The following is a 57,160-nucleotide window of genomic DNA, read 5'->3' on the forward strand; positions in this document are numbered from 1 at the left end:
TTCGGCGAACGCTACCTGAGCACGCAGCTGTTCGCGGGGCTGGCCGATCAGTGATGGTGGGCGTGGCCATGCCTGTGATCGTGGCCGTGGTCATTGCCGTGGCCGTGCTCATGGTCGTGCGCATGGCCATGGTCGTCAAGGCCATGGTCGTCAGGGCCATGGCCGTGCTCGTCTCCATCTCCTCCCAGGCAGCACGCATGCTCCGTGGTGCCCAGTTCCGTCTGCAGGGTGCTGTGGTGGATCGCGAATTGTTCGCGCAGGTCACGCGCGATGTCGTCCATCGCCACGTCGCCCGGGTAACCGCCCGGCATCACCAGGTGGGCCGTCAGCGCCGTTTCCGTCGTGCTCACCGACCAGATGTGCATGTCGTGCACGTCCGTCACGCCCGGGCAGGCGCGCAGGAACTGCTCCACGTTGCGTGAATCCACGTTGTCCGGCACGGCCGCCATCATCATCCGCAGCGATTCCTTCAGCAGCGACCAGGTGCCCGCGACGATCATCACCACGATGCCCAGGCTCACGAGCGGGTCGAGGCGGATCCAGCCGGTGAACATCACGGCAAGGCCGGAAATCAATACGCCCAGCGAAATCGCGGCATCGGCCGCCAGGTGCAGGTAGGCGCCGCGGATGTTCAGGTCATCCTTGCTGCCTTTCATGAACAGCAACGCCGAGATGCCGTTGACGAGGATGCCGATGCCGGCTACGACCGACACGGTCGGGCCGTGCACCGGCACCGGATTGATCAACTGCAGCACGGCTTCCCAGGCGATGGCGCCGCACGCCACCATCAGCAGCATGCCGTTGAACAGCGCGGCCAGCATCGAGCTGCTGCGCAGGCCGTACGTGAAGCGGCGCGACGGCTGCCGCTTGGCCAGGATCGCCGCGCCCCATGCCAGCATCAGGCCCAGCACGTCGGAAAGGTTGTGCCCTGCGTCGGCCATCAGCGCCGTGGAGTTGGCCAGGAAGCCGTAGCCGAACTCGACGGCGACGAAGATCGCGTTCAGCGTGATCGCGATCGCGAACGCGCGGCCATGGTCGGTCGGGTCGCCGTGGTGGTGGTGCCCATGTCCGTGCCCATGGTCATGGTGGTGATGGTGGCCGCTCATACTTCGACTCCCGGGGAAGGTTCGGCGATATGCTCGAGCATGTCGCGCAGGACACCGCTGATGTGCGCATCGGCGGTCGAATAAAACACTTGCTTGCCTTGCCGCTCGGCTTTCACGATGCGGGCCGCACGCAGCAGGCGCAGGTGGTGGCTGACCAGTGAACTGGAAAGTTCGAGCGTGGCGGCGATGTCGCTGACGGCGATCGGCGCGGCCACGCACGCAAGCACGATGCGCAGGCGGGTGGGATCGCCCAGCAGGTGGAACAGGTCGGCCAGCTGGGCTACCGACTCTTCGTGCACGGAGGCGAGGTTCATCTCATTGATAACATTTGAATAGATGTTCATATATTAGTCGCACGCGCACAATGGCGCAAGCGTCTGCGCTGCTCTTCCTCGCGACGCCGCCGGCCGATGCCACCGCCGCGGGCAGCCATGGTTTTGTACCGATGACCGTCGCGCAGCAGGACGCCACGCGGGTGGCAATGGGGACCAGGTCCACCGTGGCGAACATCACGTTCGCCGAAGTGGCCGAAGTGGCCGAAGTGGCCGATGGTGATCGGTTGCTGTTGGGGAGTCGGGGGCTCGGCGGGCCTGTAATGGAACGACCGGAGCGACAACACCTTGATGGTGCCGTACCGCTTCGTGTCGAAGCAGGCGGATGCGATCGTTTCCGCCGGCGAGCTGGCGGGCGCGGCGGATGCCGCTAGCGCGTGGATTTCGGCTTCATGCGCCAAGTTGCCGGCTTTATTTCTCCCGGCTTCAGTTGATGAAGCGCATCAGGCCCTGCAGCGCGTGGATCACGGTCTGTTCGCGCACCGCGCGGCGGTCGCCGGAAAACACCAGGCGCTCGGTATGCACCGTGTCGCCGTTGGCCCAACCGAAACAGACCGTGCCGACCGGCTTGCCGGGCACGGCGCCGGTGGGGCCGGCGATGCCGGTGGTGGACACGGCAATGTGCGCATTGCTGTTGGCCAGCGCACCCTGCGCCATCGCCGCGGCCACTTCCTCGCTGACGCTGCCGAACTGGGCGATCAGCGCGGCCGGCACTTCCAGCAACTCCGTCTTCGAGGCATTCGAGTAGCAGACGAAACCGCAATCGAACCAGCCGGTCGAGCCGGCGATCTCGGTGATCGCCTGCGACACGCCACCGCCGGTGCATGATTCGGCAGTAACCAGAAGCAATTCCTTGTCCTGCAGGGCGCGGCCCGCCTGGGCTGCCAGTTCGTTGATATCCGTACTCACTTGTGTCTCCTTCGGCAAAGAATGTCCGGTTCCATTCTAGCGCGCGGCACCGGGCACAGGCCACGCGCGCGGGAAAAAATTGTCGGGTCAGCGTGTGCGCCGCAATATTGCGGCGCACGCCGGCACTGAACGATAGAATAAGTCATTCAGTCAACGCGAGTCCGGCAACGTGCAACCTGGAAAGCTCACCCCAACCGCCGGAGGGCCGGCGCTTGCGCTCGCCGGCGCAGGTGCGGGACGAGGAGCGGCGCCATGATCCGCCTGCGCTCGCTGCGCAACAAGCTGCTCGGCGTGATCGCGCTGGTGATGCTGCCGGCCGTGCTGGTGTCGATCGGCACCATCGTCGTCTACGACCTGCACATCTATGAACAGACGATCACCGACGACATGACCACCCAGGCCGAACTGGTCGGTCACATGAGCGCGCCGGCGCTGTCGTTCGACGACGACCGGCTGGCCCACGAAAACCTGGCGCTGCTGCGGCTGCGGCCGAAGGTGGAGGCCGGCGCCATCTACGATGCGCGCGGCCGGCTGGTGGCCCAGTATGCGGCGCAGGGCAAACGGGGTGGCGTGCCGCCCGCGCCGGGGCGGGAAGGTTTTCATATCGAAGATGGCAAGCTGTACCTGTTCAGGCCCATCGCCGACAACGGCGAGGTGCTCGGTACCGTCTACCTGCGCGCCGACTATGAAGTGCTGGCCCGCTTCCTGGACTATGTCGTGATCGGCATCGTGGCCGCGCTGCTGGCGCTGCTCTGCGCCTGGCTCGTCACCCGGCGGCTGAACGACGTGATCACGCGGCCGATCCTGTCCATTGCGCACGTGGCGCGCGAAGTGATCGCCACCGGCGACGTGTCGCGCCGCGCCGAGCGGCTGGGCGAGGATGAAGTGGCCGAACTGGCCGGCTCGTTCAACAAGATGCTGGCCGATATCGAGAGCCGCAAGCGCGAGCTGGAAACGTCGAACCGCGAAATCGCCCGCGAGTCGGAACGCCGGCGCGAGGCGCAGCAGGAAGTGATGCGGCTGAACCAGGAACTGGAAGGGCGCGTGCACGAACGCACAATGCAGCTGGAAATGGCGAACCGCGAACTGGCGCTGGCGATGGAAGAGGCGAAGAGCGCCAACCAGGCCAAGTCGGCGTTCCTGTCGTCGATGAGCCACGAGCTGCGCACGCCGCTCAATGCGATCCTGGGCTTCGCGCAGATCCTTACTTCCGACAAGCTGCCGTCGACGCTGGCGCAAAAGAAGGAGTTCGCCCAGCACATCCTGAAATCGGGCCGGCACCTGCTCACGCTGATCAACGAGATCCTCGACCTGGCCAAGATCGAGTCCGGCGCGGTGGCGCTGTCGATGGAACCGGTGGCGCTGCCGGAGATGCTGCAGGAATGCGAGGCGATGATGGCGCCGCTGGCCACCGCGCGCGGCATCCGGCTGCTGTTTCCGGAGCGTTGCACGACGAACGTGACGGCCGACCGCACGCGGCTCAAGCAGGTGTTGCTGAACCTGCTGTCGAACGCGATCAAGTACAACCGCGAGGGCGGCGCGGTGGTGATCGATTGCACGCCGTCCGGCCCGGGACTGCTGCGCGTATCGGTGCAGGATACCGGCATGGGCCTGCGGCCGGAGCAGGTGCGCATGCTGTTCCAGCCGTTCAACCGCCTGGGCCAGGAGGCCGGTGCGGAGGAGGGTACCGGCATCGGCCTCGTCGTCACCAAGCGCCTCGTCGAACTGATGGGCGGCACGATCGGCGTGACCAGCAGTCCTGGCGTGGGCAGCATGTTCTGGGTCGAGCTCAAGACAACCGAACCGGTGCCGGTGCCGCCTGCGCAGATGATGGCGCCCCCGGCGCCGGGCGTGCCGGCGTCCGAGCGCGACAGCATCACGCTGCTGTACGTGGAAGACAATCCGGCCAACCTGAAGCTGGTGCAGGAAATCATCCGCTTCCGGCCCGAGCTGCGCCTGCTGTCGGCACCGGACGGCCAGCTGGGCCTGGAACTGGCGCAGGCCCACCTGCCGGACGTGGTCCTGCTCGACATTAACCTGCCGGGCATGAGCGGCTTCGATGTCCTGCGCCAGTTGCGCGCCGAGCCGCATACCGCCGGCATCCCGGCCATCGCGCTGACGGCCAACGCGATGCCGCGCGACGTGGAACGGGGAATTGCGGCAGGATTCTTCCGTTACCTGATCAAGCCGATCAATATCGACGAGTTCACGGAAGCGATCAACAGTACGATCGACATGATCGGCCGTGACGGCGAGGGCGGGAAGAGCGCCCATGGCAGCCAGGGCGGCCATGGCGATACCACCGGCGAGCGGCAGGCCCAGCTGCTTGCGGAGAAGAAGGAGGAGTCATGATCAGCCGGGCCGATATCCAGGGCGCGAGCATCCTGATCGTCGACGACCAGCCCGTCAACGTGCAGTTGCTGGAATACCTGTTGCAATCGACGGGTTACACGCATGTGAGTTCCACCACCGACCCGCGGGTGGTGGCGGCCTGGCACGAGCAATACAACTACGACATCATCATCCTCGACCTGCAGATGCCGGGCATGGATGGCTTCGCGGTGATGCAGGCCTTGCGCCCGCTCGAGCCGGAAGGGTACCTTCCCGTGCTGGTGGTGACCGCCGAGCCGGACAAGAAACAGGCGGCGCTGGATGCCGGCGCGCGCGATTTCGTGAGCAAGCCATTCGATCCGGTCGAGGTGCTGACCCGGATCCGCAACCTGATCGAAGTGCGGCTGATGCAGCGCGAAGCGAAGTTCCACAATATCGTGCTGGAACGCACGGTGCGCGAGCGCACCGCCGACCTGCAGCGCTTCCGCACGGCGATGGATGCGACGGCCGATGCGATCTTACTGATCGATCCGCAAACGATGCGCTTCGTCGACGTCAACGACGGCGCGGCCCGCATGCTGGGTTACTCGCGCACGCAGCTGATGGCGCAGGAGCCGGCGCGCATCGGCCTGGGCAGCCAGGAATCGTTGCGCCACCATGTCGTCACGGCGCATGCCGCGGATGCCGAGGCCCGTGCGCCCGTGCTGATCGAAGCCGAGTTGCTGCGGCACGACCATGCCACCGTGCCCGTGGAAGTCTACTGGCAGCTGCAGCATGGCACGCGGCTGCCGCAGGAAGGCGTGCAGCCGCCCTCGCAATCCGCAGATGCGCAGCACACGCTGATCTGCGTGGCGCGTGACATTTCCGAGCGCCGCCAGGCCGAGGAGCGGCTGCGGCACATGGCTTCCTACGACAGCCTCACGGGCCTGCCCAACCGCACGCTGTTCTACCGCACGCTGGGCGATGCGATCGACCTGGCGCGCGACAAGGAATGGCGCATCGTCGTGCTGTTCATCGGCCTGGACCGCTTCAAGAACATCAACGATTCGCTGGGCGCCGCGATGGGCGACGAGCTGCTGCGCGAATTCTCCGGCCGGCTCGTGCAGTCGGCCCGCATCCGCGACACGGTGGGGCGGCTGGGCGGCGACGAGTTCGGCCTGATCCTGACGATGACGCGCGACCAGCAGGATGCGGTGCTGGTGGCGAACGAAGTGCGCGAGGCGCTGCGCACGCCGTTCGAACTCGGCGGGCAGCAGGCCATGATGACGGCGTCGATCGGCATCGCCGTCTACCCGGACGATGCGGCCGATCCTGAAACCCTCGTCAAGTACGCCAACACGGCGATGAGCCAGGCCAAGGAAGCGGGCAGCGATGCCTACCGCTTCTTCACGGCGGGGATGAACGTGCAGGTGCTGGCGCGGCTCGACCTGGAAATGGCGCTGCGCCGCGCCCTCGACCAGGATGAGCTGGAGCTGCATTACCAGCCGAAGGTGAACCTGCTGACGGGGCGGGTATCCGGCGCCGAGGCGCTGCTGCGCTGGAACCGGCCCGGGCACGGCACCGTGTACCCGGCCGAATTCGTCGGCGTGCTCGAAGATACGGGCCTGATCGTCCGCACCGGCAACTGGATCATCGATGCGGCATGCCGCCAGATCGCCACATGGATGGCGTCGCCGGTGGGACCGGTGCACGTGGCCGTCAACGTCGCGTCGCGCCAGTTCATCGAAGGCGACCTGGAACGGGAAGTGAAGGAGGCGCTCGAGCGGCACGAGGTGCCGCCCGACCTGCTGGAACTGGAGCTGACGGAAACGGCGCTGATGTCGAACGCCGAGCGCACGATCGACGTGCTGACCAAGCTGCGCCTGCTCGGCGTGAAGGTGGCGATCGACGATTTTGGCACCGGGTATTCGTCGCTGGCCTACCTGCAGCGATTCCCCATCGACAAGCTCAAGATCGACATCGCGTTCGTGCGCAACATCGTCACCAACCCGAACGACGCGGCGATCGCGCTGGCCATCATCAGCATGGCGCACAGCCTGAAATTGCGCGTGGTGGCGGAGGGCGTGGAAACGCGGCCGCAGCTGGAATTCCTGCGCCGCAACCGCTGCGACGAGGTGCAGGGCTTCTTCTTCAGCCGGCCGTTGAACGCGGATGCCTTCGGGCAGCTGGCGGCCAGCGGCAAGGCGCTGCCGCCCGACCCGAACCTGGCCACCGAACCGCCGCAGACGCTGCTGATCGTGGACGACGACGTCAACGTGCTGTCGTCGCTGCACCGTCTGTTCCGGCGCGACGGCTACCGGATCCTGACAGCATCGTCGCCGACCGAAGGCTTCGACCTGCTGGCGCTGCACCCGGTGCAGGTGATCGTGTGCGACCAGCGCATGCCGGTGATGAGCGGCACCGAGTTCCTCAGCAAGGTGAAGGACATGTACCCGGACACGATCCGTATCATCCTTTCGGGCTACACGGGGCTGGAAGCGATGCTCGATTCGATCAACCGCGGCGCGATCTACCGCTTTTATACGAAGCCCTGGGACGACGTGCAGCTGCGCGACAATATCCGCCTGGCGTTCCACCACTACTGGCTGATGCACGGCAGCGGCAAGCAGGCCGGCCAGCCGGGAGAGGACCATACGGCGCTGCCGGGCCGATCGTGAGCCACCAGGCTGACGCGATCGCGGTCGGGGGGAAGTGCGCTATTTGCCGTTGCTGAAATGATCGAAACCGGCCAGCCGCAATTCGAGCGCGGCACCCTGGCCGTCCGTCAATTGCAGACCCGGCGACGCGTCGATGCGGCCCACGCGCGTGACCGGGGTGCCGCAGGCGGCGCCCGCGGCCAGGATCGCGGCGCGCTGCGCCGGGGCCGCGGTGAAGCATAGCTCGTAGTCGTCGCCGCCGGCCGCCGTGAACGCGCGGCGCAATCCGGGATCGCACCCGGCCAGCACGGGGCCCGCGGGCAGCGCATCCACGTCGAGCGTGGCGCCGACGCCGGACCGTTCGAGGATGTGATCGAGATCGCCCACCAGACCGTCGGAAATGTCGATCGCGGCGCGTGCCAGGCCGCCTTCGGCCAGCAACAGCCCCAGGGCCACGCGCGGCGTGGGCAGGTGCAGGCGCCGTTCCGCCAGTTGCCGGGCATCGTCCGCCAGCGCCACTTCGCCACGGATGACGGCCAGTGCCAGCCGCGCATCGCCCAGCGTGCCGGAGATCCAGATATCGTCGCCCGGCTGCGCCGCATCGCGCCGCAGCGCCTGGCCTTGCGCCACTTCGCCGAACACGGTGATGCAGATGTTGAGGGGGCCTTTCGTCGTGTCGCCGCCGATCAGTTCGCAGTCATGCGCGTCGGCGAGCGCGAACAGCCCGGCGGAAAATCCCGCCAGCCAGTCGCGGTCGGCAACGGGCAGGGCCAGCGCCAGCGTGAAGCCGGCCGGCCGCGCGCCCATCGCCGCCAGGTCGGACAGGTTCACGGCCAGGCTTTTATGGCCGAGGCGGTACGGATCTTCGCCGGCAAAGAAATGCCGGCCTTCGACCAGCATGTCGGAAGAAATCGCGAACGACCGGCCGGGCGCGATGCCCAGCAGCGCGCAATCGTCGCCAATGCCCAGCTGCGCCTTTGATGGATGCGTCGTTGAGGCATGCGCCGGGCGAACGAAATACTGTTTGATCAGGTCGAATTCGGAGAGCATGCCTTTATTGTAAGGCCATCGCCGGGCGGTGGGGCGGCCAGAGGGCGGAATGCTCAGCGCCGGCGCATCGCCCGCGCCATGATGCGGCGGGGCCGGCCGCGCGCATAAATCCATGTGCCGCCCGCCGTGACGGCGGTGGCCGACAAGGCCAGTTCCCATTCCGCTTCGTGCGGGGTGAAGAACAGGGCTACCGTGGCGACGGGGAACACCACGCCCGTTATGCGGGAGCACGTACGCCAGAAGATGGCACGCATGCCTGACCCTTTCCAGTGGTTGAGATGCCGCCAGTCTAGAAGAACATTTTCCCTAAGTAAAGATTTTTGTTAAATATTTGTTAATTACAAGCTGCTAGTGACCGCTGGTTTTGCCAGGATTGGCTGAGGTTGGCTGCAAACCGACTGGGATTGCTGCCTGAACTGCAGGTATTTACTGAACGTACTTCGCGTAAATCCGAAGCAGGTATGCCGTCGTTACCACGGCCATACCGACAGGAAAAGGTAATTCGGCTTATATGGGCCATACAAAATTCGGCCTTGACGCAACCGTTGGTAAAAATACCTACTTTGGCCCCGAATGCGGTCTGCTAGAATCAAAGGATTTCAGACAGCACAGGAAGGCAGCAGGCATGGATTCGTCATCTGACAAGAAAGAGGAATTGCGGCAACAACTGCGTCTGGCGGCGCTCGAGTACCATGAGTTTCCGCGGCCGGGCAAGATCAGCGTCACCCCGACTAAGACACTGACGAACCAGCGCGACCTGGCCCTGGCGTATTCGCCGGGCGTGGCCGCGCCCTGCGAAGAAATCGTCGTCGACCCGGCTGCCGCCTATAAATATACGGCCCGCGGCAACCTGGTGGCCGTGATCTCGAACGGCACCGCCGTGCTGGGCCTGGGCAATATCGGTGCGCTGGCCTCCAAGCCCGTGATGGAAGGCAAGGGCGTGCTGTTCAAGAAGTTCGCCGGCATCGATGTGTTCGACATCGAAATCAACGAGCAGGATCCGGACAAGCTGATCGACATCATCGCAGCGCTGGAACCCACATTCGGCGGCGTGAACCTGGAAGACATCAAGGCGCCCGAGTGCTTCTATATCGAGCGCGAGCTGCGCAAGCGGATGAAGATCCCCGTCTTCCACGACGACCAGCACGGCACCGCGATCATCGTGGGCGCCGCGATCCTGAACGGCATTTCGCTGGTCGGCAAGAACATCAAGGAATGCAAGCTCGTCGTTTCCGGCGCCGGCGCGGCCGCGCTGGCCTGCCTGGACCTGATCGTCGACCTCGGCTTCCCGATCGAGAACATCTTCGTCACCGACCTGGCCGGCGTGGTCTACCAGGGCCGCACCGAACTGATGGATGCGGACAAGGAACGCTTCGCCCGCGACACCACGGCGCGCACGCTGGGTGAAGTGATCGCCGGCGCGGACATCTTCCTGGGCCTGTCCGCCGGCGGCGTGCTCAAGCCGCACATGGTGGAGCAGATGGCTGCGCGTCCGATCATCCTGGCGCTGGCCAACCCGAACCCGGAAATCCTGCCGGAAGACGTGAAAGCCGTGCGCGACGACGCCGTCATCTGCACCGGCCGTTCGGACTACCCGAACCAGGTCAACAACGTGCTGTGCTTCCCGTACATCTTCCGCGGCGCGCTCGATTGCGGCGCCAGCACGATCACGCGCGAGATGGAAATCGCCGTCGTGCACGCGATCGCCGACCTGGCGCACGCCGAGCAGTCCGACGTGGTGGCCACCACCTATGGCTTCACCAACCTGTCGTTCGGCCCCGAGTACCTGATCCCGATGCCGTTCGATCCGCGCCTGCTGATCAAGATCGCGCCTGCGGTGGCCAAGGCCGCCGAGGATTGCGGCGTCGCCACGCGTCCGATCAAGGACCTGGAAGCGTATGCCGACAGCCTGCAGCAGTTCGTCTACCGCAGCGGCACGTTCATGAAGCCGCTGTTCGCGCAGGCCAAGATCACGAGCCCGGACACCAAGCGTATCGTTTACGCCGAAGGCGAAGAAGAGCGCGTGCTGCGCGCCGTGCAGGTGGTGGTCGACGAGCGCCTGGCGCGTCCGATCCTGGTGGGCCGCCCGGCCGTGCTGGAGTCGCGCATCCAGAAATTCGGCCTGCGCCTGAAGCAGGGCGTGGACTTCGACGTGATCAATCCGGATTACGACGACCGCTACCGCGACTACTGGACGTCGTACTACGACCTTGCCAAGCGCAAGGGCGTGACCGAGGAATACGCCAAGCTGGAAATGCGCCGCCGCCACAGCCTGATCGGCGCGATGATGATCAAGAAGGGCGATGCCGACGGCATGATCTGCGGCACCTTCGGCACCACCCAGCTGCACCTGCACTACATCGACCAGGTGCTGGGCAAGCGCCCGGGCGCCAATGTGTACGCGGCGATGAACGTGCTGGTACTGCCGGAGCGCCAGCTGGTGATGGTGGATACGCACGTCAACGAAAACCCGACCGCGGAACAGCTGGCCGAGATCACGATCATGGCCGCCGAAGAGATGCGCCGCTTCGGCCTGCAGCCGTCGGCCGCGCTGCTGTCGCACTCGAACTTCGGCTCGTCCAACAACGAGTCCGCGCAGAAGATGCGCGCCGCGCTCGCCCTGATCAAGGAACGCGCGCCGGACCTGGAAGTCGATGGCGAAATGCACGGCGACACCGCGCTCGATTCGAAGCTGCGCAAGAAGCTGATGCCGGATTCCACCCTGCAGCGCGATGCGAACCTGCTGGTGGCGCCGAACATCGAATCCGCCAACATCGCGTACAACCTGGTGAAAACGGCCGCCGGCAACGGCATCGCGATCGGCCCGATCCTGCTGGGCTGCGCCGCGCCGGTGCACATCCTCACCCCGTCGGCCACCGTGCGCCGCATCGTCAACATGACGGCGCTGTGCGTCGTCGATGTGGTCGCCCAGCGCAACAACTGATTTTCGGATCGACCCCGCGAAAGCCGCCGCAAGGCGGCTTTTTTTTGACTGCAATATTTCCCAAAAACCGGTGACAGACACCGATTTTCGTGGAATATTTCCCGGTCATGAGCGACCTCATCCTTGCTATTACCCACCACCTGATCGTGTTCGGCATCGCCGCCGTGCTGGCGGCGGAGCTGGCGCTGCTGCGGCCCACGGCGATGTCGCCGCACACGGTGAAATTGCTGGGAAGGTTCGATGCAGTCTATGGCGCTCTGGCGCTGGCGATCCTCGTCGTCGGCTTCGGCCGGGTGTTCCATGGCGCGAAGGGTGCGGACTTCTACCTGGACAATCCTGTCTTCTGGGCCAAGGTCGGTGCATTCGGCATCGTCGGCATCCTGTCGATCAAGCCGACGGTGAGCATTCTCGGCTGGCAAAAATCGCTGAAGTCGGATGCCGGGTTCACGCCCCCGGCCAATGAACTGAAGAGCGTGCGCCGTCGCAAGCTGGCCGAGATCCATGTTTTCACACTCATTCCCATCGCCGCGGCCATCATGGCGCGTGGTATCGGTCACTGATCGTCGCGCCCCGGAACCTGCGGCATTGCTGATGTTCCCGGCCGGGATGGCCGTGCTGGCGCTGGCCCGTCGGCGACGCAAAGTTTCTCTGTAACAAGATGTAATTGATGTAAGTCATGGCCGTCCCCGCGGCGGCCCAATGTCATGTCTCTGTTACAATATCGGGCTTCTTCGTCAACCCTTCTAGAGACCCGATCATTATGCAAAACACGAAACGCGCCCTGGTCACGGGCATTTCCGGTCAGGACGGCGCCTACCTGGCGCAACTGCTGCTCGAGAAGGGTTACGAAGTCACCGGCACGTTCCGCCGCACCAGTTCCGTCAATTTCTGGCGCATCGAGGAACTGGGCATCCAGGATCACCCGAACCTGCACCTGGTCGAACACGACCTGACCGACCTGTCGTCGTCGATCCGCCTGCTGCAGAAGGGCCAGTTCCACGAGATCTATAACCTGGCGGCGCAGAGCTTCGTCGGCGTGTCGTTCGAACAGCCGGTAACGACGGCCGAGATCACCGGCATCGGCGCCGTCAACCTGCTCGAGGCGATCCGCATCGTCGATCCGAAGATCCGCTTCTACCAGGCGTCCACGTCGGAAATGTTCGGCAAGGTGCAGGCGATCCCGCAAAAGGAAGACACGCCGTTCTACCCGCGCAGCCCGTATGGCGTGGCCAAGCTGTACGCGCACTGGATGACCGTCAACTACCGCGAGTCGTATGGCATCTTCGGTTCGTCCGGCATCCTGTTCAACCATGAGTCGCCGCTGCGCGGCCGCGAATTCGTCACCCGCAAGATCACCGATTCGGTCGCCAAGATCAAGCTGGGCAAGCTGGAAGTGCTCGAGCTGGGCAACCTGGACGCCAAGCGCGACTGGGGCTTCGCCAAGGAATACGTGGAAGGCATGTGGCGCATCCTGCAGGCCGACCAGCCCGATACCTACGTGCTGGCGACGAACCGCACCGAGACCGTGCGCGATTTCGTGACGATGGCGTTCAAGGCCGTCGACATCGTGATCGAATGGCAGGGCAGTGGCGAAACCGAAACAGGACACGATGCGCAGACCGGCAAGACGCTGGTGCGCATCAGCCCGAAATTCTACCGCCCGGCCGAGGTGGAACTGCTGATCGGCGACGCCACCAAGGCGAAAACGGCACTGGGCTGGGAGCCGAAGACCACGCTGGAAGAGCTGTGCCAGATGATGGTCGAGGCCGACCTGCGCCGCAATACCGCCGGCTTCTCGTTCTGACATGGCCGCGGCCTTGCAGCTGTTGTCACCGGCCCGCGAAGGCGCTGGCAAGCGCGCGCTGGTGACCGGCATCGCCGGCTTCACGGGCCGCTATGTGGCGCAGGAGCTGCGCGCCGCCGGCTACGAAGTGTTCGGCCTGGCCAGCCCGGGGCGCGGGCACGGGCCCGAAACGGTGGCGGTCGACCTGACCGATCGCGTGGCGCTGGCCGCCGCGGTGCATTCGCTGCAACCCGACGTGGTGGTCCACCTGGCGGCGATCGCGTTCGTCGCCCACAGCGACGTCGAACAGATCTACCGCGTCAACGTGACCGGCACCCGCAACCTGCTCGAAGCCCTGGCGACCTCGCCGAAGAAGCCGTCGGCCGTGCTGCTCGCATCGTCCGCCAACATCTACGGCAACACCGATGCCGGCACGATCGGCGAGGATGTGCCGGCCGCTCCCGCCAACGATTATGCCGTCAGCAAGCTGGCCATGGAATACATGGCGCGGCTGTGGATGGACCGGCTGCCGCTCATCATCGTGCGGCCGTTCAACTACACCGGCGTGGGCCAGGCCGAGAACTTCCTGCTGCCGAAGATCGTGGCGCACTTCAGGCGGCGCGAGGCGCGCATCGAACTGGGCAACCTGCACGTGTGGCGCGATTTCTCCGACGTGCGTGTGGTGGCCGGCAGCTACCGCCACCTGGTCGCTGCCGGTCCGGCCGCCATCGGCAAGACGTTCAATGTCTGCTCCGGCAAGGCGTATTCGCTGGGCGAAGCGCTCGACATGATGGGCACGATCGCCGGCTACCGGATCGATGTGCACGTCAATCCCGCCTTCGTGCGCGCCAACGAAGTGGTGCGCCTGACCGGCGACAACACGCGCCTGCAAGCCGTCGTCGGCACGATGGCCCCGCCGCCGCTGGAGCAGACCTTGCGCTGGATGTACGAGGCGTGACACTGAAAGTCGGCGTCTCCGCCACCACGATTGAACCCGGCCTCACCGGCGGCCATCTCGACGGGATCGGCGTGTACAGCCGCGCGCTGCTGCGCGAACTGCCGCGCGCCGGCATCACCGTCGACGCCCGCTCGTTCGGCCCCGCCACGCAACTCACCGTTGGCCGTCCGATGCCGCGGTCGTTCCCGCTGGCGACCGTGCGCGACCTGGTGTTGCCCGGGTCATTGCCCGGTGCCCGGGAACACCTGGACGTGGACCTGTTCCACGCCACCGATTACCGCATCGTCAGGATGGACCGGCCCATCGTGGCCACGCTGCACGACGCACTGCCGATCTCCCATCCCGAATGGTGCAACCCCAGGCTGCGCGGGCTGAAGAACTGGCTGCAGGCCAGGGCCGCGCGCAAGGCCGACCACGTGATCGCCCATACCCGTTACACCATCGCCGAGCTGGTGCAGTGCTTCGGCGTCGACGAACGCCGCATCAGCGTGGTGCCGTGCGGTGTGGACGAAGAATGGCTCGACGCGCCCGATGCCGGGCAGGTCGCCGCCACGCTGGCGCAGCACGGCCTGCGGCCCGGCTATTTCCTCACCGTCGGCACGCTGCAGCCGCGCAAGAACATCGGCGCGCTGCTGGAGGCCTATCTCGGCTTGCCGGCCAGCGTGCGCGCCCGGCGCCAGCTCGTGATCGTGGGCGCGGCCGGTGCGCGCAGCGGGGAACTCGTGGCCCGCATCAAGGCTGCGCAGCAGAACGGCGAGAGCGTGGTGTGGCTCAGCCGCCTGACCAGCAGCGAAGCGCTGCGCCATGTGTATGCGGGCGCAGGCGTGTTCGTGTTCCCCACGCTGTATGAAGGCTTCGGCATCCCGGTGGTGGAAGCGTTTGCTTCCGGTGTGCCGGTAGTGGCGTCGAACGCGACCTCGGTGCCGGAAGTATCGGGCGGCGCGGCGATCGATGTCGACCCGATGTCGAGCGCGGCCATCGGCGCGGCCATGCTGGAACTGGCGCGCGACGAGGCGCTGCGCAATCGCTGCATCGCCGCCGGCAAGGCACGCGCGGCGGAGCTGACATGGCGCGACACGGCGCGCAAGACTGCGGCTGTCTATGAAGCCGTGCTGAAAAACTGAAACAGAATGCGCGTTCTTCATTTCTACAAGACGTATTACCCCGACTCATGGGGCGGCGTGGAACAGGCCATCCGCCAGATCTGCATGAGCACCGCGCGCCTGGGCATCACCAACGAAGTGCTGACGCTGACCCGCAATGGCGGCCCGGCGCGCATGGAGATCGACGGCCAGGTGGTGCACCGCGTGCCGCAGGATATCGAGATCGCCTCGAATGCGATGTCGTTCGCGTCGATCCGCGCGCTGGCCCGGCTGGTACGCTCGGCGGACGTGGTGCATTATCACTTCCCCTGGCCGTTCGGCGACCTGGCGCATTTCCTCGCGCGCGTGAAGAAGCCCTCGGTGGTCACCTATCACTCGGACATCGTGCGCCAGAAGGCGCTGCTCAAGCTGTACTCGCCGCTGATGCACCGTTTCCTGGCCGACGTGGACGGCATCGTCGCCACGTCGCCGAACTACTTTGCATCGTCCGACGTGCTGCGGCGCTATGGCGAGAAGGTGCGCGCGATCCCCTTCGGGCTGGACCGGAACACGTATCCGCAGCCGTCGCCGGAACGGCTGGCGCACTGGCGCGCCGAGGTGGGCGAGCGCTTCTTCCTGTTCGTCGGCGTGCTGCGCTACTACAAGGGCCTGCACATCCTGCTCGATGCGCTGGCGCGCTGCGAATACCCGGTGGTGATCGTTGGCGCGGGGCCGATCGAAAACGAGCTGAAGGAACATGCGCGGCGCCTCGGCCTGGAACACGTGCGCTTCGTCGGCGCCGTGGACGAACACGACAAGGTGGCGCTGCTGACGCTGTGCTACGCGATGGCGTTCCCCTCGCACCTGCGCTCCGAGGCATTCGGCATTTCGCTGCTGGAAGGGGCGATGTACGGCAAACCGATGATCTCGAGCGAGATCGGCACCGGCACCAGCTACATCAATATCGATGGCGATACGGGCATCGTGGTGCCGCCCAGCGACCCGGCGGCATTCGGCGACGCGATGCGCACGCTGTGGGAAGACCCGGCGCTCGCCCAGGCAATGGGGCAGCGCGCCAGCGAGCGTTACCGTGCCTTGTTCACCTCGGAAAAGATGGCGGCGGATTACGCGGCGCTGTATTGTGAAGTTGCAAATAGTTCCGCGTAAGCTTGCATGCCTTGACTTAGATCAAGGCAGCGACCTGACGCACCGCTAATATGGATACCGGACTCCCTGCCGTCGTCACGGTCTGCAAATTCCTGAACGTGCAGCGCAACAACGGGGCGGCGGCGAGAGTCCACCAGATTCTTTGTATTACCTTCGGGCACCGGCTCCGAAAGCTGGATTGAAGCCAGACGCCAGCACCGCTACGCCGGCAAGGAGCGATGCTCGTTGAATTCCGATGCCGGTTGAGGTGCTGGCTCATAGGCCAGCACCGCTATGCCGGCAAGGAGCGATGCTCGTTGAATTCGCGGCTACGCTGTTTCCGCCCACTTTTCCTTGATCGCGCAAATCGCCGGCAGCAGGCCCACGAACAGGTCCACCAGTTGCGGATCGAACTGCACGCCGCGCTGCTTCTGCAGCAGTTCCACCGCTTCCTCCACGGGCCACGCCTTCTTGTACGGGCGTTCGGACGTCAGCGCGTCGAACACGTCGGCGATCGCGCAGATGCGGCCTTCGAGCGGGATCGCCTCGCCGGCCAGGCCGTTCGGATAGCCGCTGCCATCCCATTTCTCGTGGTGCGTCAGCGCGATGTTGCGCGCCAGCTTCAGCATGCCGTGCGCATGTTCGCCGATGATGTCGGCGCCGATCGCGGCATGCGATTTCATGATGGTCCACTCGTCCGGGTCCAGTGGGCCCGGTTTCTGCAGGATACGGTCGGGAATCCCGATCTTGCCCACGTCGTGCATCGGCGCCGCGTGCAGCAGGTCGTCCGCCTCGGCCTCGCTCATGCCCGCGGCCACGCCCAGCAGGCGCGCGTAATGGCTCATGCGGATCACGTGCATGCCGGTTTCGTTGTCCTTGTATTCCGACGCCAGGCCGAGGCGCTGCACGATTTCCAGCCGGCTTTCCTTCAGCTCGTCCATCCGCACCAGCGACAGGTGGGTGCGCACGCGGGCGCGCACGATCGGCGCGCTGACCGGCTTCGTGATGTAGTCCACGGCGCCCGCGTCGAAGCCACGCACTTCGTCTTCCGGATCGGTCAGCGCCGTCACGAAGATGACCGGGATCGATGCCGTGGCCGGGTCGGCCTTCAGCGTGCGGCATGCTTCATGGCCCGTCATGCCGGGCATCATCACGTCGAGCAGGATCAGGTCCGGGTGTTCCTGGCGCGTCAACTCCAGCGCCCGGGCGCCATCCTTGGCGAACAGCAGCCGGTAGTGGTCCTGCAGGATCTGGCGCAGCAGTTGCAGGTTGCTGGCTTCGTCGTCCACGACGAGGACCAGCGGCAGGTGGGAATTCTGTTTCATTCGGTGGGTTCCATATCGGTGGCAAGGACCGTTTGCAGCATCGTCGCCAGCCTGGTTTCGGCCAATGTAAAGTCGAAGTCGTCGATCGCCATCTGCAGCGGCGCCAGCGTGACGGGTGGCGCATGGCCGTGCAGCGCCCGCGACAGGCTGGCCAGCGCGGTGTCGTCGAGGGCGCCGCGTGCCAGCGACTGCTGCAGCGCATCGGCGGCGGCGCGCACGGCGGCGGCATCGAGCAGCGCCGCCGGTGCGGCTTGCCCGGCAGCGCAGGAATCGGCCAAGGCTTTGGGGCAAGGCTCGGTATGCACCGCTGCCAGCGCCACATCGAGCTCGCCGGCGTGACGTGCCAGCAGCGCCGGCAATGCATCGCGATCATCCATGGCTGCCTTCTCGATCCCGGCCAGCGTTTCCGCCAGCTGTTCCAGGCCCAGGTTGGCGGCCACGCCGCGCACCCGGTGCGCCTGCGCCTGCAGGCCGGCAGTGTCGCCGGCTTCATGGAGCGCCAACAGCTGGCTTGCGCCTGGCGCATGGTCCGCATCGAAGCGGCACAGCGCCAGCTGGTGCTCCGTGCTGCCGCCCCAGCGCAGCGCGCCGGCCACGCGGTTCAGCACTTGCGCGGCGCCCGGCGTGCCGGCGGCCGGGACCGCGCAGACCGGCTGCAAGCCGAGCACGCGGGCGATTTCATGCGACAGCGCATACCAGTCCACCGGCTTGGAGGCGAAACCGTCCATGCCGGCCGCCGTGCTGGCCTTGCGGTGCGCTTCCAGCACGCTGGCCGTCATCGCCAGCACCGGCACGCGCGGGCGGCCGTTGCGGGCGGCTTCCTCGCGGATCATCCGGGTGGCCGCCAAGCCGTCGACGTTCGGCATCTGCACGTCCATCAGGATCACGTCGAAGTCATGCCGTGCCGCCAGTTCGGCTGCGATGGCGCCATCCTGCGCCGGTGTCAGCGTGTGGCCGCGCTTGCCCATCAACAGGCCCAGCAGCTCGAGGTTCTGCGCCACGTCGTCCGCGGCCAGCACGCGCAGCGGCGGCAGTTCGTAGGCCACGCGCTGGCGCTGGCGCGGCGTCAGGGCCTGCTGCGGGTCGATGGCAGGCACCAGCGGCAGCACCACGTGGAACGTGGTGCCTTCGCCCGGCGTGCTCTCGGCCCAGATTCGGCCGCCCATCAGTTCCACCAGCTGCTTGCTGATGGTGGTGCCCAGGCCTGTGCCGCCGAAGCGGCGCGTCATCGACGCATCGGCCTGCGTGAACGGGTCGAAGATCGCGGCCAGGCGGTCCGGCGCGATGCCGATGCCGGTATCGCGCACGGCGATCGCCAGTTCCTCGCCCAGCCGGGTGACCGACAGCGTGACGCTGCCGGCGGCGGTGAACTTGATCGCGTTGTCCACGAGGTTGGTCAGCACCTGGCGCATGCGCAGCTCGTCGCCGTGCAGCCATGGCGACAGCTCCGGCGCGAACGCGATGTTCAGCGCCAGCCCCTTGGCGCGCGCCGTGGTGTTATACGTCGACGACAGTTCGTCGATCAGGTTCAGCAGGTTGTAGTCGTCCAGCTCCAGCTCCACCGCGCCTTTTTCCAGCTTGGCGGTATCGAGGATCTCGTTCAAGAGGCGCAGCAGCGAGCGGCCGGCATTGCGTACCGTGTCCAGGTGGCCGCGCTGGTCCGGTTTCAGTTCGGTGTCGAGCAGCACGTCGGTGAAGCCGAGGATGGAATTCATCGGCGTGCGGATTTCATGGCTCATGTTGGCCACGAAGCTGGCGCGCGCCGCCGATGCCTGTTCCGCCTTTTCCTTGGCGTCGCGCAGGTCTTCCTCCATCTGGCGCCGCTCGGTGGTGTCGAGGATCACGCCATCGAACCAGCGTGGCCTGCCATCGTCGCCCCTCACCATCGTGCCGTGCTCCCAGACCCAGCGCCACGTGCCGTCCGCATGGCCAATCCGGTATTCGACCGTGTAGGGCAGGCCGTTCTCCGCGCACAGCTTGCAGACCGCCGTCACACGCGCCGCATCGATCGGCAACACCAGGTCGTTCAGTGTGCGGAAACTGTTGGGACCGACGAAATCGGCCACCGGGTGGCCGGTGACCCATTCCACGCCATCGCTGATGAATTCGAGCGGATAGTCGTCTTCCGCGCGGCAGCGGAACGCGATGCCGGGAATGCTGCCGATCAGGGAGCGGAACTGCTGTTCGCTGTCGCGCAGCGCCTGCATGATCTGGCGCCGTTCGCTGATGTCGGTGATGAAGAGGACGTACACATTGCCGTCGAGGAGCTTGGCATGGCCGAGCGCCTTGCGGATCGGGACTTCGGAGCCATCCTTGCGGCGGCCCATCACTTCCTCGCCGGCGCGCGCCAGGTGCATGTCGCCGGTGCGGATGCAGCGCAACAGGCCATGCTGCTCCGAAGCCTCTGGATCGGCCATCAGCAGCTTGGCGGGCTGGCCGACGATCTCATCCTGCGTCCAGCCGAAGATGCGCTCGGCCGATGCATTGAATTCGCGGATGATGCCCTGCTCGTCGATCGTGACGACGCCGTCGACGGTGGTCGTCGTCAGCGCGTGCATCGACCGTTCGCTCTGCAGCAGGCTGCGGTACATCTCGCGGTAGCGCAGCAGGCCTTGCACAGCCATCACCGCCAGCGTGAACAGGATCGTGATGACGGAAACGGAAAGGGCCATTTCGTCCGTGTCGTCCGGCAGGGCGATGGCGGGCGGCGTGCCGACGAAACGCGCCGCCGCCATGCCGGTGTAGTGCATGCCCGTGATCGCGCAGCCCATCACGACGGCGCTGATGCCGAGGCGCTGCCGCGACGACAGGTGCTGCGCGCGCTGGCGCAAGCCGAAGCGCACGCCCAGCGCGACCGTCGACAGCACCACGGCCACCACGATCGACAGCGCGAACATGAGCGGATCGTAGTGCAGGTCCAGCGCCGTCTCCATGGCCGCCATGCCGCTGTAGTGCATGGCGCCGATGCCCGCGCCCACCAGCACGCCGCGCAGCAGCAGGGTGCCGCGCGTGAGCCGCTCGCGCCGCGTGATCGACAGCGCCACCGCCGATGCGGCAATACCGGGCAGCATCGACAGGGCGGTGAGCACCGGTTCGTATTGCGTGCCGGTGCAGACGTCGAATGCCAGCATACCGATGAAATGCATGGCCCAGATGCCGGCGCCGAGCGCCAGGCTGCCGGACAGCAGCGCGGCTGCGCGCAAGCCACGGGTCTGCGCGGCGCTCTGGTGACCGGCGATATACAGGCCCATGCCCGATGCAAAGATCGCGATGAGCACGGACAGCGCCACCAGCCGGAAATCGTAGGTGCCGTATTGCAGTAGCGACGGGTCGTCCGGCGGCAAGAACAGGGTGGTCAGCGCAAGGATATCCATGGCGGGGAAGGAATTTAATAGTTGCTGCAAGGTATCACATTTTCCGGTTCGGAATTAAAGACTTGCGTGATTTGGAAAGGCTTTCGCATGGCGCTCCCAGCCTTGTCGTTGCAGGGTTGCGACACGGTTGTCTGATTGGTATCGGAATGAATAGCTTATTGCCACGCCGTGGTGCCGGCATGCGGTGCCCGAAGCCACGTGCCCGCGTATCCGGCTGCAAAAAGCGGCGACGAAAACTGGTCAGGCCAGTGATCGAAAGGCCGGGATTTTTGCTTGCTTAACGCCCTGTTAGGTTGTACGATGACATACAACTATGGCCCCGCGCCTGGTGCTGCTGCTGATCTCGCTGGAGACCGAGAGAGATCAAACGATAACCTACACAAGTGATCCCTATGAAGCTGAACGAGCCCGTAAGCCAGCAAGGCGCTGGCCAGCGCGCCGTAGCACCCGCCGGTAAGTACCGGTGGACCATCTGCGCGCTGCTGTTCTTTGCCACGACCGTCAACTATCTCGACCGCCAGGTGCTGTCCTTGCTGGCGCCGCAGCTCTCGAAGGAATTCAACTGGTCCAACTCGGACTACGCCAACATCACCGCCGCGTTCCAGTTCGTGTATGCGCTGTCGATGGTGTTTGCCGGCCCGATCGTCGACAAACTCGGCACCAAGAAAGCCTATATGTGGGCGATCGCCATCTGGTCCGGCGGCGCGATCCTGCATGCCTATGCGGTACCGATGGGCAACGCGGTCGGCAGCGCGATGGGCGCTCTGGGCATGGTAGCGGCACCAGCTTCCATCGTCGGCTTCATCATTTCGCGCGCCGTGCTGGCGGTGGGCGAGGCCGGCAACTTCCCGGCCGCGATCAAGGCCACGGCGGAATTCTTCCCGAAGAAGGAACGCGCCTTTGCCACCGGCATCTTCAACTCCGGCGCCAACGTGGGCGCGATCCTGGCACCGCTGACGGTGCCGGTCATCGCCATCTACTGGGGCTGGCAGGCCGCGTTCATCGCGATCGGCGCCATCGGCTTCATCTGGATGATCTTCTGGCACCTGATGTTCGACTCGCCGGAGAAAAAACTGTCGGCCGCCGAACTGGCCTATGTGCGCAGCGATTCCGGCACGGGTGCCACCGCGGCGGCGCCCGTGGGCGCCAAGAAGGTGCCATGGACCAAGCTGCTGACCTACCGCCAGACGTGGGCGTTTGCGGGCGGCAAGTTCCTGACCGATGGCATCTGGTGGTTCTTCCTGTTCTGGCTGCCAAAGTACCTGGCCTCGGAATACCAGATGGGCCCGGCGGACATCGTGGTTCCGCTGGCCGTGCTGTACAGCATGACCATGTTCGGCAGTATCGGCGGCGGCTACTTCCCCGCCTACTTCATGAACCGCGGCATGTCGCCGTACGACGGCCGCATGAAGGCGATGCTGGTAATCGCGCTGTTCCCGCTCGTGGTGCTGGCCGCGCAGCCGCTGGGCTCGATCAGCTTCTGGGTACCCGTGATCCTGATCGGTATCGGCGCCTCGGCCCACCAGGCATGGTCGGCCAACCTGTTCACCACCGTGTCCGACATGTTCCCGCAGCGTACCGTCGCTTCCGTGGTCGGCATCGGCGGCATGGCCGGCGGCTTGGGCGGCGTGGCCGTGTCGAAGCTGGGCGGCTGGCTGTTCGACTACTACGGTGCGCAGGGCAGCCTGTCCACCGGCTACATGATCATGTTCACGCTGTGCGCCGTGGCTTACCTGCTGGCCTGGTTCCTGATGAAGGCCCTGGTACCGCACCACAAGGAAATCACGGACCTGTGATTCCTGCCCCATGATCCATTCCTCCATCACGACGGCCGCGCTGGCGCTGGTATTGACCAGCGCGGCGGCCGCCGAGGGCCGCACCGGTACCCATCAGGGTATCGCCGTGCGGCCCTTCGGCGTTCTGGCCACGGGCCAGCCCATCGAACAGGTCACGCTGATGAACGACCGCGGCATGACGCTGTCCTACATCGACTATGGTGCCACGATCACCGCCGCCACCGTGGCGGACCGCGCCGGCCGGCGCGCCAATGTGATCCTCGACCAGCCCGATCTGGCCACCTACGAACGGTCGAAAACCAAGCATGCGGCCGTTATCGGCCGCTATGCCGGCCGCATCGCCAACGCGCGTTATACGCTCGACGGCAAGACGGTCGAACTGATCCCGAACGCCCGCGGCATGACCATCCACGGCGGGCCGGACGGCTACGAAAAACGGGTGTGGAAACGCCGCGATTTCGCCGACAAGGCGTCGGTCGGTTCCACCTACACACTGGTCAGCCCGGATGGCGACCAGCGCTTTCCCGGCACGCTGACGATCGACGTCACCTACCGGCTGCAGCGGGCGAGCGACGAATTCTCGATCGAGTACGCGGCGCGTACCGACAAGCCCACGGTCCTCAATCTCACCAACCACGGCTACTTCAACCTGGCCGGCGCCGGCAGTGGCGGGCTGCAGACGCACCGGTTCTGCATCGCCGCCGAACGCTACGCGGTAACGGACGACGATCGCCTGCCCACCGGCGAGCTGGCACCGGTGGCCGGCACGCCGCTGGACCTGCGCCGGCCAACCGATATCACGCCGCTGCTGGCCAAACCGGCGGGCACGCTGGCACCGCCGCGCGGCTTCGACCACAGCTATGTATTCGGCCAGCCGCCCGGCCAGCTTGCGCGCGTGGCCATCATCGACGACACGGCCAGCGGCCGGCGCATGGAAGTCTTCACCAGCGAACCGTCGGCGCAGTTCTACACCGGCAACGGGTTCAACGGCACGGAGCGCGGCAGCAGCGGCCGGCCCTACCAGCAGCACGACGGCTTCGCGTTCGAAACGCAGCACCTGCCGGACAGCCCGAACCAGCCATCGTTCCCGACCACGGCGCTGTACCCGGGCCAGGAATTCAAGGCGGTGACGACGTTCCGCTTCTCGGCGCTGCCACCCGGCGCCGCGCCTGGCACCTGCATGCCGGCCACCAGCCCATGAGGCAGCGGTGTCTGACACCATTTTCTGGGTGAATCTCCCAGAAATGGTGTCAGGAAGGAGAGAAGGCCTGCAGGCCTTCTCCGCTATGCAGGCGAGAAGCATGCTTCTCGAAATCCCTGCTCCGCCACCGGTTTTCCTCCGATCTGGCCCATCACGACGTAAATCCAGGTTAAACGTTTTACAAAACCAGCCCCGGCGATTGCCTTCCCGTCGGCCGCCGGGTTAAGATCACCGGCACCCCTGGCCGATCCGATCATGAAAAAAACCATCCCGACCATCCGCGACGTGGCGGCCGCCGCCGGCGTCTCGACCGCCACCATTTCCAAGTTCATCAATGGCACGCAGCGCTTTTCGCCGGCCGTGGAAGAGCGCATTGCCCAGGTGATCGGCGAGATGGGCTACCGGTCGAACCCCCTGGCGCAATCGATGATCACGGGGAAGACGAAAACCGTCGGGCTGTCCGTACTGGACGTGACCAATCCCCATTTCACCAGCATCGTCAAGGGGGCGAACCGGGTGGCGCAGGAACACGGCTACACGGTGCTGCTGGTCGATACGGAAGAGAATCCCGGCCGCGAACGGGCGCTGCTCGAGGCGCTGTCGCGCCGTGTCGACGGCCTGATCATCTTTTCGCGCATGCCGGATACGGAGCTGGAATGGCTGGCCGGCCTCGACAAACCGCTGGTGTTCTTCGGCCGCCTGCCGCGCATGACGCTGCCTACGGTGGCGAGCGACGACCACCGCGGCGCCTACATGATGACGCGCCACCTCGTCACGCTGGGGCACAAGCGTTTTGCCTACATGGGTTTTTCAAGATCGCGGCGCGACGAGGAGCGGATGGGCGGCGTGAAGGAGTGCCTGGCCGCCCACGGGCTGGAACTGGCGGTGTACGATGCCGCGTCGCCGTCGGCGCAGGAAGGGGAGCGCCTGTGCGCCGACATGATGCTGGGCGCCGACCACCCGGACGCGCTGGTCTGCTACAACGACCTGATGGCGCTGGGCTTCATGAAGGCCGCGCAAACGCTGGGCTTCCGCATTCCGGCCGACATCTCCGTGGCTGGCGTCGACAATATCGTGTACGGCAACTACACGTCGCCGCCGCTGACGACCGTCGACCTGCACAGCGAGCGGATGGGCGTGGCGGCGATGGAAAAACTGCTCGACACCATCGCCGGCCGGCCCACGGAGCCGTTCACGCTGATCGAGCCGCAACTGATCCTGCGCGGTTCCACCGCGAACCGCAACTGAGCGGGCGGCGCCTGCCGCCTTACGCCGCTCGGGTTACAGTAACCGTTTTCTACGGTATATCGCCGGGCTTATGTGCTCCGGTGAAGAACCGATTACGATGGCCTACCTGACCAGAAAACCCGCGACATGCCCCACCTGAGAATCGAATACACCGGCAACCTCGACGGCCACGTCGACATGCAGTCGCTGTGCAACGTGCTGTGCCGTACCCTGACGCAGTTCCAGGACGACACGGGCAACTCCGTTTTCCCGCTGACCGGCACGCGCGTGCTGGCGTATCCGGCGCCCTATGCGGCGGTGGCCGACGGCGCTCCCGACCGCGCCTTCCTCTACCTGCTGCTGCGCATCGCCCCCGGCCGGCCGCAGCCGTTGCTCGACGCGGTCGGCAAGGCGCTGCTGGCCCAGCTCGACTGCACGCTGGCACCCGTCACCGGACTGCGTTCCATTCGCGCCACGTTGCAGTTCGACGAAGGGCGGCCCGTGTATGAAGGGAAGTGGGCGTCGGCTTAGCAAAACCGGTGTCCATAAATAGAAGAGCCCGTGTCCCCGTGCCAGGCACGGGGACACGGGCTCAGCCGTGACAACAATATTGCTCGATTAAATCAGAACGCGCAGGTAGCGTCCGCCAACCCTTGCACACCAGGGTTCAGCAGAATGACACTGCCGCCCCATTCCGCATCTTCCGGCTTGCCGGAAACGATCGAAGTCACGATCATGGTCCGCAAATCGGCGCCGCCGAACGTGCACATCGACGGTTTCGCGAACGGCACGTCGATGCGGCGGTCCAGCTTGCCCGAAGGCGTAAAGCGGAGCAGGGCGCCGGCGTCATTGGCGCAGATCCAGTAGCAGCCATCGGCATCGACCACGGCGCCATCGGGACGGCCCACGTGGTCGGCCAGGTTCGCGAACACGCGGCGGTTCGACGGTGTGCCCGTTTCGATGTCGTAATCGAAGGCCCAGATCAGGCGGCTCTTCGGATGCGAATCGGACAGGTACATCGTCTTGCCATCGGGCGACCATGACAGGCCGTTCTGCGTGAACAGCCCGGACACGACAGGTTGCGACAGGCCGTTGCCATCGTAGCGGTACAACTGCCCGATGTCTTTCGCGGCAGCCATGTCCATGAACATGGTGCCGCTCCAGAAACGGCCCTGGCGGTCGGTGCGGCCATCGTTGAAGCGCATGCCGGCGCCGAGATCGGCCGGCTTGCCCAGCAACGTGGTCGCCACGGTGCCATTGTCGAACAGGTCGACGTCATACATCCCCGTTTCCATGCCGGCGATCAGGCCGCCACGGGCACGGGGTGCCACACAGCCGGCCATCTCGGGCAGGTCCCACGAGCGTGCCTTGCCGGCGGCAGCGAGCCGCCAGACGCGTTTCGCGGGAATGTCGACCCAGTACCACGCCCGGGCGGCGGCATCCCACGCCGGGCTTTCGCCCGTCGCGCAATGCACGCCGTCGATGCGTTCGATCGACGGGTTTGCCATTACTTCAGCACCAGCTCGCCATCGACGACGCGCGGGATGCCCAGCGAGTTCGCGCTGTCCAGTGCGGCCGGCAGCAGCTCGGCCGGCACGTCCTGGTACGAAACCGGACGCAGGAAGCGGTCGATCGCCGAAGCGCCCACCGAGGTGGAGCGGCTGTCCGAAGTGGACGGGAACGGGCCGCCGTGCACCATGGCGTGCGACACTTCCACGCCGGTGCCGAAGCCGTTGAACAGGATGCGGCCGGCTTTGCGTTCCAGCGTCGGCAGCAGCTTGCGGGCAACCGCGATGTCGTCGCCGGTAGCGTGCACGGCGGCGGTCAGCTGGCCTTCGACGTGTTCTGCTACCGCTACCAGTTCAGCTTCGTCCTTGGCACGGATCAGCAGCGACGTCGGGCCAAAGATTTCGCCTTCCAGTTCCGGCTTGGCCAGGAAGTGTTCGCCCGAGGTTTCGTACAGTGCAGCCACTGCGCCGCACGGCACTTCGCTCGTCTTGCCTTGGCCAACCAGGCTCACGCCTTCGATACCGGCCAGTTGCGCCACGCCCTTGTTGTAGGCGGAGTGGATGCCCGGGGTCAGCATCGTGGCGGCACCCTTGGCGCCCAGCGCGACTTTCACGCCTTCCAGGAATTTGTCCAGTGCCGGCGAATCGAGAGCGATCAGCAGGCCCGGGTTCGTGCAGAACTGGCCGGCGCCCAGCGTCAGCGAATCCGCGAATTGCTGCGGCAGCTTTTCGTTGGCAGCCAGCGCGCCCGGCAGGATGAACACCGGATTGATCGAGCTCATCTCTGCATACACAGGGATCGGCTCTTCACGGGCAGCGGCCGTCTTCATCAGCGACACGCCACCTGCGCGGGAACCGGTGAAGCCGACAGCCTTGATGGCTGGGTGCGCTACCAGATTCTGGCCGATGGTCTGGCCGGAACCGATCAGCATCGAGAACACGCCTTCCGGCATGTCGCACTCGATGGCTGCCTGCTGCACGGCCTTGCCGACCAGCTCGGAGGTACCCAGGTGGGCCGAGTGGGCCTTCACGATGACCGGGCAACCTGCCGCCAGCGCCGAAGCGGTGTCGCCACCGGCCACGGAGAACGCCAGCGGGAAGTTGCTGGCGCCGAACACGGCAACCGGGCCCAGGCCGATCTTGCGCAGGCGGATATCCGGGCGCGGTGCCGGTGCACGGTCCGGCAGCGCGGAGTCCAGCGTGGCGGTCAGGTAACGGCCGTCACGCACGACTTTGGCGAACAGGCGCAGCTGATTGCAGGTGCGGCCACGCTCGCCTTCCAGGCGGGCCTGCGGCAGACCCGTTTCCTGCATCGCACGTTCGACCAGGGTCGAGCCCAGGTCCATGATGCGGTCAGCGATCGTTTCCAGGAACTTGGCGCGCTGTTCCGGCGTCGTTTCGCGGTAGCGATCGAACGCCTCGTCCGCCAGCTTGCAGGCCAGGTCCAGCTCGGCCTGGGAAGCCAGGCCGAAAGCCGGTTCGATCTGCTCGTTGCGAGACGGATCGATGGCCTTGACGGAGCCTTCCTTGCCGCTCACTACGGAACGGCCAATGATCATTTCACCTTTAATCTGCTGCATGTGCTCTCCTTTTACTGCGGGCCTTGTGCTCGCATCAGTTTTTCCAGCATTGCGACTTCTTCTTCCGTCAGGTCGGTCAGCGGTGCACGCACCGGACCGGCATCGTAGCCTGCAATCTTCGCGCCTGCTTTTACGATCGACACGGCGTAACCGGCCTTGCGGTTGCGGATTTCCAGGTACGGCAGGAAGAATTCGTCGATCAGACGGTTCTGGGTCGCGCGGTCGTCGTTGGCGACAGCGTGATAGAAGTCCATCGCCAGCTTCGGCATGAAGTTGAAGACAGCCGACGAGTATACAGGGACTCCGAGAGCTTTGTACGCAGCGGCATAAATCTCCGCGGTCGGCAGGCCGCCCAGGTAGCTGAAGCGGTCGCCCAGGCGGCGCCAGATCGACATCATCAGTTCGATGTCGCCGATGCCGTCCTTGAAGCCGATCAGGTTAGGGTTGCGGTCGGCCAGCTTTTCCAGCGAGTCGGCGGTCAGGCGGCAGGCGCCGCGGTTGTACACGACCACGCCGAAATCGACGGATTTGCAGACTTCTTCCACGTGGCGCACCAGGCCATCCTGGCTTGCTTCGGTCAGGTAGTGCGGCAGCAGCAGGATGCCTTGCGCGCCGATCTTTTCCGCTTCCTGTGCGTAGGCGATCGCCTGGCGGGTCGGGCCACCGGCACCGGCCAGGATCGGCACCACGCCGCGGCAGGTGTCGACGGCGGTCTTGATGACGTCGCCGTATTCATTCGGAGTCAGCGAGAAGAACTCACCCGTGCCGCCAGCCGAGAACAGGGCCGAGGCGCCGTACGGAGCCAGCCATTCCAGGCGCTTCGCGTACGTGTCGGCGCGGAAGTTGCCTTCCTGATCGAAGTCGGTGATCGGGAACGACAGCAGGCCATGGTTCAGGATTTTTTGGAGTTCTAACGGTTGCATGTGTGTCTCGCTTCTCAAGAAATGAACAACGGGGTAAAGGGTTCTGATGGCTCGCCATCGTTGTATGACATCGTACAACCTTATCGAAAGCAGGGCAAGCGTTTTGCTACGTGGATTGTTGCTTCAAAAACGGGGGCGTAGCCGGGATTTCAAGGAGCCGCGCTCCTTGTCGGCGTAGCGATGCTGGCTTGCAAGCCAGCATTCCTTCCGTACCCCATTTTCCAAGCAATGTTTCCTGAAAAATGGGGACGTACCCCATTTTTCAGGAAACTTCAGCTGCCGGTGCTTTCTTCCTGTGCCTTGCGCAGCCGTTCGCGGCTGTTGGAGAGGTGGGTGCGCATCGCGGCGCGGGCGCCCTCGGGGTCGCGGCGTTCGATGGCGTGGAAGATGTCTTCGTGTTCGCGGTTCACGCGCTGCAGGTAGGCCGACGGCTCGTCGTGCGACAGCTGCGCCGAGTTCAGGCGTGCGCGCGGGATGATCGTGGTGCCCAGGTGCGTGAGGATGTCGACGAAATAGCGGTTGCCGGTGGCTTGCGCAATCAGCATGTGGAATTGCATGTCCGCCTCGATCGAGCCGCCCTGCAGGATGCGCTGCAGCGCTTCGCCCATGTCGCGCACCTGCTGGTCGGTGCGGCGCGCCGCGGCCAGCCAGGCGGATTCCGTTTCCAGGCTGATGCGCAGTTCAAGGATCGCCAGCACGTCTTCGATCGTGCGGATCGTATCCGGCGAGATCAGCAGCGCCGGTGCCGGCGGTTCCAGCACGAAGGTGCCGATGCCGTGCCGCGTTTCCACCAGGCCGGCGGCCTGCAGGTGCGAAATCGCCTCGCGCACCACGGTGCGGCTCACGCCATGCAGTTCCATGATCACGGATTCGGTCGGCAATTTTTCGCCGGGTTTCAGCACGCCTTCCCGGATGCTCGTGCCAATGCTTTCGACCACGCCCTGGGCAAGGTTGCGGTGGCGCTTTTTCGGCGCGGCGGGATGGGTGGCGGTGTCGGTCATGCGCATGAGTGTCCTCGGGAAGAGGTCGATTATACCAGCACGCTACCCCGCTCCGCCGGGTTGTATGATGACTTTACAACTCATCTTCAATTGTCGCGAAATTGTCTTTTATGCATGTCAGGCCGGCACAGGCGTGGAAAGCAGTGCTACGCTGGAACACTCGATTACATGGAGGACTTCATGCGATATGCCATCCTGACCATTCCTTTCCTGCTGGTCGCTTGCGCCGCTCCCGCTCCGGGAGACCAGGTCAATACGTTCAGTGAAGACACCAGCTACGTGCCTACCGGCAGCAATATCCCGCGCAAGAAGGTGGACAAGGACGGCAAGACCCTCGTGCTGTCGCGCGACGATGCCGGCAAGATGCTGCACGACGCCCAGTCCATGAACAATGCGGCAGGTAGCGGCCGGAACTGACACGTGAAATCCGCCTGCCTCGCCGCCGCGCTCTTGTCTGCCTGGTTGTCCGCATGCACCGCGCCCGGGCCGGCCGGCGAGGAACCCGTATTCGAAGATGCATACACGCCGACCGGCAGCCTCATTCCCCGCAAGAATGCCGACCGCGACGGCAAGCGTGTGATCCTGTCGAAGGAAAATGCGCAGAAAGCCGTCGAGGAAGTGCAACGGCTCGGGGGCGGAACGGTGCTGCCCCGGTAGGGATGCCAAAATAACGGCATGCCTTCCCGCTGCTGATATACTGTATAAAAACACAGTATGTTTCTGGTGGGTAAGCATGAGAATAAAAATGGTCAAATTGCGGATGGGGGGTGTGTCGCTTCCCAGCCGTGTTCTGGGAGACCGGGCCGCGCCGCGTTTCGGCGACTTGCGCATCCTCGACACGGACGACCAGGGCCTGCGCCGCCCCGTCAAGCTGGCGCGGTTGATGGCACACGATTCCCAGGTGATCCGCGAAACCCTGATCGATCCCCGCATCCTGTGGTGCGGCGATAACCGTTTTACGCTTACTGGCTTCGAGCGCATCCGCAACCGCCATGGTGAAACGGTCGAATACGCGCAGTCGTGGCTGTGCGAGATCGATACCAGTCCGCCCGATCCACGGCCCGATACGCTGCGCGCCGCGTCTTACAAGGACCGTTGACCCGCAGCCGTTCACGCAGGTTCATGCAGGTTCATGCCATGTCGGGCCCGATGCCGGACGGGCCTCGCACACCGATGCCACGTAATGACCAGCCCGCCTTGAACACTGGTTCCGCTGATGTCGTTTGCGGTTGAGGAGCACCAGCGGCGGTCGCCGAAGCGCCCGCAGCCGCGCCTCCGGCAGCTACCATGAACCGTCAAACGCTGAGCGAAAGGCATATCATGACCCCGGAACAGGCAGCCATCCTCCTCGAGCAGCTGGCGTTGGGCACCGACCCGCGAACCGGCGAGCTGCTGCGCGAAGGCGACGCGTGCACGGCGCCCGAAATCATTCGCGCATTGTTCATCGCGCGCAATGCCTTGCAGGGCGTGCTGGTTGCGGAACCTGCCCGCCCGGCGCGCCGTGGGCCGGTGATCCGCAACGGCACGGTGCTGCCGAACGCGGGCAAGAAATGGTCCGCCGACGATGCCGACACGTTGCTCCGGCAGTTCGAGGCCGGCAAGCCGATCGGCGAAATTGCCGCGCACCTGGGGCGCACCGATGGCGGCATCGTGGCAAGGCTCGTGCATGCCGGCGTGCTGCCGGACCGGGAAGCCGGTTATGCGCTGATCCGGGAGCGCCGCGCACAGCAGGCGTGAACCTGCATCCGGCGCGGCTGGATCAGCCCGAGACTTTGCCCATCGCGGGCGCTCCGCTGGCCACGACCCTGTTGCGGCCAGCGCGCTTGGCATCGTAGAGTGCCACGTCGGCCGCCGTGAGGATCGTTTCGACCGGCGTTCCCGGCTCGTTCCAGTGCGCCACGCCAATGCTGACGGTAGCGTGCAATTGCGTGCCGTCCACCAGCCTGATCGGCTGGGCGGCGAAGGTGTCGCATACGCGCTGCGCAATGGCGAGGCCATCGTGCAGGCCGCATTCCGGCAGCAGCACGGCAAACTCTTCGCCCCCGAGGCGGCCCAGCAAATCGCCCTTGCGCAGGCAGCCTTCCACGAGGCGCGCAAAGCCGGTCAGCACCTCGTCGCCTGCAGCATGGCCATATGTGTCGTTGACCTTCTTGAAGAAATCGATATCCATCATCAGCACCACGGCCGACGGCGCTTTCAGCCGCACGGGCGCCGCCAGCAAGGCCTGCGCGCCGGCCAGGAAGCCGCCCCGGTTGAGCACATGGGTCAGCGGATCGTGCGAAGCCGCATGCTTCAGCCGCGCCAGCAGCTCGTTGCGCGCCATCATCACGCTGGCGACCGTCAGCGGCGCCAGCGCCGTCAGGATCACGCCCACGCGCAGCGACATGATCGCCTGCGGGCTGTCGACGCTGGCGCCGATCACCAGCGTGCCGCTGGAAATCGCCAGCAGTGTCCACACCGAAAAAGCAAACGTGATGCCGGCCGTGGCAAACAGGCTGTAGGTCAGCGCGCACCAGAGCAGCGCCGGAACGGGGTAGGGAACGACCCCGGGGCCGCCCAGCACGGTACCCAGCCACAGGCTGCCGATGAATGCGCCGAGCGGTGCCAGTTGCTCGACGCGCCAGCCCGGCCAGTCGCTGCGGCGCTTGCGCCAGGCAAGCGGGTGCGACAGCCTGGGCATGGTCAGCATCACGGGCAGCATGGCGATGTAACTGACCAGTTCCGTGGTGAACCAGAACGCAAAGCCGTTCAGCGGCGTGCCGCCGAACAGGACAGGGTGGATGAAGATGCCGCTCACGCCGGCCGCCGCGGCACCGGCCGTGACCACCAGCACGAAGGCCAGCATCGAGCGCGGATGGCGCAAGCCCAGGTAATCGGCGCTCATGCGCCTGAACAGCAGGTAGCAGACCGAAATGCCGGCGAAATTGGTCAAGACGAGCATGATGGTCTTCGGCCAGCTGTGCGCCATGGTCAGGTCGGCCAGTACATAGCCGGCGATCGCCGCGATCCAGTGCGCCACGCCGGGGGGATGGGCGCGCCGAAGCAACAGGCCGACCAGTACCGCATTGGCCGGCCAGAACGCCGCGAGCACGCCGGGGACCGCGGTATAGATGCCGACGATCGAGCAGGCATACACGATCACGCCGACCATGAGGGCATCCTTCAGGTCGAAGTCGGCGCGGGCCCGGCCGTTGGCGGCGGACCGGTCAAAGCTCATGCGTTTCCTCCCATGCTGACCCGGCAAAGCGGCCGGTCGCGGTCCGCCGGGCGGCAGGCCGTCAGGGCATTCATAGCAAGAAGCCGCCGATCGCGGCGCCACGGATGGGTACCATCGGGCCTGGGCACCGTCATTTCGCCAGCTTCACGAGCGGCTTGTCCTTCTCCACGATATACGTGGCCAGTTCCTTCGATTCACCATCGCCCACATTGTGCGCCGAGTGCACGGCGCCGGCCGGGATGAACAGCGTTTGCCCCGCCGTCAGCGTGACGGGCGGCTGGCCATCGATCCGGTACTCCAGCGTGCCCTCCAGTACGAAGGCGACTTCCTCGCCGGGGTGCGAGTGGCGGGGCGCCTTGACGCCGGGTGCGAAGTCGACCCGCACCTGCACCAGTTCCTTGCCGGGCACGGTGAGGTTTTCCTTCAGCAGGTCGACGCGGCCCAGGCCCGCCACCTGGGCATGGGCACCCATGGACAGCGAAGCGGCGAAGAGCAGGGCGGTGGCGGCGATGTGGAGGCGAAGGGTTTTCATGGCGGTTTCCTGTGTGATTGATGGAGTAGTCACAGTAGGCCACGGCCATGTGTAGGGGAAACGTCGGCATGTATCCGGCCGGGCCGCAAAGTTGTCCTGCGGGGCGGCGGATACATGCCGGTACAAATCGATCCGCCAGGATCGTGCCGTTCAGCGGCTTTCATGGGCATCGGTCTGCTTTTCGGGGCTCGCAGCGACAAATGCCGGCAGCGCCTCACAACGCCGGGCAATGGCTATGAGCGTTGGATACGGCGCCAGGTCGCAGTCGAAACGGCGGGCGTTGTACAGTTGTGGCACCAGGCAGCAGTCCGCCATCGTGGGGGTGTCGCCGTGGCAGAACAGGCCGGTACCGGCAGCACCGGCGACCTGGCGTTCCAGTGCTTCGAGCCCCAATGCCACCCAGTGCCGGTACCACGCGTTTTTCTGCTCGGGCGTCACGCCCAGCGTGCCGCTCAGGTATTTCAGCACGCGCAGGTTGTCGATCGGGTGGATGTCGCACGCGATCGCCTGCGACAGTGCGCGCACGCGGGCCCGGCCGCGCGCATCGGGCGGCAGCAAGGGTGGCTGCGGATGGGTTTCGTCCAGGTATTCGATGATCGCCAGTGACTGCGGCAGTACCAGGCCATCGTCTTCGAGCAGCGGCACCAGGTGCTGGGGATTGAGCGCGTCGTACGCCGCAGCGAACTGCTCGCCGCCGTCCTTCAGCAGATGTACGGGTACCAGCTCGGCATCGATGCCTTTCAGGTTCAGCGCGATGCGCACGCGATAGGCGGCGGAGCTGCGGAAGTAGGTATGCAGTTTCATGGCGGTTTCCGGTTCGTCGTGGCGGATGCCAATGTACGGCAGTGGCGCGGATTTAGCGATATGAATGCGGAAATGGACTGTATTTATATTGTGAATGCGGTTGTGGATGCGATTGTGGATGGCGCCGCCGGCAAAAGATCGCAACGTGGCGTGGCCTGCCGCTCCACGATGGCAATATCGTGTTTTCACGAACAAGGTCGCGGTCATGGCACACGTCGTATTGCTGGGAGATTCGATTTTCGACAACGGGTCGTATGTTCCCGAAGGCATGCAGGTTGTCGAGCAATTGCGGCGCCGGCTCGGTGCCGGGCATGAGGTCGCGCTGGGCGCGCGGGACGGCAGCGTGCTGGCGGACATGGGGGCACAAGTCGGGCGAATTCCCGCCCTGCGCCAGGCCCCGACCCACCTGATGATCAGTTGCGGCGGCAACGACGTCCTGGGCCTGGTCGGTGCGATGCAAACCCCCGCGGCCTCGGTGCTGGAAGCCGCCGAGTTGCTCGCGGCCTGGCAGGCAGGCTTCCGGCGCGATTACCGTGCGATGCTCGATCTCGTATCGGCCTGCGGTATTCCGTTCGCCGTGTCGACCATCTATGACCAGGTGCCCGGACTGTCACCGGGATTGCGCGGCGCGCTGTCGCTGTTCAACGATGTGATCCTGCGTGAAGCCGTCATGCGTCGCATCCCGGTGCTCGACCTGCGCCTGGTCTGCCCGGCGCCAGGCGATTACGCTGCATCGTCGCCGATCGAACCGTCGTCCGAAGGCGGGCGGAAAATCGCTGCGGGGATTGCGGCACTGGTACTCGGGCATGACTTTTCGGCCGCGCGAACGGTTGTCTTTGGCGCCGGGGAAGGAGAGCCGCAAGACGTTCCGTGATGGCGGCACATTCAGTTCGAACACATTTGTCCGAGCTTTCGGGTGAGCGTTTCCCGGGCGGTATCGAGCCGTTCCGGATCGGTCCTGGTGGACAGCGTGCTCCGGTCCTTCCTGCCCAGGAAATAGGCGACCCGCTCGGCGTTCGCGCCCGAAGGGTGCGGCAAGCCGTCGAGGATCTGTCCGGGCTGGAGCACGCCCTGGCTCGCGAGCCAGTGCAAGCCGTTCGCTACCGCGGGGCCGAGCGGGATAAACAGGGCGTGCGGAAACAGGGCCGCTTCGTGCGCAAAGTACCTGGCAATCTGCTGGCGCAGGAATGGATGATTGACCGGCGCCGGCGTGCCGCTGTAGTTCTTTCCGCCATGGCTGACGGGATGGCGCAGCAACGAGGCGATGTGCAGCAAATGGGCGTCTTCGCCGAAAAGGGTGGCGCAAGTGGGCAACCCCAGCCAGTGCTGCAGGCCGATGCGATCGAGCAGCGCGACCAGATTGGGGCGAATGGGACCACTGAAAGCGCCTGCCCGCTTGGCGGCGAACAGCGCATGCTCGGGTGTTGCGCCGCCCTGTAATTGAACCTGCGCCTCCGCAACGGCGTTGCGCCACTGGATGAAGCCGGGTGTCAGGCCGACCAGCACCACACGTGCCGCGAGGTTGATGGATTCGAAGGGGATGTAGTTGACTTCGAGGGTTCCGTGCCGATCCAGCAGGAAGGCTGGCGGAATCCCGTCATGGCCGCCTACCGCTGACAGGTCGACGCTACGGATTTCGGAAACGTATCGGGAGAACAGCTGGGTCATTTGATGTCGACTGTCGTGGTCGAATGCCATTGTGCAGCCAAACGGTGCGTATCCTGGCGCCACCCCGGTTTGCCGCTTCATGCAGGCCCTTCCGAGGGCGTACGGGTGAATGTTCAGCCGAGCGGCCAACGTGCACCGGCACCGACCGCCCGAAGTCTTGGGCCGTCCCTGATCGAGATTCGCCGGGAACTGGGCACATCTTCACCGGCTGAAATTTTAGCCGGACTGCCCCAGGCCACTGTCGGTCCCGCCTGCCGATGGCGGATCATAGGCGCTGGCACCGCGCACGTGCGAACTGGTCATGAGCTGCATGGGCTGAACCCTATCACGAGCGAGCAGGGTTCCGGTACCAGCGGCGCTTTGCTTGCTCAACGCCTCAGCAACAAGCACGCGGCGCTGTCGATTCGCTTGAAAGCAGTGCATGTTGTGGTGCCGGCACCGTATCCAGGGTCGAGGGAGGTGCATCAGGCCACTGTGTAAAGGCGCGGTAAGACAAATTAGTTCGTGGCTCGCCTTTACACAATGGCCTGACATCGCCCCAGTTCCGATAGTCTCAAAAACGATCGCCGGAACAAATTGCTGCTTACGAGATACGTCTGAGCACCTGAATGCCCGCCTTAAAATAGCGCACGTTTTTCCGTTTGGCGGTGGATTCCTCCCTTGCCGGGCCGCCGATGCGGCGGCTGGAAGCGGCATTTTGCGGCCGCGATCGCGCATCGCGACGCCAGGCATGCAGGGTGATCAGTCCTTGCGCCGGCGACGCCGTGCCACGGCACCAACAGTTGCCAGCCCCAGGCCCAGCATTGCGTACGTTGCGGGTTCGGGTACTGCCGTCACTTCGGTCACGGTCATCGTTACATCCTCGGCGGTGAACCAGCTGTAGATCTGGCATTGGGTGCAATACGTCTGCTTGTTGATTTGCCCATCGGCGATGCTCCAGCCGGTGCTGTACGCGATCCAGGAGTCCCATGGGTCGTCAGAGCCTCCATAATATTGATATGTATATGCATAGAACGTCAGTGCATTGCCACCCGTGTAGCTGAAGTCACTGACGCTGCACTCTGTGGATTGGCAGGGCAGAATACTCTGGTAATCAAAGGTAAGGCTTGTCAGTTCGCTCGTCACGATCTGTTGGTCGCCGTTTGCGTCGATCGCGCTGAAAGAGCCTTTGAAGGAGTAGTCGCGTATCGCGTCCAATTCGGAATAATAGAACTTGCCGGCCCACGTGAAGTCCCACTTTTGTTCGAACTGCTCCGCTTGGGCGGAAGCGGCACACGCCGCCAATACCATTGCTGCAACCTGTTTCAACATTGGCTTATCCTTTGTAATGAGAGGGCTCGTTGCCGTGACCGGCGCAGATCGCCCAGTGCAGCATTGTAATATTAAAAATATAACTCAGCAATTTCCATGATCGTATGCAGGGCGCAACGCTTGCAAACAGGAAGCTGGGTCGGATTATTTTCCAAATGCTGGCGATAGAATAAACGGCATTCAAGCGGTTGGAAATCGCGATGAAAAATGTTCTGATTAATACGAACGGGCATTGAAGCGGCGATTGGAGATCCGCAATCCTGGCCACTGTACGCTGGCGGTCTCTGCAGATTCTTGCACAAAAATCGTGTTGATCATCGAGCGCCGCTTGCCTTGGCCCTTTCCGGCATGGGCCAAGGCATTGCGGATAAAGCGGACGCAGCAGCTCTGCCAGCTCATTTTGAGCGCTCTGCGCGTTATGGAGGCAAGCCGGCACCACTATTGCAGGCACCCTGACACGAATCGTTTGTGACGATCCCGGCACGGTCGCCGATATCATCCGATGGATGCTGCGCCGCTGCCGGCGCGGTTCGTGCCCAACTACCGTGGCTGGCGCAAACGCCTCGGCATTGTCATTGCGCTGCGCCTGGATTATTTTGCGGGCACGGGTAACGGTTCAGGACAGGTGCTGCGCGCGGCGGCGTGCCGCGGCACCCACCAGTGCGAGGCCACCCAGCAGCATTGCATAAGTACCCGGTTCCGGCACGGCGCTGGTCACCTGGAAGCTCGCGGTATCGACAATGCCTTGGGCATTGCCGATGGTGACGTCGATGACGTCGTTATAGTAGTAATAGCCCATCGAGAAATCGCCGGCACTGGACAGCAGCGCAGCCGACCCGGCGGCCGGCAGCGTGCCGGCAGTCAGCACGTCGGCCGCGTAGGTCGTCCGCAGGTAGAGATCGTGATACATGTCCCACGGACCGCCGCTGCGGGTGCTGAAGTTCAGCGACAGGGTGGTCAGGACATTGCCGGCGCTGTCTACGCTTGCGTAGCTGCGGGCCTCGAACCAGCCGGTCAGTACCGCGTGGCGCGTGAGGCCTTCGTAGGTCAGCTGCACGTCGATATCGCCAGCTTGCCTGGCAATGCCGCTCGTAGGCCAGTCGGCAAAGTTGGCCGTCACCTTCACCTGGTAGGGGCCTGTACCGTTCACCTCGCCGAAGCCCCAGTCGTACATGGACCAGAAGTCGGCGCTGCTGCCACTGGCGGTTGCCGTCACCGTGGCCGGAGCAGCGTGCGCCTGTGCCGCAGCCGCGCTGCACAATGCGATGGTGGCGATGGTTTTCTTCAGCATGTTTGTTCCCCTGTTGTTTATCAGGAAAGACAGTTTAGCTAGGATTGATGAGAATACTATGGTGGAGCCAAGAATTATCTTATATGCAACAATAGCGGATTGCAAGGCACTCTGCGGCGTGCGTTGCGACCGACCCGCTGGTGCGCCTTGACCGAAGGTGGCAGATGTAGCGCACCACGCCATGGGGCACCATCTCGTTGTTCCCACGTGACTGCGGGAGCAGCGAAACGCCGCAGTGTTTGCACTTGCGCGCGTTCTTGATCGCCAGCTCGCGGCAAGCCATCCTTATTTTTAAATCCATATGGGCGCTGTCTTCGGCTAGTACCGCTGCAAAAACCTTCCTGCCTTTTTGGTGCTCCGACAGGGCAGCATCAAAATCAGCTTGCGTTTCAATGCCTCCAAGTGCGCGATACGCGTCATTGCCGAGGCGCCATGGCTGAAGAATATCGTCGCTGTTATCCTGGTCGAAAGAACCTGATAACGCACCATTGCGATCGAAGAAGCGCTTCCTTCATTCGAGAATATATTGAATGGATCACCGGTCCTGAATTTCCCTACTATTTTATCGCGCCAAACTTCTATCTGGTCCAGATAATCAGCCCGGCGCTGCATCATTGCGCGCCGGGCTGGAAAAATGGGATGGTTTGCAGGCCCGGCCATTTGCGTCGCGGGCGGCGTGCGCTGGCTGGTGCCCGATCAGGCCGGATTCATCAGGCCGCACAAATAGCATAGGGAAGAGCTCGAGCGCCGCTGCAGCGTATGAATGGCCGTGGATCGACCGCGACAGGGCGCCAGCTTGCGCCGGCTCGGTGATGGCTGCGAAGTGGGCTTTCGGCACCGCGAACAGGGCGCCGCGCAGATCCGCCGCCACGTCGCGCTCGACCAGGCCGCCAGCGACGGTAAAGCGAAAGGCCTGGCCGCAGAGCTGCCTGATCTTGTGCGCGCACTCCAGAGCGCCGCGTGCCTCTGTCTTCTGCAGCGCGGCCAGCACGTCGCGCCGGCCGATCTCCGATACAGGCATCCTGCCGATCGACGGAAATACGTTCTTCTCCAACCAGCTGGAGTTCTTTTCCTGGCTGGTGGCGGCCCGGTTCGCGGCGGTCCTGGCCAACCAGGTGCGTGCGACAGTCTCGAATGTACTTTCCGCAACTGTAGCGCGTGCTGCACGCTCTTCACGTTTTGCCCGGATTGGATCGATGCCGCTGGCCAGCAAGGCCCACGTCCAACAAACTACTGAGCTTTGAGGCTACTGCGTGATACAGCTTGAGGTAACAAAAAACCCGCAGTGCCTTGAGAACACGCGGGTTTGAGCTTTTATGATGCTTTGAGATACAAGAGGGTGGTGCCGGGAACCGGAATCGAACCGGTACGCCTTGCGGCGCGGGATTTTGAGTCCCGTGCGTCTACCTATTCCGCCATCCCGGCAACGCGCCGTGCATTATCACTGATTTGCCCAGCAGGAGCAACCCTGCACGCTGCCACTGTTAGCGCCAAGTAGTAATGTCTCCTGTGGATGTCCCTCAGCATACATCGACGTGATGGACGCGCTGTGCATCTGCATCCGCAATTACTACGGCGGCACGAAGCAGGCCATTCGCTCCGTGGACAACGTATTCGCTACGCAGCCGTTCGGGCCGAACCGCGAGCCGGTCGAGCCACAGCCGGACGACTACACGGCCTTGTTCATCGTCGGCACGTCGCTCGGCGGCGGGCTGCATGCGCTGGCGTGGGGGCAGCGCATGTTCTTCGGCCATTTCAGGAATTGCATCTTCATGAACGCCCGCACGGTCGACTCGCACGTGTAGGGCGGCGAGGGAGCGATGGACCGCATGCGCGAAGAGGCCGCCGAAACGCTCGAGTCAGCCATAACTTTTCAATTGAATCGTCCAGCAGCACAGTGCCTGTATAGCTTCGTCTCACCCGTTCACCATGCAGGAAAGGCATGGATGAAGGATGGGAAGTCATGGGTTACCGCGACAAGCAAACCTGCCTTGAGCATAAAGCCGGCAAGTTCGAATCGTACCCCGGGCACATGCTCTCCTGCTACCTGATCCGCGATCCCGACCCCACCGGCCCGCTTGAATGGTAGCCCGGCACTCAAGGCATTCCAGCCCATCCACTATGCCCTGCTGCAAAGCGTTCCATGCGGGGCGCCATGCATTTCATCCCGCATTTCCGACGCTTCATCGCTTCCCGCTGCCCTCCCGAAGTTGTCTTTGTTACCTTACACACGTCGCCGCACATTACATAAGAGGCGGTGACCACCTGGCAACCACTTCGGAGAATCACATGAACAAATCGATCATCGGCGCAGCAGCAGTCATCCTTGCCATCCTGTCGCCATTCGCAGCAGCACAGTCACCAGCATCGCAGGCACAGGACCAGGCAAGCGTGTCCGTCACCGCACCGCGCCAGTCCTACACGCTGGGCACCAACGAATTCACGGAATTTGCCAACGCCTATGCGCTGAGCAACGGCCAGGTTGCCAGGTTCGTCCAGCGCGGCAACCATTACTATGTCCAGCTGAAAGACACCCTGCGCACGATGCAGCGTGCCGACAGCACCGCCCGGTCGATCGCCTCCACCCGGCTGCGTCCGGTTGGCCCCGGCGCGTTCGTGACCGACAGCGGTGCCGAGCTGACGTTCCACGACCATGGCGACGAAGTGCGGATCAGCGGGTTCGAGCGGCTGCCGGAAGCGCGCGTGGCCGCCAACGAAGTGAACGTGCAGATGATCGCGCGCCGCTGATGTAAAGCGATGCGCACCAACGGCAAAAGGCCCACATCAGCGGGCCTTGTCGTATCTGGCGCAGGGAACCTTATGCGGCCAGGCGCAGCGGCACAGGATCGAGGCGCTCGTGCAGCAGCTTGAACACGTCGTCCTTCGTGAGGACATAACGTTCCATCAGCACGTCCTTCAGCGATTCCATCACGTCGCGATAGTCGCCGATCGACTTCAGCGTTTCGCTGTACAGTTCGTCCGCCTTGGCTTCCACCTGCACCAGCGTGTGCTCGCCGCTCATCTCGTTCTTGAACTGGCTGTAGTCCAGCTTGGAACGGGAATACATCGACAGGCTGTTGACCATCGTGTGCAGCATCGAGGTCGCTTTCTGGATGTCGTTCTGGCTGCCCACCGAGATACCGCGGGCACCATAGAACAGTTCTTCCGCCGCCACGCCGCCGTACAGTTGCATCACGTCGCGTTCCAGTTCTTCCAGCGTGCGCAGCGACATGTCGTCACCGGCGGAGAGCACGTAGCCCAGCGCGTTCAGCTTCGACACCGATTCCGTGCTGATCTTCAGCAGGTGCGACTTTTCTTTCACTTCGTCCAGCGTCATGCCGGCACGCAGGAACGGGTCGATCTGCATGAAGAAGTGGCCCAGTTCGTGCAAGGCGATGCGCTCGCGCTGGCGGGTCTTCTCGGCCGTGGTGGCGCGGTCGGTCAGGCCGATCGTGGCGCGCTCGAAGGCACGGAACATCAGGTCGGTGTTGATCACGGTCTTGTCCTGGATCGACAGCAGCGAAGCGCGGTCGACCACGGTTTCCAGCAGTGCCGGCGACAGGTTCTGGGTGATTTCCGCCACCTGGTCCAGGTTCATGTCGTTCCAGTCCACCAGGCCTTCTTCCTTGCGCTTCAGGAACGAGCTCAGCAGTTCCCGGCGTTCCTGCTTGTTCGGCAGGCGGAAGTTGATCTTCACCGAGAAGCGGCGCAGCATCGCTTCATCCATCTGCGAATTGTTGTCGTCGAAGTTCGACGCCACCACCCAGATCACGCCTTTGCCTTCGTCGCTCTTCACGCCGTCCAGCAGGCCCAGCAGGGTGTTCGCGGTATCGTCTTCCCATTTCTTCTCGCCGCGGCCGCGGGGCATGAACAGCGCCTGGGCTTCGTCGAGGAAGATGATGCAGTTGCCGCGTGCTGCCGCCTTGCGGTACAGCGCGTTCAGCGATTTCGAACCGCCACCGATATAGCCCGATTCCAGTGCCGAGCCCGAAGCCGAGATCAGCGGGTAGCCCAGGCGCTTGGCCAGGTAACCGGCCAGCTTGGTTTTACCCGTGCCGGCGGGGCCCGTCAGCATCACGTTGAACGGCTTGTCGATGTTGTGCTGCTTGTAGACTTCGCGGTTGCGGATCATGTCTTCCAGGTGCAGCACTTCCTGCTTGATGTCTTCCATGCCGATCAGGTCGTCCATCGAGCCCTTCAGCTTGTCCGGCGAGATCACGGAAGCGGAGGCGCCGCCCATGCCGGGAATACCGAACTTCAGCACGAACAGCAGCAGCACCACGAGGAAGATGTCGAACGCATGGCGTTGCAGGAAGGCAGTCACGCCTGCCATCTTGCCGCCGTCGTCCAGCAGCACGGCCTTGTGATTGGCCAGGTAATCCTCTTTTGCGATCGCGTACGGCAAGCCGTTGCGCAGCAGGACTTCACGCTCCAGGCTCAGGTGGGAGGTGCTCGGCACCTTCACCACGTGCAGCTGGGCCGAATCCTTGAACTTGTAGATATAGCGGGGCGAATCCGACAGCGGGCGGGCGATCAGCAGGTAATCGAGCCGTGCGCGCTGGCCAACGAGTGCCGTGATTTCCGAGATGTTTTGCGAGCGGACGACCGGGCTGGTGTCCTGCGTCACTTCGGTGCGGATGACAGCGAAAACCACGGCTGCGACTGCCAACACGACGAGGGCAAGGCGCACCCAGGTGTTCTTGAGCGCAAGCTGAAGTTTATAGAAATTGAACATGTGGCAGACTCAACAAGACAAGTATTGTCATTAGCAAGACACCGATGCGCGGTTGCGGGGCGCATCAGCACCAACTGGTTAATCCGGCACGCGAGGTGGGGCACTGCCGGAGTGTCGTTGGCGAGGCACGGGCGCTGCCTGGGCGACAGCTTGTATATGTTGACCTGTAAGCGGTCTTTAATGCCGGGCGGCAACGTAGCGTATATGTGGACTATACCGGGCCACACAAGCTTTGTCTTTAGTTTCCTGAAGAAAAAATCTTGAGGCACAACAGGTTTTGCAACTGTTAATTACGGTCTGTCTAGCCTGATTTACAAGGGCTGTTTCACGGAGCGTTTCGCCTCGTGCGGCAGCGGCCCAGGTGGCCCGGCGATGCGCCGCATCCTATGGAAGAGCGCACGCCACCGGTGTGCTGGTCAGCAGGTTTCTGGTCACCGGTGACATCGTGCTGGCGCGCTGGCTCGCTGCCGCGCAAGAAGATCACGGTACCGTCCGCTGGAACAGCCGGAAGCGCTCGCTGCGATCGCTGACGCGGCGGCCTTCCCACAGCAGCGTCCAGTCGCCGGGCGGGTCGCGCCGCACGCCGCGCGAGTAGTCCTGCCACAGCAGCAGCCGGCACTGCGGCTGGTCCATGCTGTTGAACGGCAGCTTGCCGAAATAGGCGAACGATGCGCGCTGGGCCGGGCCGGCATTGCTGGTCACGCAATCGGTATCGGCCGGCAGCACGGCCGCGGCCTGCCGTGCCACCGCGGCATAGCTCTTGTTGTAGTTGGTCAGCGGCAGGAACAGCGTCATCCACAGGATCCAGATCAGGATCACGCCACCCGACGACAGCACCACGGCGCGCCACAGCACCGATGGCCGGCGCGAGACGCGCCAGTGCACGAGCAGGAACCAGCCCAGCGTGGCGGCGCCCGCCACGACGAGCGCCAGCCAGTTCACTTCCGGTACGTAGCCGGGCACCAGCCGCAGCACGTTATGGGCCGGCTTCGGTGGCCAGCCCGTCAGCTGGGAATACCAGAACAGCCACAGCACGGCGGCGCCCAGGGTCAGCACCATGACCGAGAACCAGTCGATCGCATTGATCGCGCCGCGCTGCACCGTCAGCAGGCCGAACGCGGCCATGATCGCCAGCGGCGGGACCAGCATCAGCAGCTGCGCATGTTCCGGCGCCGGGTGCATCAGCAGCATGATGGTGGCGATCAGTACGAACGTGGTCGGCACCACGATGTGCAGCAGGTTGTTCTGCCGGCGCCACGCGTAGCCCGCCCACAGTGCGAACGGCCAGGCGGGCCAGAAGAACCACACGCCGTCGCGCAGAAGGATCTGCAGCGGGCGCAGGCTCGGCAGCGCCAGCTGGGCCATGTTCCATGTATTCCAGGCCGCCAGCGGCACCTGGCCATATGGCTGCGCGATCGCCGCCGCCACCAGCCAGGGCAGGGTGACGGCAACGGCCACGCCGAGCGAGGCCAGCAAGTGCGGCAGCGCCTTGCCGGCCGGAATCGCCAGGAAGCGCGTGCAGATGAACAGCGCCACCAGCAGGAAGGCGGGCGGCACCCAGCCGCGCGACAGCGTCATCAGGCCCAGCGCCATGCCGATCAGCGCGGCATTGCGCCAGCAGGGCTTTTCCATGTAGCGCACCGAGCGGTACAAGGTCAGGGCCAGCAGCGCCGTCAGCAGCGGTTCGGAGGTGGTTTCATGGCTGTGCTGCAGGAATCCCAGGCAGCCCAGGTAGATCAGCAGTGCCGCATCGGCCAGCGTGCGGCCGAAATCGTCGGGCTCGGGCTGGCCGCCGAACGCCAGCCGCAATGGCTGCGCCTCGGGCCGCCGGCCCAGGTTGAAGGTGGTGTACCACAGCGACAGCACGCCCAGCAGGAATACGCCGATGGTGGCGATGCGCGCGGCCAGCACGTCGCCGACGAAGCCGCCGAACAGCTTGATGCACAGCGCACCCAGCCAGAACATCAGCGGGCCTTCCTCCGGCATCGACATGCCGGCGATGTTCGGCCACAGCCAGTCCTGCCAGGTGCCATGCGCCATCGTCCACATGATGCCGAAGCTGGCGGCATCGTCGTTCTTCCACGGATCGCGGCCGATCACGCCCGGCAGGATATACAGCATGGCCAGGGCAAACAGGGCCCAGCGGGGCAGGGCAAGGACGGCGGAGGCGGGAAGGCGGACTGGCTTCATTCAATCGGTCGTGCTGACGTTGGAAACAGGAGTATCGGTGATAACAATAAAAAAAGGCAGCCGCAGCTGCCTTTTTTCGTGCCCGGAGGGATTAGCCCTGCGAGACGGCGGTCTTGGAACCGACCTTGCCGAACTTCTGGCGGAACTTTTCCACGCGACCGGCGGTGTCGACGATCTTGTGCTGGCCCGTGAAGAACGGGTGCGATTCCGACGAGACTTCGATCTTGACCAGCGGGTATTCTTTACCGTCGAGGGTGATCTTGTCGCGGGTGTTGATCGTGGAACGGGTCACGAACTTGAAGTCGCAGGACAGGTCGTGGAACACAACTTCGCGGTAATCCGGATGAATTTCGTTTTTCATGGTGCTTACTCTCAAAATTTGGTAGCCAAACGGCACTTCGTCGGTCCAACAGCTTCTTGACCCGATTGCCACTCACTTGCCAGGGTTAAAAACAGCCGGGGATTATACACCAACCGTTGCTGGATAAATGGGGACGTACCCCATTTTCCAGGCAATGTTTCCCCAAAAATGGGGACGGACCCCATTTTTCGGGAAACATTGCCAAAAAAAAAACCGGAGCGCCAGGCTCCGGTTCGGTGGCGGCTTTAACCGCCGCGCCGCATCATGTCGAAGAACTCGGTATTGGTCTTCGTGGCGCGCATCTTGTCGAGGATGAACTCCATCGCTTCGATCTCGTCCATCGAGTACAGCAGCTTGCGCAGGATCCAGATCTTCTGCAGCTCGTTCGGCTTGATCAGCAGTTCCTCGCGGCGCGTGCCGGATTTGTTCAGGTTGATCGCCGGGTAGACACGCTTCTCGGCCAGACGGCGCTCCAGGTGCACTTCCATGTTGCCGGTGCCCTTGAATTCCTCGTAGATCACGTCGTCCATGCGCGAGCCGGTTTCGATCAGCGCGGTGGCGATGATCGTCAGCGAGCCGCCTTCCTCGATATTGCGGGCGGCGCCGAAGAAGCGTTTCGGGCGCTGCAGCGCGTTGGCGTCCACACCGCCGGTCAGCACCTTGCCCGACGCCGGGATCACGGTGTTGTAGGCGCGGGCCAGGCGGGTGATCGAGTCCAGCAGGATGACCACATCCTTCTTCATCTCGACGAGGCGCTTGGCTTTTTCCATGACCATCTCGGCAACCTGCACGTGGCGGGTGGCCGGTTCGTCGAACGTGGAGGCGACGACTTCGCCGCGCACCGAGCGCTGCATTTCCGTCACTTCTTCCGGGCGTTCGTCGATCAGCAGCACGATCAGCGTCACGTCCGGGTGGTTCGCCGTGATCGCGTGCGCGATATGCTGCAGCATCACGGATTTACCGGATTTCGGCGACGCCACCAGCAGGCCGCGCTGGCCCTTGCCGATCGGCGCGATCAGGTCGACGATGCGGCCGGTGATGTTCTCGGCGCCGTTCATTTCGCGCTCGAGGCGCAGCGGCTCGTTCGGGTGCAGCGGCGTCAGGTTCTCAAACAGGATGCGGTGCTTCGAGGCTTCCGGCGATTCGCCGTTGACCTTGTCCACCTTGACCAGCGCAAAGTAGCGTTCGCCATCCTTCGGCGTGCGCACTTCACCTTCGATCGAGTCACCGGTATGCAGGTTGAAGCGCCGGATCTGCGACGGGGAGATATAGATGTCGTCGGTGGACGCCATGTAGCTGGCGTCCGGCGAGCGCAGGAAGCCGAAGCCGTCCGGCAGCACTTCCAGGGCGCCGTCGCCGAAGATCTGCTCGCCAGCCTTGGCGCGCTTCTTCAGGATCGCGAACATGAGCTCCTGCTTGCGCAGGCGGGCCGCATTGTCGATATCCAGACTGATGGCCATTTCCAGCAACGCCGAAACGTGCAAGGCCTTTAATTCAGATAGATGCATAGATGTTTGAGTGTCCCGTGACGGGAAAGTAGGGTAGGGGAGGGAACTGCGTGGACTAATAAATTATCGGGGGGCTGATGCCGCGAACCCGGCCATGCAGGTGGTGCTGCGGGCGCAGCACCACCTATATTACTCAAATATTGCTGTCGATGAAAGAGGTCAACTGGCCTTTTGCCATTGCGCCTACTTTCTGGGCAGCCGGCACGCCGTTTTTGAACAGGATCAGGGTAGGGATGCCGCGAATGCCGAACTTGCCCGGCACAGTCTGGTTCGCATCCACGTCCAGCTTGGCGATCGTCAGCTTGCCATCATATTCCTTGGCAACTTCTTCCAGGATCGGGGCGATGCTCTTGCATGGGCCGCACCATTCGGCCCAGAAGTCCACCAGCACGGGACGATCGGATTTCAGCACGTCGGCTTCGAACGACGCGTCGGTAATGTGTTTGATGTTTTCGCTCATGTTGTTTTCCCCTTTCGGGATCAGATTAAGGTCGCCTGGCGCCCGGCGCTTCTGCTCGGTACCACCAGCCCGTTACGGGGGAGATGGAGCCGTCGCGTAACAATTCAATGTCAGCCTCGTTACCGATCACGAATCGATGGCAGATCGATCAGGACCCGGATAATGAAGCTTGCAAGTGGGAATCAGGCGGGGATGGATCAAATAATAACCTATTTTCTGTCGCCGTGTAGCTGCGCGGGCCTGCCGGCGGCCACCTCGAGAAGGTCGGCCAGCGCGGTGCTCGACAGCGGCTTGCTGCAGGCGCCCAGGATCGTCAATCCCTGCGCCATCGCCAGCGTCCGGGCCGCGCGCAGGATGCCGCTGTCCATGCCCGACAGCAGGATCACGCTGCCATCGAAACCCTCGTGGGCCACGGTGCGCAGGAACTCGATGCCATCCATTTCGGGCAGCGACAGGTCGCACACCAGCAGGTCGGGCCGGAACGCGGGCAGCGCCTTCAGCGCGCGGCGGGCATCGGTTTCGGCGTGCACGTGGGAATAGCCCAGGGCGGCCAGCATGTCCTTCAGCATCTCCAGCGTGAAGGCGTCGTCGTCCAGTAGCAGGATGCGCAGCGCGTGGGTCATGTCGAATGGTCGCCAATGGTCGTGTGGTTCATGATGTGCTCCCTGATCTGGCCCAGCAGCGGGCGGAATTGCCCGATCAGCGCCCAGGCGCCCCGTTCGGCCGCCGGACCGGCCTGCGGCAGCGCTTCCATGCGCTCGCACAGGTCGCCCATGCCGATCGCGCCCACGGTGCGGGCGGCCGCCTTCAGGCGATGGCCCAGCTCGCGGATGCGCGCCACGTCGCCGGCGGCCAGCGCCTCGTCCAGTTCCGCCAGCCCCGCCTCGGCGGATTGCAGGAACTTCAGGGCGAAATTGCGGATCTTGTCCGGCTGGTGGCCCAGCACCTGGGCCAGCACGGAAAGGTCGATGACGGCGGGGTCGCCCATCAGCGCCCCATGCGGGCGCGCGGCGGCACCGTCGCCGCCATCGCCGCCGCCATCGCCATCGCTGCCATTCGCAAGGCGCTTCGGCAGCCAGGCCGCGACCGTGCGGACCAGCAGCGCTGGCTGGATGGGCTTGGCGATGAAGTCGTCCATGCCGGCCGCCAGGCAGCGCTCGCGTTCATCGCTGGTGGCGGTGGCCGTCATCGCCAGCACGCGCAGGCCGGCCAGGCGCGCATCGGCGCGGATCCGGCGCGTTGCCTCCAGCCCGTCCATGACCGGCATCTGCACATCCATCAGCACGCAGTCGAAGCTGGCACCCTCCAGTTGTTCCAGCGCTTCCGCGCCATTGCCCGCCAGCCGCACTGCGGCGCCGGCTTCTTCCAGCATTTCCAGGCCGATCTGCTGGTTGAAGGCATTGTCCTCCACCAGCAGGATGTGGGCGCCTTTCAGCGAAGCCGGTTCGGCGGCCGGTATCGGCGGGGGCGCGTCGGCGGGAGCCGCGGTACCGCCAATGACCAGACGAGCGGTAAACCAGAATGTGCTGCCCTCGCCGGGCACGCTCGACACGCCCACGTCGCCGCCCATCAGCTGCGCCAGCTCCTTGCAGATGGCCAGGCCGAGACCGGTGCCGCCATAGGCCCGGGTGGTCGACGTGTCGGCCTGCTCGAACGACTGGAACAGCCTGCCCATCTCCTGTTGCGTCATGCCGATGCCTTCGTCGCTGACCTCGAAACGCAGCACGCAGCCGTTGTCGCCCGCCGCCACGCGCCGCACGCGCAGGCCGATCGTGCCCTGCTCGCTGAACTTGATCGCGTTGTTGACGTAATTGATCAGCACCTGGCCCAGCCGCAGCGGGTCGCCACGCAGCGTTCGCGGTACATCGGGATCGATGGCAATGTCGAGGCGCAGCTCCTTCCCGGCCGCCTTCGGCGCCACCACCGTCGTCAGCGTTTCGATCACCTGGTCCAGCGGGAATTCCACCTGTTCGACCTCGAGCTTGCCGGCCTCGATCTTCGAGATGTCGAGAATGTCGTCGATGATGCCCAGCAGGTGCTCGCCGGCGAAGCGGATCTTTTCCAGGTAGTCGCGCTGCCGCGGATCGAGCTCGGTCTTCAGCGCCAGGTGCGCCATGCCGATCACGCCGTTCATCGGCGTGCGGATCTCATGGCTCATGTTGGCCAGGAAGTGGCCCTTGGCCTGGCTGGCTTCCTCGGCGATCTGCTTGGCCTGGTCGAGCTGCTCGGTACGTTGCGCCACCCGCTCCTCGAGGTGCTCGTTCAATTCGCGCAGCGCCTGTTCCTGCCGCTTTGCCTCGGTGATGTCGATCGACATGCAGATCAGGTATGCCGGCTCGCCATGCTCGTCGAACACGGGTTTCTTGAACGTACGCAGCGTGAGGTGCTGGCGCAGCACGGGATTGAACAGCGTTTCCTCGTAGTCGATCAGCTCGCCGCGCGCGAACGTCTCGCGGTCGCGCCGGGCAAATGCCGCCAGCTCCTTCGGCGAATGCAAATGCGCATAGGTGCCGTTGTGCAGGTCGGCCATCGTGTAGCCGAACTGGCGTTCGCAGGCGGGGTTCATCAACAGCAACCGCAGGTCCGGGCCCTTCAGGAACAGGCCGATCGGCATCATGCTGATGATTTCCTGCAGCCGCTGCTCGCCCTGCCGCAACGCGTCGACACTGTTCTTGCGCTCGGTGATGTCGGTCAGGCTGGCCACGGCCATCGTGGCCGCGCCCAGTTCGCCGCGCATCGGTTCGGCGTTTACGGACAGCCAGCAGATGGCGCCATTGCCACCGGTAACGCCCATCACCACGTCGCGCACCGAGCTGCCGCTGGCCAGCGCCTGGTGCACCGGGTGTTCGCCGGGACCGAACGGGCGGCCGTCCTCGTGCACGCCGGGCCACAGGCGCGCGCCGCTGGCGGCGGCCGCGCCCAGCATGCGGCCGGCCGCCGCGTTGCACTCGAGGATCACGCCTTCGCTGTTGAGCACCACCAGGCCGTTGGTCACGGCATTGAACACGGAGGCCATGCGCTGGCTCGAATTGCGCAGCGCCACCTCGGCCAGGCGCCGGTCCGTGATGTCGCTGATCATCGCCAGCGTGCCGGTGTATGCGCCGTCGTTGGCATGGATCTGCGTCGTCGACACCAGCCCCCACATCGACGAGCCATCCTTGCGGTAGAAGCGCGCATCGCCCTGTTCCGCCTCGCCGGGGCGGCGGCGCTGGTTCTGCCGCGTCAGCTGCGCCACGCTCTCCTCGTCCAGGAAGTCGCTCATGGGGCGGCCCAGCATCTCGTCCGGTTCGTAGCCCAGCATGCGCGCCATCGTCGGGTTGACGAACGACGTGCGATCGCCCGCCTCGAGCATCCAGATGCCTTCGGTGGCGGTCTGCACGATCAGCCGGTAGCGTTCCGAGCTGGCGTGCAGCGCCTGCTCGGAACGCTGGCGCTGGGTCATGTCGCGCACCGACACCACCGACAGGCCCTGGCCCGCCACCTCGATCGGCGCCAAGTGCACCATGGCGGGGAAGTGGGCGCCGTCGGCGCGCCGCGCCGTCAGCACGCGGCCCGGCAGGTTCGGGCGCGAGAACAGTTCGCGCGGCAGGCCAGGCGCGCTGCGCATCACTTCCGGCACCAGCAATTCCATCGACAGCCCGGCCATGTCGCCCGGCTGGTAGCCGAAGCAGGCGGCAGCGGCCCGGTTCACCTGCTTCACGCGGCCCGCGCGGTCGGCCACCAGGATTCCGCCGGGCATCGCTTCCAGCACGCCGGACAGCCGCTCCCGTTCGGCCACCGCGCGGTCGCTCACCGGCCCGATCGTGCCGCTGGCCAGCAAGGCATGCGCGCCGCTGCGCTCCGTCACCCGCCCGCGCAGCACGGTCCAGCGGAAACCGCCGTCGCGGCAGCGCATCCGGCACTCGTGCACCAGCAGCGTGTCGTCGACGGGATCGGAGCCGATGCGCGACATCTCGTGCACGAGGTGCATCCTGTCGTCCGGATGCACGTGCTGCAGCCACGCATCGCGGTCCGCCGGCGAGAACCCGCTCGCGCCATAGCCGAGCAATTCGCCGACGCGCGGCGACAGGCGCACCTCGTCGCTTTGCGGATGCCATTCCCACACACCCTCGCAGGCCGCATCGAGCGCGCGTTCGGCCCCTGGCGCCGGTGGCGCCACCGGCAGTGCCGGCTGCGGCTGCGGCTGCGGGCGGGCGCTGCGTACCCGCCAGATGGCGGCGGCCCCCAGCAATGCCGCCAGCATGCCCGTTGCAACGAGCGGCCAACGCGGGCGCGGCACCTGTTCGCTGTACAGGAATTCCTCCAGCGGCACGCTGCGCGGCAACATGCCCAGCGTGATGTAGGTATTGGCGATCGCCTTCCAGCGCGCCGGATTGCTGTAGCCGGGTTCGACCAGCGGCTGTTCCATCAGCTTCGCGGTCTGGCGCGCCTCGTGCATCAGGTGTTCCCGCGAAGCGCCCTGCGGATAGCGGGCGCGGATCAGGTCCACGATTTCCTCGGGATGCTCCATCGCGTAGCGCCAGCCGCGCAGCGTGGCTGCCCGCATCGCGCGCGCCCGCTCCGGATGTTCGCGCAGTTCGTCTTCGGTGGTGAACAGGTTGTCGCCGTAGAAGTCGATGCCGGCCGCGCGCGGCGACAGCACGTCGTAGCGCGCACCCGCGCGATCCAGCAGGTAAGGCACTTCGGTGATGTAGCCCGACATCGCATCGACCTTGCCTTCGACCAGGTCATCGACACGCCGGGTGTGCGGCAGCAGTTTCAGGTCGGCCGGCTTCACGCCCTGGCGCAGCAGGAAGGCTTGCAGTTCGTCGTCGCCGGGCGCGAGCATCATGCGCGCGTTGCGTAACGGCAGCGCCTCGCCGTCCGGCGTGCGGCGCACGAACAGTGCCGCGGCCGAGTGCTGGAAGATCGTTGCCAGCACCACGACCGGGTCGCCCGCGGCGCGGTGCAGCAGCAGGCTGCTGTTGCCGGTGCCGTACTGGGCCCGGCCGGACAGCACGCTGCGCACCGGATCGCCACCGGGCTGGCCGTCGAGGAGCGCCACGTCGAGCCCCTCGTCGCGGTAATAGCCCTTGTCTTGGGCAGCGTAGTAGCCGGCGAACTGGAACTGGTGGCGCCACTTCAGCTGCACGGCCACTTTTTCCAGCCCGAATGCGGGGCCGGAGGCGCACAGCAGCAGGGCCGCCTGCAGCAGGAGGCGGCGTGCGGGGCGGGCGGGATGGGACGGCAACGGCTTCCTTTCTACAAGGCGGCTCAGGCAGTGGAACGGGCGATCGTCAAGACAAGACTATACATCGGCGCACCCCAGCGGCGCACTCAGGCGTGCGCACCGGTCGCCACGCTGCCGGCGAACTGGTAGCGGTGGCCGGGGTGCCACATCGTGACGAGCGACGCCACCTTGCCCGCCGAGCGCGTGCGCCGGCGCAGCACGAGGCAGGGCTGGCGCGCATCCATGGCCAGCATGTCGGCAATGTCGCAGGGCGCGGCCAGCGCTTCCAGGCTGTAGGTGGCGGCCTGCAGGGGCGCCGCTGCCAGCAGGTATTCGCTGGGTGTCACGCGCGTGAAATCCTGCGCCAGGTAATCGGGCGCCACCTCCGGGTTGACCCAGCGGTCCTCCACCTGGATCGGCACGCCGTTCTCGAAATGAACGATGATCGAATGAAACAGGATATGCCCGGCGGTCACCTCGAACCCCTTGGCCAGCAATTCATGGGCGCTCGCCTGGTCGAGCCGCTGCAGCGTGCTGCGGTGCGTATGGCCGCGTGCGCGGATCTCGTCGGCGATGCTGCGGATTTCCAGCAGCGTGGCCTGCACCTTCTGCGGTGCCACGAAGGTGCCCGAGCCCTGGCGGCGCGTCAGCACGGCTTCGGCCGTCAGCTCGCGCACGGCGCGGTTGACGGTCATGCGCGACACGCCGAACTGCTTCACCAAAGCCTGTTCGGAAGGGATCACGTCGCCTTCCTTCCAGTGTCCGGCGGCGATCTGCGCCACCAGGAAATCCTTGATCCGCTGGAAAATGGGCGTGCCTGCTGCATCGTGCGGTGCTTCCAAACCCTGCCTCCTCTGCTGCGCCATGGGTCGCGGCATTCTAGGTCCTTAGTGAAGCCCAAGGCAAGGAATTCAAAAGCAAGGGCCGGGGTGCCGGCGCAACGGGCATTGCCTACGATGGCGGCATACAATGCACACTGGAGCAGGCCATGGACAACACTCTCGATCCCACCTTCAAGGATGCCGGCCGGCGCGCCGGCGAAACGGCGTACGACGGCGACGATGCGCGCTGGGCCGCCGTGCAGCGGCGCGACCCGTCCGCCGACGGCCGGTTCTTCTATTCTGTGCGCACCACCGGCGTGTATTGCCGGCCGTCGTGCGGCGCACGGCCGGCGCTGCGGGCGAACGTCGCTTTCCATGCCAGTGTCCTCGAAGCGGAGCGGGCCGGCTTCCGACCCTGCCTGCGCTGCAAGCCCGACGGCCCGCCGCTGGCCGAACGCCACGCCGCGCTGGTGGCCGAGGTGTGCCGGCTGATCGACGAGGCGGAGGAGGAGCCCGACCTGGCCACGCTGGCCGCGGCGAGCGGCATCAGCCGTTTCCACCTGCACCGCATCTTCAAGGCGCAGACCGGCATCACGCCGAAAGCCTATGCGGCAGCACGGCGCAAGGAACGTGTCCACGCGGGTCTTGCGCAACAGCCGTCGGTGACGGAAGCGATCTACGCCGCCGGCTACAACTCGAGCGGCCGTTTCTATGCCACGTCGCGCGCCTCGCTGGGCATGACACCCACGGCATTCCGCCGCGGCGGCCGCGGCGCCACGATCCGCTTCGCCATTGCCCAATGTTCGCTGGGCGCAATCCTCGTGGCCAGCACCGATGTCGGCATTTGCGCGATCCTGATGGGCGACGATCCCGGCGCGCTGGCGCGCGACCTGCAGGACCGCTTCCCGAACGCCGAACTGGTGGGCGCCGAGCGTGACTACGAAACCGTGGTGGCGCAGGTGATCGGCCTGGTCGAGGCGCCGGAAACGGGGCTCGACCTGCCGCTGGACGTGCGCGGCACGGCATTCCAGCAGCGCGTGTGGCAGGCGCTGCGCACCATCCCTGCCGGCCGCAGGGTCAGCTACACGGAGCTGGCTGCGATGGTCGGGTCGCCGAAAAGCGTGCGTGCCGTGGCCGGTGCCTGTGCCGCGAATGCGATCGCGGTGGCGATTCCCTGCCACCGCGTGGTGCGCAACGACGGCACGGTTTCCGGCTACCGCTGGGGTGTCGAGCGCAAGGAAGCGCTGCTGCAAAGGGAGACCGCGCGCGAGGGCGGTCAATGAACGCCGACTGGCGGCGCGTCGAGGAGGAACTGAATGCCTTCGGCTGCGCCCGCGTATCCGGCCTGCTGGCCCCACTGGACTGCGCGCTTCTGGCGGGTGCCTACGATGACGCCACCCTGTTCCGCAGCCGCATCGTGATGGCGCGGCACGGCTTCGGTCGTGGCGAGTACCAGTATTTCCGTTACCCGTTGCCCGATCCCGTGCAGCGGCTGCGGGAAGCGATGTACGGCCCGCTGGCCGGGATCGCGAACCGCTGGCATGCGGCGCTCGGCATCGACGAACGCTTTCCGCCGCGGCATGCCGATTACCTGGCCCGCTGCCATGCCGCCGGCCAGGAACGCCCCACGCCGCTGCTGCTGCGCTACGGGGAGGGCGACTACAACTGCCTGCACCAGGATGTCTATGGCGCTCACGTATTCCCGCTGCAGGCCGTGTTCCTGCTGTCGCGGCCCGGCACCGATTTCAGCGGCGGCGAATTCGTGCTGACGGAGCAGCGGCCGCGCATGCAGTCGCGCGCCGAGGTGGTGCCGCTGGAACAGGGCGACTGCGTGATCTTCCCCGTGCACCACCGGCCCGTGAGCGGCACGCGGGGCGTCTATCGCGTCAACATGCGGCATGGGGTGTCGCGGCTGCGCGGCGGGCAGCGGCATACGCTGGGCATTATTTTTCACGACGCGACGTAGCGCTTTTTCGCTACACTCGATGCCTTTCGTACCCGAAAGGATCCCCATGCGCCTGCTGCCCCTCGTCGCACTTGTCTCCACCGCTGTTGTCCTGGCCGCCCAAGCCCACGCCGCCCCCGGCACCGTGATCGACAACGCAAACGGCTATACGCTGGCTGCCGGCGACCGGCTGGTGCGCTTCCAGTCGCTCGCCTTCGATGCGAACGGCCGCATCGTTGCCGTCGGCACGGCGCGCGACGTGGCGGCGAAGGCGCCGGGCTTCACCCACGTCGACGTGCAGGGCAGGACGGTGCTGCCCGGCCTGATCGACGCGCACGGCCACGTGTTCGGCCTGGGCGAGATCGCCACGGGCGCGGAACTGTACAGTTCCCGAAGCCTCGAGGGCGCCGTGAAGACGATCGCCGGCTTCGCCCGTGCCAATCCGCAGCGCGGCTGGGTGATCGGCAATGGCTGGAACCAGGAAACGTGGAAGCTGGGCCGCTTCCCGACCGCGCGTGAGCTCGACATGGCGGTGGCGGACCGCCCCGCGCTGATGCGCCGCGTCGATGGCCACGCCGTGTGGGTCAACAGCCGCGCGCTGGCGCTGGCCGGCATCACGAAGGAAACCAAAGACCCCGCAGGCGGCAGGATCGAGCGCGATGCGGACGGCGATGCGACCGGCATTCTCGTCGATGCGGCGATGGACCTCGTCAACAAGGTGGTGCCGCGGCCCACCGAGACCGAGTCGCGCGCCGCCCTCGATGGCGCGCTGGCGATGCTGAAAGGCGTGGGACTGACGAGCGTGCACGATGCCGGCATCGGTATCGGCGCGGACAAGCTGTACCGCGCCTATGCCGATGCCGGCAAGCTGACCACCCGCGTGTACGCGATGATCG

51 protein-coding genes, 1 tRNA gene and 1 pseudogene (2 of these 53 only partly in view) are annotated in these 57,160 nt (G+C 64.9%); 25 read left to right on the plus strand and 28 right to left on the minus strand.

Going from position 1 to position 57,160, the window contains the following annotated elements:
- Positions 1-54, plus strand: partial view of a cysteine synthase A gene (cysK, locus tag ACY65G_RS10525; RefSeq protein ID WP_464997304.1) — the final stretch only. The gene continues 903 nt to the left of window position 1, outside the view; 54 of the gene's 957 nt are visible here — the last part of the coding sequence; its start codon lies off the left edge, out of view; its stop codon occupies positions 52-54.
- On the opposite strand, the gene ACY65G_RS10530 is transcribed toward cysK, so the two are convergent.
- From ACY65G_RS10530 to ACY65G_RS10540, 3 genes are all read right to left on the minus strand, one after another.
- Positions 48-1,106: a cation diffusion facilitator family transporter gene (locus ACY65G_RS10530; protein WP_464997305.1), complete on the minus strand. Its 1,059-nt coding sequence runs from the start codon at positions 1,104-1,106 to the stop codon at positions 48-50. The genes cysK and ACY65G_RS10530 overlap by 7 nt on opposite strands.
- Positions 1,103-1,420, minus strand: coding sequence for an ArsR/SmtB family transcription factor (locus tag ACY65G_RS10535; protein ID WP_464997306.1), 318 nt, complete (start codon positions 1,418-1,420; stop codon positions 1,103-1,105). The genes ACY65G_RS10530 and ACY65G_RS10535 overlap by 4 nt, the downstream gene beginning before the upstream one ends.
- Before the next feature lie 444 nt (positions 1,421-1,864).
- Positions 1,865-2,347, minus strand: a complete 483-nt coding sequence (locus tag ACY65G_RS10540; RefSeq protein WP_130187428.1) for a CinA family protein — start codon at positions 2,345-2,347, stop codon at positions 1,865-1,867.
- A 252-nt stretch (positions 2,348-2,599) separates the two neighbouring features.
- Between ACY65G_RS10540 and ACY65G_RS10545 the strand changes: the two genes are divergently transcribed.
- Positions 2,600-4,699 carry a sensor histidine kinase, YfiR-like protein-associated gene (locus ACY65G_RS10545; RefSeq protein WP_464997307.1) on the plus strand — a complete coding sequence of 700 codons (2,100 nt, stop codon included), beginning with the start codon at positions 2,600-2,602 and terminating at the stop codon, positions 4,697-4,699.
- Positions 4,696-7,335 carry an EAL domain-containing protein gene (locus ACY65G_RS10550; RefSeq protein ID WP_464997308.1) on the plus strand — a complete coding sequence of 880 codons (2,640 nt, stop codon included), beginning with the start codon at positions 4,696-4,698 and terminating at the stop codon, positions 7,333-7,335. Before ACY65G_RS10545 ends, ACY65G_RS10550 begins: the two co-directional genes overlap by 4 nt.
- A 39-nt stretch (positions 7,336-7,374) precedes the next feature.
- Here the strand turns inward: ACY65G_RS10550 and thiL are convergent, their stop codons facing one another.
- Complete coding sequence (thiL, locus tag ACY65G_RS10555; protein ID WP_464997309.1) at positions 7,375-8,364, minus strand: thiamine-phosphate kinase; 990 nt, start codon at positions 8,362-8,364, stop codon at positions 7,375-7,377.
- Positions 8,365-8,417: 53 nt separating this feature from the next.
- A complete protein-coding gene (locus tag ACY65G_RS10560) occupies positions 8,418-8,618 on the minus strand; it encodes a hypothetical protein (protein ID WP_464997310.1) in 201 nt (66 codons plus the stop codon).
- 371 nt (positions 8,619-8,989) lie between these two features.
- Between ACY65G_RS10560 and ACY65G_RS10565 the strand changes: the two genes are divergently transcribed.
- The 7 genes from ACY65G_RS10565 to ACY65G_RS10595 all read left to right on the plus strand — a co-directional run bounded on the left by ACY65G_RS10565 (position 8,990) and on the right by ACY65G_RS10595 (position 16,298).
- Entirely contained in the window at positions 8,990-11,308 is a 2,319-nt protein-coding gene (locus tag ACY65G_RS10565; RefSeq protein WP_464997311.1) for an NADP-dependent malic enzyme, read from the plus strand.
- Between the two features lie 107 nt (positions 11,309-11,415).
- Positions 11,416-11,868: a DUF2214 family protein gene (locus tag ACY65G_RS10570; protein WP_464997312.1), complete on the plus strand. Its 453-nt coding sequence runs from the start codon at positions 11,416-11,418 to the stop codon at positions 11,866-11,868.
- Positions 11,810-11,962 (plus strand): PEP-CTERM sorting domain-containing protein, encoded by a 153-nt coding sequence (locus ACY65G_RS10575; RefSeq protein WP_464997313.1) that lies wholly within the window; start codon positions 11,810-11,812, stop codon positions 11,960-11,962. The genes ACY65G_RS10570 and ACY65G_RS10575 overlap by 59 nt, the downstream gene beginning before the upstream one ends.
- A 106-nt stretch (positions 11,963-12,068) precedes the next feature.
- A complete protein-coding gene (gmd, locus tag ACY65G_RS10580) occupies positions 12,069-13,112 on the plus strand; it encodes a GDP-mannose 4,6-dehydratase (protein WP_464997314.1) in 1,044 nt (347 codons plus the stop codon).
- Position 13,113: 1 nt separating this feature from the next.
- Positions 13,114-14,049, plus strand: a complete 936-nt coding sequence (locus tag ACY65G_RS10585; RefSeq protein WP_464997315.1) for an NAD-dependent epimerase/dehydratase family protein — start codon at positions 13,114-13,116, stop codon at positions 14,047-14,049.
- Positions 14,046-15,173 (plus strand): glycosyltransferase family 4 protein, encoded by a 1,128-nt coding sequence (locus ACY65G_RS10590; protein WP_464997316.1) that lies wholly within the window; start codon positions 14,046-14,048, stop codon positions 15,171-15,173. Before ACY65G_RS10585 ends, ACY65G_RS10590 begins: the two co-directional genes overlap by 4 nt.
- Before the next feature lie 6 nt (positions 15,174-15,179).
- Positions 15,180-16,298: a glycosyltransferase family 4 protein gene (locus ACY65G_RS10595; RefSeq protein ID WP_464997317.1), complete on the plus strand. Its 1,119-nt coding sequence runs from the start codon at positions 15,180-15,182 to the stop codon at positions 16,296-16,298.
- A gap of 308 nt (positions 16,299-16,606) precedes the next feature.
- Here the strand turns inward: ACY65G_RS10595 and ACY65G_RS10600 are convergent, their stop codons facing one another.
- On the minus strand, positions 16,607-17,602 hold the full coding sequence (locus tag ACY65G_RS10600; protein WP_464997318.1) for an HD domain-containing phosphohydrolase: 996 nt from the start codon (positions 17,600-17,602) through the stop codon (positions 16,607-16,609).
- A complete protein-coding gene (locus tag ACY65G_RS10605; protein WP_464997319.1) occupies positions 17,599-21,006 on the minus strand; it encodes an MHYT domain-containing protein in 3,408 nt (1,135 codons plus the stop codon). The genes ACY65G_RS10600 and ACY65G_RS10605 overlap by 4 nt, the downstream gene beginning before the upstream one ends.
- A 362-nt stretch (positions 21,007-21,368) precedes the next feature.
- Here ACY65G_RS10605 and ACY65G_RS10610 point away from each other — a divergent pair, with 362 nt between their 5' ends.
- The 4 genes from ACY65G_RS10610 to ACY65G_RS10625 all read left to right on the plus strand — a co-directional run bounded on the left by ACY65G_RS10610 (position 21,369) and on the right by ACY65G_RS10625 (position 25,731).
- A complete protein-coding gene (locus tag ACY65G_RS10610; protein ID WP_464997320.1) occupies positions 21,369-22,772 on the plus strand; it encodes an MFS transporter in 1,404 nt (467 codons plus the stop codon).
- A gap of 10 nt (positions 22,773-22,782) precedes the next feature.
- Positions 22,783-23,973, plus strand: coding sequence for an aldose epimerase family protein (locus tag ACY65G_RS10615; RefSeq protein ID WP_464997321.1), 1,191 nt, complete (start codon positions 22,783-22,785; stop codon positions 23,971-23,973).
- A gap of 255 nt (positions 23,974-24,228) precedes the next feature.
- Positions 24,229-25,221: a LacI family DNA-binding transcriptional regulator gene (locus ACY65G_RS10620; protein WP_464997322.1), complete on the plus strand. Its 993-nt coding sequence runs from the start codon at positions 24,229-24,231 to the stop codon at positions 25,219-25,221.
- A 126-nt stretch (positions 25,222-25,347) separates the two neighbouring features.
- Complete coding sequence (locus tag ACY65G_RS10625) at positions 25,348-25,731, plus strand: 5-carboxymethyl-2-hydroxymuconate isomerase (protein ID WP_464997323.1); 384 nt, start codon at positions 25,348-25,350, stop codon at positions 25,729-25,731.
- 92 nt (positions 25,732-25,823) lie between these two features.
- On the opposite strand, the gene ACY65G_RS10630 is transcribed toward ACY65G_RS10625, so the two are convergent.
- The 4 genes from ACY65G_RS10630 to ACY65G_RS10645 all read right to left on the minus strand — a co-directional run bounded on the left by ACY65G_RS10630 (position 25,824) and on the right by ACY65G_RS10645 (position 30,218).
- Positions 25,824-26,708 (minus strand): SMP-30/gluconolactonase/LRE family protein, encoded by an 885-nt coding sequence (locus tag ACY65G_RS10630; protein ID WP_464997324.1) that lies wholly within the window; start codon positions 26,706-26,708, stop codon positions 25,824-25,826.
- Positions 26,708-28,288: an aldehyde dehydrogenase (NADP(+)) gene (locus ACY65G_RS10635; protein ID WP_464997325.1), complete on the minus strand. Its 1,581-nt coding sequence runs from the start codon at positions 28,286-28,288 to the stop codon at positions 26,708-26,710. Before ACY65G_RS10635 ends, ACY65G_RS10630 begins: the two co-directional genes overlap by 1 nt.
- Positions 28,289-28,299: 11 nt before the next feature.
- Positions 28,300-29,211, minus strand: coding sequence for a 5-dehydro-4-deoxyglucarate dehydratase (kdgD, locus tag ACY65G_RS10640; RefSeq protein WP_464997326.1), 912 nt, complete (start codon positions 29,209-29,211; stop codon positions 28,300-28,302).
- A 272-nt stretch (positions 29,212-29,483) separates the two neighbouring features.
- The gene (locus tag ACY65G_RS10645) at positions 29,484-30,218 is read right to left on the minus strand and encodes a FadR/GntR family transcriptional regulator (protein ID WP_464997327.1); all 735 of its coding nucleotides are present in this window, start codon (positions 30,216-30,218) and stop codon (positions 29,484-29,486) included.
- A gap of 174 nt (positions 30,219-30,392) precedes the next feature.
- Here ACY65G_RS10645 and ACY65G_RS10650 point away from each other — a divergent pair, with 174 nt between their 5' ends.
- From ACY65G_RS10650 to ACY65G_RS10665, 4 genes are all read left to right on the plus strand, one after another.
- Positions 30,393-30,629, plus strand: a complete 237-nt coding sequence (locus ACY65G_RS10650) for a hypothetical protein (RefSeq protein WP_464997328.1) — start codon at positions 30,393-30,395, stop codon at positions 30,627-30,629.
- 3 nt (positions 30,630-30,632) lie between these two features.
- Positions 30,633-30,869 carry a hypothetical protein gene (locus ACY65G_RS10655; RefSeq protein ID WP_464997329.1) on the plus strand — a complete coding sequence of 79 codons (237 nt, stop codon included), beginning with the start codon at positions 30,633-30,635 and terminating at the stop codon, positions 30,867-30,869.
- 88 nt (positions 30,870-30,957) lie between these two features.
- Positions 30,958-31,311, plus strand: coding sequence for a hypothetical protein (locus tag ACY65G_RS10660; protein WP_464997330.1), 354 nt, complete (start codon positions 30,958-30,960; stop codon positions 31,309-31,311).
- Between the two features lie 188 nt (positions 31,312-31,499).
- Positions 31,500-31,949, plus strand: a complete 450-nt coding sequence (locus ACY65G_RS10665) for a hypothetical protein (RefSeq protein WP_464997331.1) — start codon at positions 31,500-31,502, stop codon at positions 31,947-31,949.
- A gap of 22 nt (positions 31,950-31,971) precedes the next feature.
- Here the strand turns inward: ACY65G_RS10665 and ACY65G_RS10670 are convergent, their stop codons facing one another.
- The 3 genes from ACY65G_RS10670 to maiA form a co-directional block, all read right to left on the minus strand.
- Entirely contained in the window at positions 31,972-33,429 is a 1,458-nt protein-coding gene (locus ACY65G_RS10670; RefSeq protein WP_464997332.1) for a GGDEF domain-containing protein, read from the minus strand.
- 130 nt (positions 33,430-33,559) lie between these two features.
- On the minus strand, positions 33,560-33,961 hold the full coding sequence (locus ACY65G_RS10675) for a cupin domain-containing protein (protein ID WP_464997333.1): 402 nt from the start codon (positions 33,959-33,961) through the stop codon (positions 33,560-33,562).
- Positions 33,962-34,111: 150 nt separating this feature from the next.
- The gene (gene maiA, locus ACY65G_RS10680) at positions 34,112-34,765 is read right to left on the minus strand and encodes a maleylacetoacetate isomerase (RefSeq protein ID WP_464997334.1); all 654 of its coding nucleotides are present in this window, start codon (positions 34,763-34,765) and stop codon (positions 34,112-34,114) included.
- A gap of 118 nt (positions 34,766-34,883) precedes the next feature.
- On the opposite strand from maiA, the gene ACY65G_RS10685 reads away from it, so the two are divergent.
- Complete coding sequence (locus tag ACY65G_RS10685; protein WP_464997335.1) at positions 34,884-35,639, plus strand: SGNH/GDSL hydrolase family protein; 756 nt, start codon at positions 34,884-34,886, stop codon at positions 35,637-35,639.
- 11 nt (positions 35,640-35,650) lie between these two features.
- Here ACY65G_RS10685 and ACY65G_RS10690 read toward each other — a convergent pair whose 3' ends face one another.
- The 6 genes and pseudogenes from ACY65G_RS10690 to ACY65G_RS10715 all read right to left on the minus strand — a co-directional run bounded on the left by ACY65G_RS10690 (position 35,651) and on the right by ACY65G_RS10715 (position 40,460).
- Entirely contained in the window at positions 35,651-36,433 is a 783-nt protein-coding gene (locus ACY65G_RS10690; protein ID WP_464997336.1) for a hypothetical protein, read from the minus strand.
- A 741-nt stretch (positions 36,434-37,174) separates the two neighbouring features.
- Positions 37,175-37,744, minus strand: a complete 570-nt coding sequence (locus ACY65G_RS10695) for a PEP-CTERM sorting domain-containing protein (protein ID WP_464997337.1) — start codon at positions 37,742-37,744, stop codon at positions 37,175-37,177.
- Between the two features lie 264 nt (positions 37,745-38,008).
- Positions 38,009-38,164 (minus strand): annotated as a pseudogene (locus ACY65G_RS10700) (transposase); the annotation flags it as partial.
- Positions 38,165-38,360: 196 nt separating this feature from the next.
- Positions 38,361-39,035, minus strand: coding sequence for a PEPxxWA-CTERM sorting domain-containing protein (locus ACY65G_RS10705; protein WP_464997338.1), 675 nt, complete (start codon positions 39,033-39,035; stop codon positions 38,361-38,363).
- Positions 39,036-39,630: 595 nt separating this feature from the next.
- The gene (locus ACY65G_RS10710) at positions 39,631-40,248 is read right to left on the minus strand and encodes a tyrosine-type recombinase/integrase (RefSeq protein ID WP_464997339.1); all 618 of its coding nucleotides are present in this window, start codon (positions 40,246-40,248) and stop codon (positions 39,631-39,633) included.
- 127 nt (positions 40,249-40,375) lie between these two features.
- Positions 40,376-40,460, minus strand: a tRNA-Leu gene (locus ACY65G_RS10715).
- 110 nt (positions 40,461-40,570) lie between these two features.
- On the opposite strand from ACY65G_RS10715, the gene ACY65G_RS10720 reads away from it, so the two are divergent.
- From ACY65G_RS10720 to ACY65G_RS10730, 3 genes are all read left to right on the plus strand, one after another.
- Positions 40,571-40,840, plus strand: a complete 270-nt coding sequence (locus ACY65G_RS10720; protein ID WP_464997340.1) for a hypothetical protein — start codon at positions 40,571-40,573, stop codon at positions 40,838-40,840.
- Positions 40,841-40,977: 137 nt separating this feature from the next.
- Positions 40,978-41,124, plus strand: a complete 147-nt coding sequence (locus ACY65G_RS10725) for a hypothetical protein (protein ID WP_464997341.1) — start codon at positions 40,978-40,980, stop codon at positions 41,122-41,124.
- 200 nt (positions 41,125-41,324) lie between these two features.
- Positions 41,325-41,783: a hypothetical protein gene (locus ACY65G_RS10730; RefSeq protein ID WP_464997342.1), complete on the plus strand. Its 459-nt coding sequence runs from the start codon at positions 41,325-41,327 to the stop codon at positions 41,781-41,783.
- A gap of 70 nt (positions 41,784-41,853) precedes the next feature.
- On the opposite strand, the gene ACY65G_RS10735 is transcribed toward ACY65G_RS10730, so the two are convergent.
- The 8 genes from ACY65G_RS10735 to hutC all read right to left on the minus strand — a co-directional run bounded on the left by ACY65G_RS10735 (position 41,854) and on the right by hutC (position 54,364).
- On the minus strand, positions 41,854-43,770 hold the full coding sequence (locus ACY65G_RS10735) for an AAA family ATPase (RefSeq protein ID WP_464997343.1): 1,917 nt from the start codon (positions 43,768-43,770) through the stop codon (positions 41,854-41,856).
- A 480-nt stretch (positions 43,771-44,250) separates the two neighbouring features.
- Entirely contained in the window at positions 44,251-45,960 is a 1,710-nt protein-coding gene (locus ACY65G_RS10740; RefSeq protein WP_464997344.1) for an ArnT family glycosyltransferase, read from the minus strand.
- A 91-nt stretch (positions 45,961-46,051) separates the two neighbouring features.
- Positions 46,052-46,321, minus strand: coding sequence for a type B 50S ribosomal protein L31 (locus ACY65G_RS10745; RefSeq protein ID WP_130187462.1), 270 nt, complete (start codon positions 46,319-46,321; stop codon positions 46,052-46,054).
- Between the two features lie 245 nt (positions 46,322-46,566).
- Entirely contained in the window at positions 46,567-47,829 is a 1,263-nt protein-coding gene (rho, locus tag ACY65G_RS10750) for a transcription termination factor Rho (protein ID WP_137314774.1), read from the minus strand.
- Positions 47,830-47,962: 133 nt separating this feature from the next.
- On the minus strand, positions 47,963-48,289 hold the full coding sequence (gene trxA / locus ACY65G_RS10755) for a thioredoxin TrxA (RefSeq protein WP_107140476.1): 327 nt from the start codon (positions 48,287-48,289) through the stop codon (positions 47,963-47,965).
- 209 nt (positions 48,290-48,498) lie between these two features.
- A complete protein-coding gene (locus tag ACY65G_RS10760; protein ID WP_464997345.1) occupies positions 48,499-48,912 on the minus strand; it encodes a response regulator in 414 nt (137 codons plus the stop codon).
- A complete protein-coding gene (locus ACY65G_RS10765; RefSeq protein WP_464997346.1) occupies positions 48,909-53,519 on the minus strand; it encodes a PAS domain S-box protein in 4,611 nt (1,536 codons plus the stop codon). Before ACY65G_RS10765 ends, ACY65G_RS10760 begins: the two co-directional genes overlap by 4 nt.
- A gap of 86 nt (positions 53,520-53,605) precedes the next feature.
- A complete protein-coding gene (gene hutC, locus ACY65G_RS10770) occupies positions 53,606-54,364 on the minus strand; it encodes a histidine utilization repressor (protein ID WP_464997601.1) in 759 nt (252 codons plus the stop codon).
- A gap of 122 nt (positions 54,365-54,486) precedes the next feature.
- On the opposite strand from hutC, the gene ada reads away from it, so the two are divergent.
- The 3 genes in view from ada to ACY65G_RS10785 are tightly spaced (at most 46 nt apart) and all read left to right on the plus strand, a layout consistent with a single transcriptional unit that may run on beyond the window.
- On the plus strand, positions 54,487-55,602 hold the full coding sequence (gene ada / locus ACY65G_RS10775; protein WP_464997347.1) for a bifunctional DNA-binding transcriptional regulator/O6-methylguanine-DNA methyltransferase Ada: 1,116 nt from the start codon (positions 54,487-54,489) through the stop codon (positions 55,600-55,602).
- Complete coding sequence (locus ACY65G_RS10780; protein ID WP_464997348.1) at positions 55,599-56,285, plus strand: 2OG-Fe(II) oxygenase; 687 nt, start codon at positions 55,599-55,601, stop codon at positions 56,283-56,285. The genes ada and ACY65G_RS10780 overlap by 4 nt, the downstream gene beginning before the upstream one ends.
- A gap of 46 nt (positions 56,286-56,331) precedes the next feature.
- Positions 56,332-57,160: the beginning of an amidohydrolase gene (locus ACY65G_RS10785; protein WP_464997349.1), read on the plus strand. 839 nt of this gene lie beyond the right edge of the window; only the first 829 of its 1,668 coding nucleotides appear in the window; its start codon is at positions 56,332-56,334; the stop codon falls past the right edge of the window.

The sequence above is a fragment of the Pseudoduganella sp. jia 12 genome (assembly GCF_055502675.1).

Excerpts from the sequence above, each read along its gene's own strand:
- ACY65G_RS10530 (WP_464997305.1), bottom strand. The coding sequence starts at position 1,106 with ATGAGCGGCCACCATCACCACCATGACCATGGGCACGGACATGGGCAC.
- ACY65G_RS10535 (WP_464997306.1), bottom strand. The coding sequence starts at position 1,420 with ATGAACCTCGCCTCCGTGCACGAAGAGTCGGTAGCCCAGCTGGCCGAC.
- ACY65G_RS10545 (WP_464997307.1), top strand. The coding sequence starts at position 2,600 with ATGATCCGCCTGCGCTCGCTGCGCAACAAGCTGCTCGGCGTGATCGCG.
- ACY65G_RS10550 (WP_464997308.1), top strand. The coding sequence starts at position 4,696 with ATGATCAGCCGGGCCGATATCCAGGGCGCGAGCATCCTGATCGTCGAC.
- thiL (WP_464997309.1), bottom strand. The coding sequence starts at position 8,364 with ATGCTCTCCGAATTCGACCTGATCAAACAGTATTTCGTTCGCCCGGCG.
- ACY65G_RS10560 (WP_464997310.1), bottom strand. The coding sequence starts at position 8,618 with ATGCGTGCCATCTTCTGGCGTACGTGCTCCCGCATAACGGGCGTGGTG.
- ACY65G_RS10565 (WP_464997311.1), top strand. The coding sequence starts at position 8,990 with ATGGATTCGTCATCTGACAAGAAAGAGGAATTGCGGCAACAACTGCGT.
- ACY65G_RS10570 (WP_464997312.1), top strand. The coding sequence starts at position 11,416 with ATGAGCGACCTCATCCTTGCTATTACCCACCACCTGATCGTGTTCGGC.
- ACY65G_RS10575 (WP_464997313.1), top strand. The coding sequence starts at position 11,810 with ATGTTTTCACACTCATTCCCATCGCCGCGGCCATCATGGCGCGTGGTA.
- gmd (WP_464997314.1), top strand. The coding sequence starts at position 12,069 with ATGCAAAACACGAAACGCGCCCTGGTCACGGGCATTTCCGGTCAGGAC.
- ACY65G_RS10585 (WP_464997315.1), top strand. The coding sequence starts at position 13,114 with ATGGCCGCGGCCTTGCAGCTGTTGTCACCGGCCCGCGAAGGCGCTGGC.
- ACY65G_RS10595 (WP_464997317.1), top strand. The coding sequence starts at position 15,180 with ATGCGCGTTCTTCATTTCTACAAGACGTATTACCCCGACTCATGGGGC.
- ACY65G_RS10600 (WP_464997318.1), bottom strand. The coding sequence starts at position 17,602 with ATGAAACAGAATTCCCACCTGCCGCTGGTCCTCGTCGTGGACGACGAA.
- ACY65G_RS10610 (WP_464997320.1), top strand. The coding sequence starts at position 21,369 with ATGAAGCTGAACGAGCCCGTAAGCCAGCAAGGCGCTGGCCAGCGCGCC.
- ACY65G_RS10615 (WP_464997321.1), top strand. The coding sequence starts at position 22,783 with ATGATCCATTCCTCCATCACGACGGCCGCGCTGGCGCTGGTATTGACC.
- ACY65G_RS10620 (WP_464997322.1), top strand. The coding sequence starts at position 24,229 with ATGAAAAAAACCATCCCGACCATCCGCGACGTGGCGGCCGCCGCCGGC.
- ACY65G_RS10625 (WP_464997323.1), top strand. The coding sequence starts at position 25,348 with ATGCCCCACCTGAGAATCGAATACACCGGCAACCTCGACGGCCACGTC.
- ACY65G_RS10630 (WP_464997324.1), bottom strand. The coding sequence starts at position 26,708 with ATGGCAAACCCGTCGATCGAACGCATCGACGGCGTGCATTGCGCGACG.
- ACY65G_RS10635 (WP_464997325.1), bottom strand. The coding sequence starts at position 28,288 with ATGCAGCAGATTAAAGGTGAAATGATCATTGGCCGTTCCGTAGTGAGC.
- kdgD (WP_464997326.1), bottom strand. The coding sequence starts at position 29,211 with ATGCAACCGTTAGAACTCCAAAAAATCCTGAACCATGGCCTGCTGTCG.
- ACY65G_RS10645 (WP_464997327.1), bottom strand. The coding sequence starts at position 30,218 with ATGCGCATGACCGACACCGCCACCCATCCCGCCGCGCCGAAAAAGCGC.
- ACY65G_RS10650 (WP_464997328.1), top strand. The coding sequence starts at position 30,393 with ATGCGATATGCCATCCTGACCATTCCTTTCCTGCTGGTCGCTTGCGCC.
- ACY65G_RS10660 (WP_464997330.1), top strand. The coding sequence starts at position 30,958 with ATGGTCAAATTGCGGATGGGGGGTGTGTCGCTTCCCAGCCGTGTTCTG.
- ACY65G_RS10665 (WP_464997331.1), top strand. The coding sequence starts at position 31,500 with ATGAACCGTCAAACGCTGAGCGAAAGGCATATCATGACCCCGGAACAG.
- ACY65G_RS10670 (WP_464997332.1), bottom strand. The coding sequence starts at position 33,429 with ATGAGCTTTGACCGGTCCGCCGCCAACGGCCGGGCCCGCGCCGACTTC.
- ACY65G_RS10675 (WP_464997333.1), bottom strand. The coding sequence starts at position 33,961 with ATGAAAACCCTTCGCCTCCACATCGCCGCCACCGCCCTGCTCTTCGCC.
- maiA (WP_464997334.1), bottom strand. The coding sequence starts at position 34,765 with ATGAAACTGCATACCTACTTCCGCAGCTCCGCCGCCTATCGCGTGCGC.
- ACY65G_RS10685 (WP_464997335.1), top strand. The coding sequence starts at position 34,884 with ATGGCGCCGCCGGCAAAAGATCGCAACGTGGCGTGGCCTGCCGCTCCA.
- ACY65G_RS10690 (WP_464997336.1), bottom strand. The coding sequence starts at position 36,433 with ATGACCCAGCTGTTCTCCCGATACGTTTCCGAAATCCGTAGCGTCGAC.
- ACY65G_RS10695 (WP_464997337.1), bottom strand. The coding sequence starts at position 37,744 with ATGTTGAAACAGGTTGCAGCAATGGTATTGGCGGCGTGTGCCGCTTCC.
- ACY65G_RS10705 (WP_464997338.1), bottom strand. The coding sequence starts at position 39,035 with ATGCTGAAGAAAACCATCGCCACCATCGCATTGTGCAGCGCGGCTGCG.
- ACY65G_RS10725 (WP_464997341.1), top strand. The coding sequence starts at position 40,978 with ATGGATGAAGGATGGGAAGTCATGGGTTACCGCGACAAGCAAACCTGC.
- ACY65G_RS10730 (WP_464997342.1), top strand. The coding sequence starts at position 41,325 with ATGAACAAATCGATCATCGGCGCAGCAGCAGTCATCCTTGCCATCCTG.
- ACY65G_RS10735 (WP_464997343.1), bottom strand. The coding sequence starts at position 43,770 with ATGTTCAATTTCTATAAACTTCAGCTTGCGCTCAAGAACACCTGGGTG.
- ACY65G_RS10740 (WP_464997344.1), bottom strand. The coding sequence starts at position 45,960 with ATGAAGCCAGTCCGCCTTCCCGCCTCCGCCGTCCTTGCCCTGCCCCGC.
- ACY65G_RS10745 (WP_130187462.1), bottom strand. The coding sequence starts at position 46,321 with ATGAAAAACGAAATTCATCCGGATTACCGCGAAGTTGTGTTCCACGAC.
- rho (WP_137314774.1), bottom strand. The coding sequence starts at position 47,829 with ATGCATCTATCTGAATTAAAGGCCTTGCACGTTTCGGCGTTGCTGGAA.
- trxA (WP_107140476.1), bottom strand. The coding sequence starts at position 48,289 with ATGAGCGAAAACATCAAACACATTACCGACGCGTCGTTCGAAGCCGAC.
- ACY65G_RS10760 (WP_464997345.1), bottom strand. The coding sequence starts at position 48,912 with ATGACCCACGCGCTGCGCATCCTGCTACTGGACGACGACGCCTTCACG.
- hutC (WP_464997601.1), bottom strand. The coding sequence starts at position 54,364 with ATGGCGCAGCAGAGGAGGCAGGGTTTGGAAGCACCGCACGATGCAGCA.
- ada (WP_464997347.1), top strand. The coding sequence starts at position 54,487 with ATGGACAACACTCTCGATCCCACCTTCAAGGATGCCGGCCGGCGCGCC.
- ACY65G_RS10780 (WP_464997348.1), top strand. The coding sequence starts at position 55,599 with ATGAACGCCGACTGGCGGCGCGTCGAGGAGGAACTGAATGCCTTCGGC.